Origin of the sequence: Pseudomonas sp. MF6396, assembly GCF_002018915.1 — a bacterium.
Taxonomy (GTDB): Bacteria; Pseudomonadota; Gammaproteobacteria; order Pseudomonadales; family Pseudomonadaceae; genus Aquipseudomonas; species Aquipseudomonas palmensis.
On record NZ_MVOK01000012.1, the window covers coordinates 113,112 to 169,274 of the forward strand.

A 56,163-nucleotide genomic window follows, 5' to 3' on the forward strand; every position below is an offset into this window, starting at 1 on the left:
GCTTGAGGGTGGTGGTGTAGCGGCCAAAGCGTTCCACGGTCCACTGGAAACCCTGCGGCACCACCTTGAACCCCATGAACACCAGCGCCAGGGCCAGGCCCACGAACAACAGCATTACCATTCCGATTTGCATGACGTTTCCTTGGTCAGCAGGACTGAAAGTGCGCAAGCTTGGCATGTGGTCAGCTGTGCAGGCCAGCGCCGGATCATTTCATTTCATGCAGTAACGCGAATCACTTCTGTCAGTGTAGTCAGCCCTGCGGCGACTTTTTGCGCGCCGCTCGTGCGCAGGCTGCCCAGCCCCTCGGCCCGGGCCTGGCGGCGCAGGTTTGCCAGGTCGACGTCGCCCGACAGCTGCTCGCGCAGGCGTGGGCTCACAGGCAGCAGCTCGAACAGGCCGGTGCGGCCCCGGTAGCCGGTGTACCGGCAATCGCGGCAGCCTTCAGCCTGGCAGGTAGCGGTGGGCAGCGGCGCCTGCGGGTCGAGTTCGCGCCAGTGCGCCATGTCGAGCGGCTGCGCCACCTTGCACGCCGGGCACAGCGTGCGCACCAGGCGCTGGGCCAGCACGCCGACCAGCGTGGCACGGATCAGGTACGGCGCGATGCCCAGTTCCAGCAGGCGCCCGACGGCGCCGCAGGCATCGTTGGTGTGCAGGGTCGAGAGCACCAGGTGGCCGGTGAGCGCGGCCTGGATCGCCACCTGCGCGGTGTCGGCATCGCGGATCTCGCCGATCATGATGATGTCCGGGTCCTGGCGCAGCAGCGCACGCACACCGTTGGCAAAGCCCAGGTCGATGCCGGGCTGCACCTGCATCTGGTTGAAGGCCGGCTCGAGCTGTTCGATCGGGTCTTCGAGGGTGCACAGGTTGACCTGTGGCGTGGCCAGTTGCTTGAGGGTGGCGTACAGGGTGCTGGTCTTGCCCGAGCCGGTCGGCCCGGTCACCAGGATGATGCCGTGGGGCTGGCGCAGCATCGCCTGCCAGTGCTGCAGCGCCTTGCCGTCCAGGCCCAGCTGGGTGAAGTCCTGGTGCAGCAGGTGCGGGTCGAAGATACGCAGTACCAGTTTCTCGCCGAACGCGGTGGGCAGGGTGGCCAGGCGCAGCTCGACCTCGGCGCCGGCGGCCGAGCGGGCCTTGATGCGGCCATCCTGCGGGCGGCGCTTTTCCGCGACGTTCATGCGCCCCAGGCTCTTGAGCCGGCTGACCACCGCCAGGGTCACTGCCGGCGGGAACTGGTAGGCCGGGTGCAGCAGGCCGTCGATGCGCAGGCGCAGGTGGCCCTGGTCGCGGCGCGGCTCGATGTGGATATCGCTGGCGCGCTGCTCGAAGGCGTACTGCAACAGCCAGTCGACGATGCCGACGATGTGCGTCTCGTTGGCATCGACGTCGCCTGCGCTGTTGCCCAGGTCAAGCAGTGCCTCGAGGCTGGCGCCTTCGGGCCCGGGCACGGCCTGCTGGCTGGCACCACTGACCGAGTGGGCCAGGCGAAACACCGCCTGGCTCAGCTCACGGATCTGCACCGGGCTGGCCAGCACCCGCTGCACCCTGCGTTGCAGCACCTGCCCAAGGTCGCGCTCCCAGCTGCGTACGTAGGGCTGGGCGCTGGCGACGGTCACCGTGTGGGCATCCACCGCGATGGCCAGAATCTGGTGACGCCGCGCGAATGCGGCCGACATCAGCCCGCCGAGGCTGGCTGCCTGCAGTGCCAGGGGGTCGATGCGCACATGGCGCTGGCCGGCCTGGCGGCCCAGCCATTCGCCCAGGGCATCGAGGTCCAGGGTATGGCCGGGGCGTTGCAGGTCGTTCAGGCCGCGTCGGGCGATGCGCTCCAGCGGATGTGTGGGTTCATTGGCAGCCTGCGGCCAGGGGTGGGCACAGGCGGGGCGGATGCGTTGCTGGGCGAGCAGTTCGGCGAGCAGGGTGTCGAGGTCGAGCCAGCGATCGGGCGGCGTGGCAGGCATGGGGCTTCCTTGCGAAGGTCGGGCGGCCAGCCAAGGCTAGCTGCCAGCGGCCCACAGGGCCTGTCGCAAGGGTTGCCGGATTTTTCTGTTCAGCGTACGTGCTGCAACGGCATGCGCGAGGCCGCCAGGGGTTCGACGCTGACCTGGGCGACACAGATCAGGTTGCGCATTTTCTGTGCAATCAGTTCGGCGCGGTGCCAGCTCAGCCCGGCTACGCCGATCTCCAGGTTCAACAGGTCGTCCTGCTGCTGCATCTGTACCTGGTGCGGGGTGAGGAACTGCAGGGCAAACAGGTTGAGCACGCGGCACAGGCTGTCCGGCTCGGCTTCCACCTGCAGGCTGTAGCGCACGCTGCTGTGCGCAGCATTGGCGGCCCAGACATCGCTGCGCAGCGGGGTGACGGGGCTGTCCAGCCGTTCGTGGGCGCTCATGGGAAATCTCCGGTTTCGATGGAGGAATTTTTACATCTTCAACCGGGTATTTTTTCTCTATGATCGAGCGATCTGCGTAATCTGCGCATTGTTCGATTCATTAATGGCGCCTTGAGGGGATAAAACATGCAAAGCCAACTGGACGCCTACGATCGACGTATCCTGGCTCTGCTGCAGGAGGATGCGTCGCTGTCCAGCGCACAGATTGCCGAACGGGTCGGCCTGTCGCAGTCGCCGTGCTGGCGGCGGATCCAGCGGCTCAAGGAGGAGGGGGTGATTCGCGGGCAGGTGACCCTGCTCGATCGCAAGAAGATCGGCCTGAACACGCAGATTTTCGCCGAGGTCAAACTCAACGCCCACGGGCGGACCAACTTCGCCGAATTCACCGAGGCGATCCGCGAGTTTCCCGAGGTGCTGGAATGCTATGTGCTGATGGGCGCAGTGGACTTCCTGCTGCGCATCGTCACCCCGGACATCGAAGCCTACGAACGATTCTTCTTCGAAAAGCTGTCGATGGTGCCGGGGATCCAGGAGGTCAACTCGATCGTGGCCTTGTCCGAAATCAAGTCCACGACCAGCTTGCCGGTGTAGCCGTCACTTGCGCAGCAGGTGCTTCCAGCCGCGGCTCTGGAACACCGCCATGGCCTGATGCACACGGGCTTCGAGCACGTCGTCGCTGATTGGCAGGTTGGCCAGTTCGTGCAGCTTGTTCAGCTCGCCGAACAGGCGGTCCAGGTCGGGGCTTTCCAGCACCTGGCGGGCATGGTGCAGCCAGGCCAGCAGGCGCTCGATGCGCGGCAGCTGTTCGGCCAGGTCTTCAGGCTGGCGGTGGTACAGCGGCAGTTGCAGCGCGTTGGCTTCGTCCGACAGCAGCACCTTGAGCCAGTTGCCCAGTTGCGCGGCGCCCTGGCGGTCGCCACGTTTGTTGCGCTCGACGGTCCAGCCACGGGCCAGCAGCCAGCGCGAGGTGTCCAGCGAGAACTGGCCCCAGCGGGTGTCGAGCAGTTCTTCGGCGAACTGCTCGGGCGCCGCGCGGCGCACGTCTTCGTCGTCGTTGCCGGCCAGCACCAGCGGGCGCCAGTCCTCGAGCAGGGCGTCGAGGCTGGCACGCAGGGCGCTGGTGGTCGGGCGCGGCGCGGCCTGGCCCAGGCTGCCGAGCAGGGCGCGCAGTTCGGCCAGGCTCTGGACCCAGTCCTGCAGCAGGCGCCAGTGTCCGTTGAACAGGTACTGCTCGGCCAGGCGCTGGCTGCTGCCCAGCAGGTGCCAGGCCAGTGCCGCGAAGGCATCGTCCAGCGGCATCTCGGCGTTCAGTTCAGCAGGCGGCAGGCTCACGGCGAAGCTCGAGGGGTCGAGCAGGCGGTAGCCGCGTTCGGCCTTGCTGATGTCGCACGGCATCAGCGGCAGGCTGGCGGCCAGCTCGGCGGCCAGTTCCAGCAGTGCGGCCGGCTCGCCTTCACGCAGTTCCAGCTCCAGCTCGCAGATGGCTTCCTTCTGCTTGCCGGCCACTACATGGCCCAGGTCCAGCGCAGCCTCGATGACCACCTTGGCCTTGCCGCGACCCCAGGCGATTTCGGCGTATTCGCGGGTGAAGTCGGTGCTGAACAGCGGCTTGATGGTTTTCTTGTCCAGGTCGGCCAGCTCGGCCGGCCATACCTGCTCGTCGAGCTTCTTGAGGTCGAGCTTGGCCTTGGGCAGTTGCCATTCGTGCTCGTTGCGTACCGACAGTCCGGCGGTGCTGTGGCCACGGGCCTTGAGGGTCTGGATCACCACGTCGCCGTCACGGCGCAGGCGCAGGGCCACCTTGGCCGCGGCCAGGTCGCGTTCTGGGGTATCGAAATATTGATTGAGCAGCTCGCGCTGCTGCCAGCCGGACTTGTTGCGCTTCTTCAGCAACGGGTGTTCGCGCAGGGCAGCGAGGGTCTCGCGGCTGACCCGCAGTTTGAGTTCGGTTTCTTTGTTCATTGCTGGCAGGCTCGATGACTGGGTGCGTCTTGGCCGTGCAGTGTACAGGAGTCGGCCGCTGACGGTTTATTCCAGGTGCCCGATAGCCCTATGATGGGCCTCGTACCGAGGAGAATGCGCATGCCTTTGCCGCCGCTCAAAGACCAGTTCGCCGCCCTGATCGCCACGCCGTCGGTCAGTTGCACCCAGCCGAGCCTGGACCAGTCCAACCGCGCGGTGATCGACCTGCTGGCCACCTGGCTGGGTGACCTGGGTTTTGCCTGCGAGCTGCAGGAGGTGACGCCGGGCAAGTTCAACCTGCTGGCCAGCTACGGCAGCGGCCCCGGTGGCCTGGTGCTGGCCGGGCACAGCGACACGGTGCCCTATGACCCGCAGCTGTGGCAGACCGATCCGCTCAAGCTGACCGAGGTTGACGGGCGCTGGGTGGGCCTTGGCAGTTGCGACATGAAGGGCTTCTTCGCCCTGGTGATCGAGGCGGTACGCCCGCTGCTCGAGCAGCCGTTCAGGCAGCCGCTGCTGATTCTGGCCACCTGCGACGAGGAAAGTTCGATGTCCGGCGCCCGCGCCCTGGCCGACGCCGGCCGCCCGCTGGGCCGTGCTGCGGTGATCGGCGAGCCGACCGGGCTGCGCCCGATCCGCCTGCACAAGGGGGTGATGATGGAGCGCATCGATATCCTCGGGCGCAGCGGTCATTCGTCCGACCCGAGCCTGGGCCACAGCGCCTCGGAGGCGATGCATGCGGTGATGGGCGAGCTGATGGGCCTGCGCCGGCAATGGCAGCAGCAGTACAGCAACGCCCAGTTCAGCGTGCCGCAGCCGACCATGAACTTCGGCTGCATCCACGGTGGCGACAACCCCAACCGTATCTGCGGGCAGTGCGCCCTGGAGTTCGACCTGCGTCCGCTGCCGGGCATGGACCCCGAAGTGCTGCGTGCTGCGATCCGCAGTAAGCTGGCGCCGCTGGCCGAACAGCACCAGGTGAAGATCGACTACGCGCCGCTGTTTCCCGAGGTGCCGCCGTTCGAGCAGGCCGCCGACGCCGAACTGGTGCGCGTGGCCGAGCGTCTTACCGGGCATACGGCCGAGGCGGTGGCCTTTGGTACCGAGGCGCCTTATCTTCAACGTCTGGGCTGTGAAACCCTGGTGCTGGGCCCCGGCGACATCAGCTGTGCCCACCAGCCGGGCGAGTACCTCGAAATGTCACGCCTGGAGCCTACCGTGCGTCTATTGCGTGAGTTGATCGGGCATTATTGCCTCAACCCGGTAATTGCCCGCTGATTTCAACCGTTTTTACCCAAGGAGAATGCGCGTGACGCCAGACCTGTTGCGACGATAACCCTTCGAGCGCTGTGTGCTTTTCCGTTCTTGTCCTTTTTCCACAGGTTTCTACAGGCTCTGGTTATGCCCGAATACGTCAATTGGCTGCGTCATGCTTCGCCTTACATCAATGCCCACCGCGACTGCACCTTCGTGGTCATGCTGCCCGGTGACGGGGTCGAGCACCCCAACTTCGGCAATATCGTCCACGACCTGGTGCTGCTGCACAGCCTGGGCGTGCGCCTGGTGCTGGTGCACGGTTCGCGCCCGCAGATCGAAAGCCGCCTGGCCGCCCGCGGCCTTAGCGCGCACTACCATCACGGCCTGCGCATCACCGATGCGGCCACCCTGGAATGCGTGATCGACGCGGTCGGCCACCTGCGCATCGCCATCGAGGCGCGCCTGTCGATGGACATGGCCGCGTCGCCGATGCAGGGTTCGCGCCTGCGCGTGGCCGCCGGCAACCTGGTCACGGCGCGCCCCATCGGCGTGCTCGAAGGCGTCGATTATCACCACACCGGCGAAGTGCGCCGGGTCGATCGCAAGGGCATCAATCGCCTGCTCGACGAGCGCTCCATCGTGCTGCTGTCGCCGCTGGGCTATTCGCCCACCGGCGAGATCTTCAACCTGGCCTGCGAAGACGTCGCCACCCGTGCGGCCATCGAGCTGGGGGCCGACAAGCTGCTGCTGTTCGGCGCCGAGCGCGGGCTGATGGATGAGAGCGGCAGGCTGGTGCGTGAGCTGCGCCCGCAGCAGGTGCCGGCGCATCTGCAGCGCCTGGGCTCGGACTATCAGGGCGAGTTGCTGGACGCGGCCGCCGAAGCCTGCCGTGGCGGTGTGGCGCGCAGCCACATCGTCAGCTATGCCGAGGACGGTGCGCTGCTCACCGAGCTGTTCACCCGTGACGGTGGCGGCACGTTGGTGGCTCAGGAACAGTTCGAGAAGGTGCGCGAGGCGGCCATCGAGGATGTCGGCGGCCTGCTGGACCTGATCAGCCCGCTGGAAGAGCAGGGCATCCTGGTGCGGCGTTCGCGCGAGGTGCTGGAGCGCGAGATCGAGCAGTTCAGTGTGGTGGAGCGCGAGGGGATGATCATTGCCTGCGCGGCGCTGTACCCGATCGCCGATTCGGAGGCGGGCGAGTTGGCGTGCCTGGCGGTGAACCCGGAATACCGGCATGGCGGGCGTGGCGACGAGTTGCTGGAGCGCATCGAGACACGGGCGCGGGAGATGGGCTTGAAGAACTTGTTCGTGCTGACGACGCGCACGGCGCACTGGTTCCGCGAACGCGGCTTCGTGCCCAGCGAGGTGGAGCGGCTGCCTGCGGCGCGGGCTTCGCTGTACAACTACCAGCGCAATTCGAAGATCTTCGAGAAGGCGCTTTAAGGGCTTCGCCGGCAAGGCCGGCTCCTACACGGTCACATCGACCCTGTAGGAGCCGGCCTTGCCGGCGAATGGACCTTACACGGTGTGCAGGTACCAGTTGTACTCAAGGTCGGAGATGGAGTGTTCGAACTCCTCCAGCTCGCTTTCCTTGCAGGCCACGAAGATATCGATGTACTTCGGATCGATGTACTTGGCCATGATCTCGCTGTCGTCCAGCTCGCGCAGTGCATCACGCAGGTTGTTCGGCAGGCTCTGCTCGTTCTGCTCGTAGGAGTTGCCCACCATCGCCGGGCCCGGTTCGACCTTGTTGGTCAGACCGTGGTGCACGCCCGCCAGTACGGCTGCCATCAGCAGGTACGGGTTGGCGTCGGCACCGGCCACACGGTGCTCCAGGCGCACGGCGTCCGGCGTGCCGGTCGGTACGCGCAAGGCCACGGTACGGTTGTCCAGGCCCCAGGTCGGGGAGTTGGGCACGTAGAACTGGGCACCAAAACGGCGGTACGAGTTGACGTTCGGGCACAGGAACGCCATCGACGCCGGCAGGGTCTCGAGCACACCGCCGATCGCGTGACGCAATGCGGCGTTCTGCTCGGGATCCTCGCTGGTAAAGATGTTCTTGCCATCCTTGTCCAGCACCGAGATATGCACGTGCAGACCATTGCCCGCCTGGCCAGGGTACGGCTTGGCCATGAAGGTGGTGTCCATCTCATGGTCGTAGGCGATGTTCTTGATCAGACGCTTGAGCAGTACGGCGTAGTCGCAGGCCTTGATCGGGTCGGCCACGTGGTGCAGGTTCACTTCGAACTGCGCCGGGGCACTTTCCTTGACGATGGCATCAGCCGGGATGCCTTGTTCCTTGGCACCTTCCAGAATGTCCTGCAGGCAGTCGACGTACTCGTCGAGGTCGTCGATCAGGTACACCTGGGTGGAGATCGGACGCTTGCCCGAGATCGGCGAGCGCGGCGGCTGTGGACGGCCGTTCACGTTCTCCTGGTCGATCAGGTAGAACTCCAGCTCGAACGCGGCGCAGATGGTCAGGCCCAGGTCGTCGAACTTGCTCACCACCTGGCGCAGCACTTCACGCGGGTCGGCGAAGAACGGCTCGCCCTCGAGCTCGTGCATGGTCATCAGCAGCTGCGCGGTAGGGCGCTTCTGCCAGGGCTCGTTGGAGAGGGTACCGGGGATGGGATAGCAGATACGGTCGGCATCGCCGATGTCCAGGCCCAGGCCGGTGCTTTCGACGGTGGAACCGTTGATGTCCAGGGCGAAGAGGGAGGCCGGCAGGTTGATGCCTTTCTCGTAAACCTTGTGCAGGCTCGTGCGTTCGATGCGCTTGCCACGCACCACACCATTCATATCTGCAATCAGAAGGTCAACGTAGAGAACCTCAGGATGTTCCTTAAGGAACGCGTTCGCTTCGTTAAGCTGAACGGCACGCGGGGGTACCGACATGATGCAACACCTTTGTTGTTAAAAATATCAATCAATGGGGGCTTGCAGGTTCAGTCAACGCGAAAGCCCTGCTGAAGTCAAGCCAGCCCCATCATGCCCTAAAACGGCGCTGAAGCGGCATTTTTGCTGCAAATGAGGGCGTCGACAAGGCCTGCTTTGGTAGCGAGACAGCGACTTTGAGCGGGCCGTATTCTATTTTTTACAGGGGTGTTGTGTAAAAAAATGAACAAGGCTAAGCTCGGTTGCAACCCATAACAGCAATAATACCGGGGGTTACATGTCTCGCCAGCCGACAATCGGCGTCACCGGCCGCACCGCGCGGATCGGTCTGCACGCCCGCCGCACCCACGGCAGATACCGCGTGGCCGTGCGCCGCCACCTGGCCGCAATAATTGACGGCCTGGGCTGCATGCCCGGTATCGCACCCTCTTCTGTAATCGACTGCCACCACTATAGCCGGCCAGGCGGCCCAGCGGGTATTGCCCTGCGCGTTCGCCCCGTGGCAGGTGCTTTGCTTTAGCGTCGTGCGGCATCCAGAATGAGCAGGACGGCCCAGCCTGGGCGTCCTGACGTCAGTCCAGACATTTACCTCCTGAGGTATTTATGAGTAACAACCTCGACCAGCTCACCGATTGGTTGAAAGAGCACAAGATCACCGAAGTCGAGTGTCTGATCAGCGACCTCACCGGTATCACGCGCGGCAAGATCTCCCCCACCAACAAGTTCATTGCCGAAAAGGGCATGCGCCTGCCCGAAAGTGTGCTGTTGCAGACGGTGACCGGCGACTACGTCGACGATGACATCTATTACGAGCTGCTCGATCCGGCCGACATCGACATGATCTGTCGCCCCGACGAGAACGCGGTATTCCTGGTGCCATGGGCCATCGAGCCCACCGCGCAGGTGATCCACGACACCTACGACAAGCAGGGCAACCCGGTCGAGCTGTCGCCGCGCAACGTGCTCAAGAAGGTCTTGAAGCTCTACGCCGACAAAGGCTGGCAGCCGATTGTGGCGCCGGAGATGGAGTTCTACCTGACCAAGCGCTGCGAGGACCCGGACTTCCCGCTGCAGCCGCCCATCGGCCGCTCCGGCCGCCCCGAGACCGGTCGCCAGTCGTTCTCCATCGAGGCCGCCAACGAATTCGACCCGCTGTTCGAGGACGTCTACGACTGGTGCGAACTGCAGCACCTGGACCTGGACACGCTGATCCACGAGGACGGCACCGCGCAGATGGAAATCAACTTCCGTCACGGCAACGCGCTGTCGCTGGCCGACCAGATCCTGGTGTTCAAGCGCACCATGCGTGAGGCCGCGCTCAAGCACAACGTCGCCGCCACCTTCATGGCCAAGCCCATGACCGGCGAGCCGGGCAGTGCGATGCACCTGCACCAGAGCATCATCGACGTGAACACCGGCAAGAACATCTTCTCCAACGAAGACGGCAGCATGAGCCAGCTGTTCCTGCACCACGTCGGTGGCCTGCAGAAGTTCATCCCGTCGGTGCTGCCGCTGTTTGCCCCCAACGTCAACTCGTTCCGCCGCTTCCTGCCCGACACCTCGGCGCCGGTCAACGTGGAGTGGGGCGAGGAGAACCGCACCGTGGGCCTGCGCGTGCCGGATGCCGGCCCGCAGAACCGGCGTGTGGAAAACCGCCTGCCCGGCGCCGACGCCAACCCTTACCTGGCGATTGCCGCCAGCCTGTTGTGCGGCTACATCGGCATGGTCGAAGGCATCAACCCCAGCGCGCCGGTCAAGGGCCGCGGTTACGAGCGGCGCAACCTGCGCCTGCCGCTGACCATCGAGGACGCCCTTGAACGCATGGAGAACTGCAGCGCGCTGGAGCCGTACCTGGGCAAGAAATTCATCGCAGGCTACGTCGCCACCAAACGCGCCGAGCATGAAAATTTCAAACGCGTGATCAGCTCCTGGGAACGCGAGTTCCTGCTGTTCGCGGTCTGATAAACCCCGGGGCCGCAGGAGCGCGGCCGTCAGTCATCGGAGAAGCACATGAGCGTCAAGAACCCGCAAACCCGCGAGTGGCAAGACCTGAGTCGTGATCATCACCTGGCGCCGTTCAGCGACTACAAGCAGCTGAAGGAAAAAGGCCCGCGGATCATCACCAAGGCCAAGGGCGTGCACCTGTGGGACAGCGAGGGCAACAAGATCCTCGACGGCATGGCCGGGCTGTGGTGCGTGGCCGTCGGCTACGGCCGTGAAGAACTGGCCGAGGCGGCAGCCAGCCAGATGCGCGAGCTGCCGTACTACAACCTGTTCTTCCAGACCGCCCACCCGCCGGCGCTGGAGCTGGCCCGGGCGATCACCGAGGTGGCCCCTGCGGGCATGAGCCATGTGTTCTTCACCGGCTCCGGCTCCGAAGGCAACGACACCAACCTGCGCATGGTCCGCCATTACTGGGCGCTCAAGGGCAAGCCGCAGAAGCAGGTGATCATCGGTCGGGTCAACGGCTATCACGGCTCCACCGTGGCCGGCGCTGCCCTGGGCGGCATGAGCGGCATGCACGAGCAGGGCGGTACGCTGCCGGGCATCGTGCATATTGCGCAGCCGTACTGGTTCGGCGAAGGCGGCGACATGACCCCGGACGCGTTCGGCGTATGGGCCGCCGAGCAACTGGAGAAGAAGATCCTCGAGGTCGGCGAAGACAACGTGGCCGCCTTTATCGCCGAGCCGATCCAGGGTGCTGGCGGGGTGATCATCCCACCAGAAACCTACTGGCCGAAGATCAAGGAAATCCTCGCCAAGTACGAAATCCTGTTCATTGCCGATGAGGTGATCTGCGGTTTCGGTCGTACCGGCCAGTGGTTCGGTACCGACTACTACGGCCTCAAGCCCGACCTGATGACCATCGCTAAGGGCCTGACTTCGGGCTACATCCCCATGGGCGGCGTGATCGTGCGTGACGAAGTGGCGGCCGTGCTCAGCGAGGGCGGCGACTTCAACCACGGCTTCACCTACAGCGGCCACCCGGTGGCGGCAGCGGTGGCCCTGGAAAACCTGCGGATCCTGCGCGACGAGAAAATCATCGAGCGCGTTCAGGCAGAAACGGCACCGTATTTGCAGAAACGTCTGCGTGAGCTGAACGATCATCCGCTGGTGGGCGAGGTCCGTGGCCTGGGCATGCTCGGCGCGATCGAGCTGGTCAAGGACAAGGCGACCCGCACCCGTTACGAGGGCAAGGGCGTGGGCATGATCTGCCGCCAGTTCTGCTTCGACAACGGGCTGATCATGCGCGCCGTGGGCGACACCATGATCATCGCGCCGCCGCTGGTCATCACCTGCGAGGAGATCGACGAGCTGGTGGAAAAGGCACGCAAATGCCTGGACCTGACGCTCGAAGCGTTGAAGTGAGCAGGTGCTAGGCTCAGCCTTGGGTTGAATGGCGATCTGCGGCGCACTCTGGTTGAAACCGCGCCGTGGATCTTGCCAGACTAGCGACTGTTTCAGTCGCCCAGCGCTTGCGCCGAACGAGTCGGTCGCTGAACAGATGGTTTCTATAAAAAATTCTGGAGCATTACGCATGAAGAAAATGGGCAAGACGCTGTTGGCCGCTACCCTCGCGGGGTTGATGGCCGGTGCTGTTCAGGCGGACGACAAGGTGCTGCACGTCTACAACTGGTCCGACTACATTGCGCCGGACACCATCGCCAAGTTCGAGAAGCAGTCGGGCATCAAGGTGGTCTACGACGTGTTCGACAGCAACGAAACCCTGGAAGCCAAGCTGCTGGCCGGCAAGTCGGGCTACGACGTGGTGGTACCGTCCAACAACTTCCTGGCCAAGCAGATCAAGGCCGGTGTGTACCAGGAGCTGGACAAGTCCAAGCTGCCGAACTGGAAGAACCTCGACGAAGACCTGCTCAAGGCCGTGGGCGATGCCAGTGACCAGGGCAACAAGCATGCCTTCCCGTACATGTGGGGCAGCATCGGCATCGGCTACAACCCCGAGAAGGTCAAGGCCGCGCTGGGCGTCGACAAGATCGACTCGTGGGACGTGGTGTTCAAGCCGGAAAACATCGCCAAGCTCAAGAGCTGCGGCGTGAGTTTCCTCGACGCACCGACCGAAATGATCCCGGCGGCCCTGCATTACCTGGGCAAGCCGACCAACAGCAAGGACAAGGCAGACCTGAAGGCCGCCGAAGACCTGTTCCTGAGCATTCGCCCATCGGTGGCGTACTTCCATTCCTCCAAGTACATCTCGGACCTGGCCAACGGCAACATCTGCGTGGCCGTGGGTTACTCGGGTGACCTGGAGCAGTCCAAGGCCCGTGCCCACGAAGCGGGCGACAAGGTCAAGCTGGCCTACAGCATTCCGAAAGAAGGCGCCGGCACCTTCTATGACATGGTCGCGATTCCCAAGGACGCCACCAATGTCGAAGCAGCCTACAAGTTCATGGACTTCCTGATGCAGCCGGAAGTCATGGCCGAGATCACCAACGCCGTGCGCTTCCCGAACGGCAACAAGGCAGCCACCGCTCTGGTGGACAAGGACATCTCCGGCGACCCGAGCATCTACCCGTCGGATGAAGTGAAGAAGCACCTGTACGCGATCAGCGACCTGGATGCAGGCACCCTGCGCCTGATCACCCGCAGCTGGACCAAGATCAAATCGGGCAAATAAATCCGGTTTTTCCCGTCAGGCACTGAAAAACAGTGCCTGAACGGGGCTCGAGGGCAAATTCTTTTTGCTCGATGGGTGTATCGAAGGTAAGTTGCGCGCCGGTTTGCCGGTACCGCAGGCGTATCTGCCAAACGACTCGGGCACTTTTGTAGAGGACCTCCCACTTGTCTACTTCACATTTTCGCAAGGCCGTCCTGGCCACAGCGAGCCTGACGCTGGCGATCAGTGTCCAGGCGGCGCCCACGGTGCATATCTACAACTGGTCGGACTACATCGGCCAGACCACCCTTGCGGACTTCGAAAAGGAGACCGGCATCAAGCCGGTGCAGGACGTCTTCGATTCCAACGAAACCCTGGAAGGCAAGCTGCTGGCCGGTCGCACCGGCTATGACGTGGTGGTGCCGTCCAACCATTTCCTCGGCAAGCAGATCAAGGCGGGCGCGTTCCAGAAGCTCGACAAGACGCTGCTGCCCAACTATTCCAATCTCGACCCGGCCCTGATGAAGCGCCTGGAGAAGAACGACCCGGGCAACCAGTACGCGGTCCCCTACCTGTGGGGCACCAATGGCATCGGCTACAACGTCGAGAAGGTCAAGGCCGCGCTGGGAACCGACACCATCGATTCATGGGCCGTGCTGTTCGAGCCGGAAAACATCAAGAAACTCTCCAAGTGCGGCGTGGCGTTCCTCGACTCGGCCGACGAGATGCTGCCGGCGGTGCTCAACTACATGGGCCGCGACCCCAACAGCACCAACCCCAAGGACTACGCCGACGCCGAGAAGAAGCTGCTGGCCATACGTCCCTACGTGACCTACTTCCACTCGTCCAAGTACATCTCGGACCTGGCCAACGGCGACATCTGCGTGGCCGCCGGCTTCTCCGGCGACGTGTTCCAGGCCAAGTCCCGCGCCGAAGAGGCGGGCAAGGGCGTGGAAATCGCCTACGCGATCCCCAAGGAAGGCGGCAACCTCTGGTTCGACATGCTGGCGATTCCCAAGGACGCCAAGAACGTCAAAGAGGCCCACGCCTTCATCAACTATCTGCTCAAGCCTGAGGTCATCGCCCAGGTCAGCGATTACGTCGGTTACGCCAACCCGAACCCCAAGGCTGGCGAACTCATGGACCAGAGCGTGCGAACCGACGCAGCGGTTTACCCACCGCAAGAGGTGCTGGACAAGCTGTACGTCAACTCAGAGTTACCCCCCAAAGTGCAACGTTTGATGACCCGAAGCTGGACCAAGATCAAGTCGGGCAAGTAACTATCCAGGGCCCGTCACGGCAGGGGCGGGCACCAAAATCTTGTTGGGAGTTTCACACATGGCAGTTGCCTCCGGTGCCTATAAGAAAGCCCTAGAAGGCGATCAGCAACCTAAACAGGTGCTGGTCAAGATCGACCGGGTTACAAAGAAGTTCGACGAAACCGTAGCGGTGGACGATGTGTCCCTGGAGATCAAGAAGGGCGAGATCTTCGCGCTGCTCGGTGGCTCCGGTTCGGGCAAGTCCACCTTGCTGCGCATGCTGGCAGGGTTCGAGCGCCCGACCGAAGGGCGGATCTTCCTCGATGGCGTGGACATCACCGATATGCCGCCCTACGAGCGGCCGATCAACATGATGTTCCAGTCCTACGCGCTGTTCCCGCACATGAGCGTGGCCGGCAACATCGCCTTCGGCCTCAAGCAGGACCGCATGAGCAAGGACGAGATCGAGGCGCGGGTGGCCGAGATGCTCAAGCTGGTGCACATGACCCAGTACGCCAAGCGCAAGCCGCACCAGCTCTCCGGTGGCCAGCGCCAGCGTGTGGCCCTGGCCCGTTCGCTGGCCAAGCGGCCCAAGCTGCTGCTGCTCGATGAGCCGATGGGCGCGCTGGACAAGAAACTGCGTTCGCAGATGCAGCTGGAACTGGTGGAGATCATCGAGCGCGTGGGCGTGACCTGCGTGATGGTGACCCACGACCAGGAAGAGGCCATGACCATGGCCCAGCGCATCGCGATCATGCACCTGGGCTGGATTGCCCAGATCGGCAGCCCCATCGATATCTACGAAACCCCCACCAGCCGCCTGGTGTGCGAGTTCATCGGCAACGTCAACCTGTTCGAAGGCGAAGTGGTCGAGGACGCCGAGGGCCACGCGCTGATCGCCAGCCCCGAGCTCGAGCGCAAGATCTACGTGGGCCACGGTGTGACCACCTCGGTCGAAGACAAGCGCATCACCTATGCGCTGCGTCCGGAAAAACTGCTGGTGACCACCGAGCAGCCGAGCTTCGAGTTCAACTGGTCCCACGGCAAGGTGCACGACATCGCCTACCTGGGTGGCCATTCGGTGTTCTACGTGGAGCTGCCAGGCGGCAAGATCGTGCAGTCGTTCGTCGCCAACGCCGAGCGCCAGGGCACCCGGCCGACCTGGGATGACCAGGTCTACGTGTGGTGGGAAGACGACAGCGGCGTGGTCCTGCGGTCATGACAGCGCGCAAGCTCAAGCGAGCGTTTCAGCGATTGATACCCGAAGGGCGTCACCTGGTGATCGGGGTGCCGTTCCTGTGGCTGTTCCTGTTCTTCATGCTGCCGTTCTTCATCGTGCTGAAGATCAGCTTTGCCGAAGCCGACGTGGCGATCCCGCCGTACACCGAGATCTTCACCTACCTCGAAGACAAGGTTCAGCTGGTACTCAACCTGGCCAACTATGGCCTGTTGACCGAGGACGAGCTGTACATCGCGGCCTACCTGGGCTCGTTGAAGATGGCCCTGATCAGCACGATCCTGTGCCTGGCGATCGGCTACCCGATGGCCTACGCCATCGCCAACGCGCGCAAGGAAATGCAGACCGTGTTGCTGCTGCTGATCATGATGCCGACCTGGACGGCGATCCTGATCCGCGTGTATGCGTGGATGGGCATCCTCAGCAACAACGGGCTGCTCAATGCCTTCCTGATGTGGCTGGGGCTGATCGATCAGCCGCTGCAGATCCTCAACACCAACCTGGCGGTGTATATCGGCGTGGTCTATTCGTACCTGCCGTTCATGATCCTGCCGCTCTACGCCAACCTGGTCAAACACGACCAGAGCCTGCTGGAAGCGGCGTCCGACCTGGGTTCGAGCACCTTCAACAGCTTCTGGAAAATCACCGTGCCGCTGTCCAAGAACGGCATCGTGGCCGGCTGCATGCTGGTGTTCATCCCGGTGGTGGGCGAGTTCGTGATCCCCGAGCTGCTGGGCGGCCCGGAAACCCTGATGATCGGCAAGGTGCTGTGGCAGGAATTCTTCAACAACCGTGACTGGCCGGTGGCATCCGCCCTGGCGGTGGTGATGCTGGCAATCCTGATCGTGCCCATCCTGCTGTTCAACCGCAGCCAGGCCAAAGAGATGGAGGGCAGGGCATGAAGCGTTTCAGTTTCTCCAAACTGATGTTGGTGGTAGGCCTGCTGTTCATCTACCTGCCCATGCTGATCCTGGTGATCTACTCGTTCAACGCCTCCAAGCTGGTGACGGTGTGGGGGGGCTGGTCGGTGAAGTGGTACGTGGGCCTGCTCGACAACACCCAGCTGATGGGCTCGGTGATGCGCTCGCTGGAGATCGCCTGCTACACCGCGGTGGCCGCGGTGGCGCTGGGTACCCTGGCGGCGTTCGTACTGACCCGTGTGACCCGCTTCAAGGGGCGCACGCTGTTCGGAGGCCTGGTCACCGCACCGCTGGTAATGCCTGAGGTGATCACCGGTCTGTCGCTGTTGCTGCTGTTCGTGGCCATGGCGCAGATGATCGGCTGGCCGCAGGAGCGCGGCATCGTCACCATCTGGATCGCTCACACCACGTTCTGCGCCGCCTATGTGGCGGTGGTGGTGTCGGCCCGCCTGCGCGAGCTGGACCTGTCCATCGAAGAGGCGGCCATGGACCTGGGCGCGCGGCCGTGGAAGGTGTTCTTCCTGATCACCATCCCGATGATCGCGCCGTCGCTGGCGGCGGGCGGCATGATGTCGTTCGCACTGTCGCTGGACGACCTGGTGCTGGCCAGCTTCGTGTCCGGGCCGGGTTCGACCACCTTGCCGATGGAAGTGTTCTCGGCGGTGCGCCTTGGCGTGAAGCCTGAGATCAACGCGGTGGCCAGCCTGATCCTGCTCAGCGTGTCGCTGGTGACCTTCATGGTCTGGTACTTCAGCCGCCGTGCCGAAGAGCGCCGCAAGCGCGCGATCCAGCAAGCCATCGAAGAAAGCGCCGCGGACTCGTGGAAGCAGCCGGACGTGCGCCGCGCCACTGCGGCGCAGGTCTCGGCCTGATCTGAAAAAGCCATCACGGGTCACGCCCGCCCCCACAGGTTTTGCGAACACCGCAGACCCCTGTGGGAGCGGGCGTGACCCGCGATGGGCTGCACAGCAGCCCTAGGGCACCAGCCGCAACGTCCCCTCGGTCTCCCCCGCCAACCCCATCAGCGCCCGCTGATACCTGCCGTCGATATAGTCCTGCGCCTGATCGGCATAGTGCCTGTCGAACACCACGCCGCTCTGCCCGAGCGGGTTGATGCTCAGCGCCGTCCCCGCATCGGCGAAATCGATCACGCGCCGCGTCGATGGCCCGTAGGTCACCGGCCACGGTGTCGGGCCGATTCTGGATGACAGGTTGTTCGGTACCTCATGCGCGCCCGGCGCCGCGAATGGCCCCACGTTGAACAGCAGGTTCAGCGGCTTCTGCGCACCCAGCGGGTGCCCGTGGGTCAAGGTGTGCGCCTTGCCCCACTGCCAGTTCGCCGGGTCCTTGCCCAGGGTGGTGCGCAGGTGCGCCAGGGTGTTGTCCCAGGCCAGCTTGACCACCGTTTCGCGGTCACTGTGCGCGTTGCTGCCCTTGCGCGCCCACCACTGCGAATCCACGTCTGCGGCCAGGCGCGGCAGCAAGGTATCCACCATGCGCGTCGACAGCAGCGTCTCGAACCATTCGTCACCGAGCTCGTCATGGGTGGCGGCGCGGGCGAATTCGTACAGCAGCTGGTTGAACAGCGTGGCGCTGGTCGATTCCACCGGGTAGTCGCCGCGCCACGCGGCCAGTTGCTCGACCAGCTCGCGCTCGTGTACGTCGGTGACCACCTGGCGCAGTACCGACAGCAGCGGTGTGAGCATGTGCGGGCCATAGGCGGTGGCCGTGTCCAGCTGCAATGCCTGGCTGTTGTGCAGGTCCCACTTCACGCCGGGCGAGGCCAGGTTGTTGTTGAGCTGGCGGCCGCGGTCCGGCGGGTTGTAGTAGCCGGGGATGACCATGCCGGTGGGCGACACCGGCTGGAAGTTGGCCGAGACGATGTAGCCCGCGGCGGGGTTCTCCTGCTGCGGGTTGGCGCTGAACGGGTAGAAGCCGAGCTTGTCGGCCTGGGCCGTGCTGCCGTCGAGAATGAACGCCGGGTTCACCCCGGCCGGGCGGATCGGCAACTGCGCTGCCGCCCACCAGCCGATGTCGCCCTGTGCGTTGGCCCATACCAGGTTGAGGCCGGGGGCGTGTATCTTGGCGGCGGCCGCACGCATCCTGTCCAGGGTGTTGGCGCGGTTGATGTCGTAGAAGGCCTCCAGGATCGGGTTCTCGGTTTCCAGGAATGCCCACCACATCGCGATCGGCGTGCCGTTTTCATGCCCACTGACGGCGGGGTTGATGATCGGCCCGTGCTGCGAGCGGCGCAGGGTGAGGGTGAGCGGGTCTTCCCCCTTGATCCGGACCTGCTGCTGGGTGGAGGTGAGGTCGTGCCACTGGCCGTGGATCTTCACCTGTTCGGGATTGTCCGGGTTGACCTGCTCGGCGATCAGGTCGAGGTCGTCGTTCTGGAACATGGTCAGGCTCCAGCCGAACTCGCGGTTGTGTCCCAGCGAGGCGAACGGATTCAGCGCCTGGTGGTAGCCGTACAGGTGAAAGCCCGGCGCCGACAGTTCGGCCTCGTACCACACCGACGGCACCGAGAAGCGAATATGCGGGTCGCCCGCCAGCAGCGGCTTGCCACTGGCGGTGAGCCTGCCGCTGACGGCCCAGGCGTTGCTGCCCTCGAATTGCGGCAGGCCCGCATCGCCCAGCGCCTGGTGGCTGACCTGGGCGATGCGGCCCAGCCTGCGCCAGTCGGCGGCAGCCAGGTGTGGCGGGGTCTGCACCGCGCCTTCGGGGTCCCAACCCAGGTCGAAGTCGCTGAGGTAGTACTTGCCCAGGTGATCGCGCACGTAGGTCAGCAGCGGCTCGGTACGAAACGCGGCGGCGAAGCTGTAGGCCATGAACCCTGCGATGCTCAGGGTGTCCTCGGCGGTGAACGGGCGCGGTGTGATGCCCAGCACATCGAACTCCACGGGCCTGGGGTGCGAGTCCTGCCAGGCGTTCACGCCCTCCAGGTAGGCTTGCAGGGCCAGCCAGGCCGGGGATTGCCTGTCCTGGCGGGCGACCATGCTGCGCGCCTGCTCGGCAATGCGCAGGCTGCGGAACAGGGTGTCGGTCTCCACCAGCTTGGGGCCCAGTACCTCGGCCAGTTCGCCATTGGCCAGGCGCCGGGTGATTTCCATCTGGAACAGGCGGTCCTGGGCGTGCACGTAGCCCAGTGCGCGGTACAGGTCGGTTTCGTTCTGCGCCTGGATGTGCGGTACGCCGCGCTGGTCGTAGCGCACGCTTACCGGCGCCTGCAGGCCGGCCACGGTGACTTCGCCGGTGCGTTGCGGCAACTTGCTGTGGGCATACCAGTAGCCACCGCCGGCGACGGCGGCGATGAGCACCGCAAGAAGGGTAAGGCTGCGTTTCATCGGGGCTCCTTGTGCGAGGATCGTTCCTTGCCCTGGCCGGTCAGATGTTCGGCACAGGATAGACCCTGCAACTTAACCCATCCCAGGAAGCCACGGTCCGATGAACCCCAGTGAAAAGCAGAAAATGCTCGCCGGCCAGCTCTATCATGCCGGCTGTCCCGAGCTGCAGGCCGAGCAGATCGCCAACAAGCACTGGATGTACCGCTACAACCATTCCCCCGAACTGCTCAACGAGCAGCGTCATGCCCTGCTGGTCGAGCACTTCGCCAGGGTGGGGGCAGGCGCGGTGATCCGGCCGCCGTTTCATTGCGACTACGGCTACAACATCACGCTGGGCGCCAACGTGTTCGTCAACTTCAACTGCGTGATCCTCGACGTGGTGCAGGTGCACATCGGCGATGACTGCCAGATCGGCCCCGGTGTGCAGATCCTCACCGCCGACCATCCGCGCGATCCGGCCATCCGCCGTTCGGGGCTGGAGAGCGGGCGCCCGGTGAACATCGGCAGCAACGTGTGGATCGGTGCCGGTGCGCTGATTCTGCCAGGGGTGAGCATTGGTGATGATGCGATCATCGGCGCGGGCGCAGTGGTGACCCGCGATTTGCCGGCGGGGGCGACAGCGATGGGCAACCCGGCACGGGTACGCTAGCCGGCCCAGGGGCAATAGCAGCCCACCGCCAGGGTGTGGGTGGCGTTCACGCTGCGGCCCTGGGTGAGGGCCAGCAGAATGGGCTCGATGAAGCTGTTGCTCGAATTGCACGTGGCACCCTCGCTGTAGGGGCCGAAGTAGGCGAGCTGGCCGTTGCGGTCCCAGATCGCAACCGCAGGGCTTGCCGGCAGGTGCTCGGCGCCGGGCAGATCGGCCAGTGGCTTGAGCGCGCCGAGGGTGGCGGGCAGTTGGCCGTGGGTGCCGGGCTTTTGCACCACGTAGAACTCCACGCCCTGGGCGGCGAAGTGCTCGGTCAGCTCGGCCAGGTGCTGCTGGTTGCCGACGTTGCAGGGGCAGGCCGGGTCCCAGAAGTGCACCAGGCGGACGGGGCCGGGGCCGGCGATGTCTTCCGGCAGGCGCAGAGTGTCGCCGGCGAACAGTGCGGTGTGGTTGTCGAAGGGGCGCAGGTAGCGGCCCTGGAAGCTGTCGTAGGCCCACCACAGGCCGGCGGCGCAGAGGAGCAGGGTGAGGCCGGTGAGCAGGTGGCGGGGCATCGGGGGTACCAATTCTGGAAAGGGGTGTATCTTTTCGCCGGCAAGGCCGGCGCCTACGGGCGAGGGGGCGGCACAGGCAACAAAAAAGTCCCCCAGCTTGCCACGCCGTTCGCAACAGATGAATATCACAGGTCAATCCTTTGCCCCGTTGTTGGTAACTTCCATGCCCGCGTCATTCCAGCCCGACTCCCTGCGTGCCAGCCTGCAACCGCTGGCCGCGCGTCAGCCGTTGTCGACCCAGGCGCAGGCGTACCGGCATTTCTACAGCCTGGACATTCCCGGCGTCGACAGCTGGCTGGGGCGCTTCGACACCGCAGGCTTCGAGCTGGTCGCCCAGGTCTGGCTGCCCGCCGCGCCTGTGGCGACGCTGGTATTGCTGCACGGTTTCTACGACCACATGGGCCTCTACCGCCACGCCATCGAATGGGCCCTGGCCCGGCAGTTCGCGGTCATCGCCTGCGACCTGCCGGGTCATGGGCTGTCCAGCGGCGAGCGCGCCAGCATCGATGACTTTGCGGTGTATCAGGACGTGCTGCAGGCGCTGTTCGAGCAGGGCCAGGCGCTGAACCTGCCGCAACCCTGGCACCTGTGCGGGCAGAGCACCGGCGGCGCCATCCTGGTCGACCACCTGCTGCACCACGGCGCGCACAGCCCGGCCCAGGGCCAGGTGATCCTGCTGGCGCCGCTGGTACGCCCGCGTGCGTGGCGCTGGTCGAAATTCAGCTATCAGGTGCTGCGCCACTTCGTCACCGGCATCGAGCGACGCTTCAGCGAGAACAGCAACGACCCGACCTTTTTGCCGTTCCTGCAGGCCGACCCGCTGCAGCCGCGGCGCCTGCCCACCGCCTGGGTCGGGGCGCTGATGGCGTGGGTCAAACGTATCGAGGTGGCGCCATGCAGCCCGCGCCAGCCGCTGATCGTGCAGGGGCAGGCCGACATGACTGTGGACTGGCCGTACAACCTTGAGGTGCTCAAGGCCAAGTTCGCCGAACCGCAGATTCTGCTGATGCCCGAAGCCCGCCACCACCTGGTCAACGAACTGCCGGCAATACGCCGAGACTACTTTGCCTTCATCGGCCAGCGCCTGGGCTGATCACTGCAGGTCCGAGGTGCTCTGACCGACCGCCAGGCCAGCCCGGATTGCGGCCAGGGCGGCGGCATAGTACGCCTTGCCTTCGGGCGATTCGGCAAAGCTTGCAAAGGCATCGAGTTCGGCATCCGACAGCCCGCGATACACATACAGCAGGGTGTTGTTCAGGTCGGCCTCGATCTGCTGCATCAGGCGCTGGCGCTGCCCGTCGAGCAGGCCCTGGGCCTGGCTGCCACCGAGCAGGCCGGGGATCATCTGGCTCAGGCTGTCGGCCGCCACCCCGGCAATCGCCAGGCTGACCTCGGCACCGGCCTCGCGGGCCGGCAGGGCCTGGGCCAGGTGGCCGATGATCAGCAGGCGGCTGTCGCTGGCCTCGATCTTGGGCAGGCCCTTGGCATTCTTGGCCAACTGGTCACGGCGGGTGGCCAGCAGCTCGGCCGCCACGATCTTGCGCCCCAGGGGGGATTGAAAAAACGCCAGCGCAGGCTTGGGGTCGCTGAGGTTGGCGCGCAACTGGGCTTCGGCGCGGCGGTCGACGGCGGTGGGTTCGAAACGCTGGTTGCTGTTGTTCACCAGGGCCTGGAAGACTGCAGGCGGCAGGCTGCTGCGATAGCGCTGCTGGGCGGCATCGAGGGCATCGGTGAAGTGGGCGCGCTGCTCCGGCCACCCGGCAACCTTGTACAGTTGGTCGTGGGTATCTGCCAGGACAGGCGTGGTGCAGATCATCAACAGCAGAAAAAACAAACGGCGCATTCAGGACTCCTGTCGGCAGGCCGCTATTGTCCGTGGCCCGGCGGGGCTTTGTCGAGACGCCAATGCACACTCTCGGCCAAGTGGCGCTGTCGGTTTTGCTGGCGGCTCGATACTATGCGCGGCATGCAGATATCCCTTGATCACCCCTTGCTGTCGCGCATCGTCGACGACCTGGCCACCCGTGGCTGGTCGCAGCACGACCTGTTCCTGCCGGCCCCGCTGACGCGGGCACTGGCGGCCGAGTGCCGCCGCCGCGCCGCCGAGGGCGAACTGGCCCCTGCGGGGGTCGGGCGAGGGCCCGCGCAGGAAGTGCGCGAAGGTATTCGCAACGACCATATCCAGTGGCTCGAACCCGGTGACTCGGACGCCTGCGACCAGTACCTGGGGTTGATGGACGGCCTGCGCGAAGCGATGAACCGCGGCCTGTTCCTGGGCCTGGAAGACTTCGAGTGCCACTTCGCCCTGTACCCGCCCGGCGGCTTCTACCGCAAGCACCTGGACCGCTTTCGCGACGACGACCGGCGCATGGTCTCGGCGGTGATCTACCTCAACGAAGACTGGCTGCCCGAACATGGCGGGCAGTTGCGCATGACCCTCAAGGACAATGTGGAACACGATGTGCAGCCGACCGGCGGTTGCCTGGTGGTGTTCCTCTCCGGCGAGATCCCCCACGAAGTGCTGCCGGCCAACCGCGAGCGGTTGTCGCTCACCGGCTGGTTCCGTCGGCGCGGCAACGAGCCCTTCTAGCATGCATAAGGTTCTGGTCAGCGCCTGCCTGCTGGGGCAGCCGGTGCGCTATGACGGTCGCGCCAGCGGGCATCCGGATGTGCTCCAGGGCTGGCAGCGGGAGGGTCGCGTGGTGCCGTTGTGCCCCGAGGTCGCCGGCGGTCTGCCGACCCCGCGGCCACCTGCGGAAATTCCCGGTGGGCAGGGCAGTGCGGTGCTGGAAGGCCAGGCCCGGGTGGTGACGGTAGCCGGCGAGGACGTGACCGCGCCGTTCGTGCAGGGCGCGCACCTGGCGCTGGCACTGGTGCGGCGCCACGCCATAAGGGTGGCCGTGCTCAAGTCGGGCAGCCCGTCCTGTGGCAACCGGCTGACCTATGACGGTACGTTCAGCGGCACCAGGGTGGAAGGTGAGGGCGTGACCACGGCGCTGTTGCGCCGGGCCGGGGTGCAGGTGTTCAGCGAACTGGAGCTGGACGCGGCCGTGCAGGCCCTGGATGCCCTCGACGCCTAAGGTGCGTCGGTGTCCACGGCAGCATCCGCCGCCTCGGTGTGGGTCTGGGCCTGGGGCTCGACAGCGGGCCGCGCCGCCTGCTGCGCCAGCTCGGTCATGCGCCCGTTGTCCTTGATGCGCTGCAGGGCGGCGTTCAAGGCTTTCTCGAAGGCTGGGTTGTCCTTCTGGAAGGGCATCACATAGCGTTTGTCGTCGTCGCCGTCGGTATAGGGTTCGCTGAGACCCAGGCGCTGCTTGAGCTCGGGGCTGGCGGTGATCTGGTCCAGGGCGATGTCGTAACGGCCGCTTTCCACACCGTCCAGCAACTCGTCATGGTCGACGGGCACGAACTCCACCCCTACATCCAGCTCCTTGGCCAGCGCCTGGCCCAGCCCGATCTCGAAGCCGGTCCACTGGCCTTGCTTGCGGATATTGGTCGAGGAATCGGCGCTGATCGCGATACGCAGTTCATTTCGATCGTTGACCTCGTCGATCAGCTCGGCATGGGCCAACGGGGTCAGCAGGGCCGTGAGCAGTACCCCAATAGTCAAACGCATCTAAGCCCCTTTCCTGGTCTTTGGCAGTGAGTCCGGTCGCCGCGACTTTTTGTGTGTGTCGCGGTCGAACAGTGTCTAGGACCGCACTTGGCCGAGGATGTTAGATGCCAGGGAAGATTTTTCCGTGGCGTTTTTTAAAGCTTGCCTTGGCGCAATTGATCTATCGTAATGAACCGTTGCCCTGGTATTCAGGGGTAAGGGTTACCGAAGTAAATCACAGGAGAAGTGAATGAAAAGCCTATTTTCGCGTGCTGCCGTCGCTGGTTTGTTGATGGGCGTGTCCGCGCTGGCCGCCGCCGAAGGCCTGGTGAGCCAGGCACCACCCAAGGATGCCAAGGTATTCATCGTTTCCCCGGCCGATGGCGCCACCGTCGACAAGACCTTCACCGTCAAGTTTGGCATCGAAGGCATGGAACTCAAGCCGGCCGGCGACGCCACCCCGCATAGCGGCCATCATCACCTGCTGGTGGACGTCGACAAGGCGCCGGCTGCCGACCAGGTGCTGCCCACCAGCCTGATGCCGGAAAACGGCCAGCCGCTGCCCGCCGGCCCGCAGGTACTGCACTTTGGCAAGGCGCAGACCGAAACCCAGCTGACCCTGACCCCTGGCAAGCACACCCTGCAACTGGTGCTGGGCGACAAGTTCCACGTGCCGTTCAAGCCAAGCGTGGAATCGAAGAAGATCACCGTGACCGTGAAGTAAAACGCGGGCATGAAAAAAGGCGACCCGAGGGTCGCCTTTTTCATTTGTATCGGTGTTGCCGGCGAAGCGTTTAGAACAGCACGCGCGAACGGATGGTGCCGTTGATGTGCTGCAGCTTCTCTTGCGCCAGGTCCGAGTACTCGGCATCGACGTCGATCACCACGTAGCCGACCTTCTCGTTGGTCTGCAGGAACTGACCGGAGATGTTGATCGAGTTTTCCGCGAACACCTTGTTGATCTCGCTGAGCACGCCCGGAATGTTCTGGTGGATGTGCAGCAGGCGGTGCTTGCCCGGGTGCGCCGGCAGGGCCACTTCAGGGAAGTTGACCGACGACACGGAGGTACCGTTGTCGCTGTACTTGACCAGCTTCTCGGCCACTTCCAGGCCGATGTTGGCCTGGGCCTCGGCGGTGGAACCACCGATGTGCGGGGTCAGGATCACGTTGTCCAGGCCACGCAGCGGGCTTTCGAACTGCTCGTCGTTGGAGCGCGGCTCTACCGGGAACACGTCGATGGCGGCGCCGATCAGGTGCTTGTCCTTGATCGCGGCGGCCAGGTGGTCCAGTTCGACCACGGTGCCACGGGCGGCGTTGATCAGGATCGCGCCCTTTTTCATCGCGCGGATTTCCTTCTCGCCGATCATCCACTGGGTGGATGGCAGCTCAGGAACGTGCAGCGAGACGATGTCGGCCAGGCCCAGCAGCTCGTGCAGGCTGGCGACCTGGGTCGCGTTGCCCAGCGGCAGCTTGGTCAGCGGGTCGAAGAAGAACACCTGCATGCCCAGGCTTTCGGCCAGTACCGACAGTTGGGTGCCGATCGAGCCGTAGCCGACGATGCCCAGCTTCTTGCCACGGATCTCGAAGGAGTTGGCCGCGCTCTTGATCCAGCCGCCACGGTGGCAGGAAGCGTTCTTCTCGGGGATGCCGCGCAGCAGCAGGATCGCTTCGGCCAGTACCAGCTCGGCAACCGAACGGGTGTTGGAGTAAGGCGCGTTGAACACGGCGATGCCGCGCTCGCGAGCGGCGTCCAGGTCGACCTGGTTGGTGCCGATGCAGAAACAGCCGACAGCGACCAGTTTCTTGGCGCAGTCGAAGACCTCTTCGGTCAGCTGGGTGCGAGAGCGAATGCCGATGAAGTGGGCATCGGCGATCTTTTCCTTCAGTTGCGCATCCGGCAGGGAGCCGGTGAGGTATTCGATGTTGCTGTACCCGGCGGCCTTGAGGACGTCCACGGCGGATTGGTGGACGCCTTCGAGGAGAAGGAACTTGATCTTGCTCTTATCGAGAGAAGTCTTGCTCATCTGCGTAAACCTGTGTCCCGGAGAAAAATGGCAGGGAAAGAAGCGCTCGCAGCATCGGCTTTCGGCACGATCTGCGGGGGTGCGTATGCTAGCATAGGCACCCCTGTTTACGCCCATCCCTGGCACGTGAAACGTGCTCAGGGTGACCATGAATTGTTCGAGAGTTCTGTAGATGACCGATCGTGCGCTGTTGGATGAGCTGATGACCCTGGTTGAGCCTGGAAAGGTCCTGACCGACGCTGCTTCACTTGATGCGTACGGCAAGGACTGGACCAAGCATTTTGCTCCAGCCCCTCTGGCCATCGTGTTCCCCAAGAGCACCGAACAGGTTCAGGCCATCGTGCGCTGGGCCAACCAGCGCCAGGTCGCCCTGGTGCCGTCGGGCGGGCGCACCGGCCTGTCGGCTGCCGCAGTAGCCGCCAATGGCGAAGTGGTGGTGGCGTTCGACTACATGAACCAGATTCTCGACTTCAACGAATTCGACCGCAGCGTGGTGTGCCAGCCTGGCGTGATCACCGAGCAGCTGCAGAATTTTGCCGAGGACAAGGGCCTGTACTACCCGGTCGACTTCGCGTCGGCAGGTTCCAGCCAGATTGGCGGCAATATCGGCACCAATGCCGGCGGTATCAAGGTGATTCGCTACGGCATGACCCGCAACTGGGTAGCTGGCCTCAAGGTCGTGACCGGCAAGGGCGACCTGCTCGAGCTGAACAAGGATCTGATCAAGAACGCCACCGGCTACGACCTGCGCCAGCTGTTCATCGGCGCCGAAGGTACCCTGGGCTTCGTGGTCGAGGCCACCATGCGCCTGGACCGGGCACCCAACAACCTCACCGCGATGGTGCTGGGCACGCCTGATTTCGACTCCATCATGCCGGTGCTGCACGCCTTCCGTGGCAAGCTCGACCTGACCGCCTTCGAATTTCTTTCCGACAAGGCCCTGGCCAAGGTCCTGGGCCGCGGTGACGTGCCTGCGCCGTTCGAGACCGATTGCCCGTTCTACGCGCTGCTGGAATTCGAAGCCAGCACCGAGGAAGTGGCCAACGAAGCCCTGGCCACCTTCGAGCACTGCGTCGAGCAGGGCTGGGTACTGGACGGCGTGATGAGCCAGAGCCAGCAGCAACTGCAGAACCTGTGGAAGCTGCGCGAGTACATCTCCGAGACCATCTCGCACTGGACCCCGTACAAGAACGACATTTCGGTAACCGTGTCGAAGGTGCCGGCGTTCCTCAAGGATATCGACGCGATCGTCGCCGAACGCTACCCCGACTTCGAGGTGGTGTGGTACGGCCACATCGGCGACGGCAACCTGCACCTGAACATCCTCAAGCCCGACGACATGAGCAAGGACGAGTTCTTCTCCCGTTGCGCGGTGGTCAACAAGCAGGTGTTCGAGACGGTAGAGAAGTACAACGGCTCGATTTCGGCCGAACACGGCGTGGGCATGACCAAGCGTGACTACCTGACCTACAGCCGTTCGCCGGTCGAGATCGAGTACATGAAGGCAGTGAAGGCGGTGTTCGACCCCAACGGGATCATGAACCCGGGCAAGATCTTCGCCGTCGAGTGAACCCAGCAGCGCCAATAACATCGTTCCAGGAGTCGGCAATGAACTATCAGCACCAGTATGTAGACGGCACGCGTACTCATCTGCCGGTGGGCAAGGTGGTGTGCATCGGTCGCAACTACGCCGAGCACGCCAAAGAGCTCGACAACCCGATTCCGACCGAGCCGCTGCTGTTCATCAAGCCGGGCAGTTGCGTGGTATCGCTGGAAGGCGGGTTCAAGATCCCGGCCGAGCGTGGTTCGGTGCACTACGAGGCGGAAATCGCGGTGCTGCTGGGCAAGTCGCTGTCGCCGGCGCCTACCGAAGAAGAAGTGCTCGACGCCATCTCCGGCTTCGCCCCGGCACTGGACCTGACCCTGCGTGACCTGCAGGCGCAGCTCAAGGAAAAGGGCCTGCCCTGGGAGCGCGCCAAGTGCTTCGACGGCGCCTGCGTGCTGACGCCCTTCGTGGTTGGCAGCACATTCGAGGACCTGGCCGATATCGGCATTCGCCTGAGCATCAACGGCGAGGTGCGCCAGGACGGCAACAGCGCGCTGATGCTCAACCCGATCGTGCCGATGATCCAGCACATGGCCTCGCAGTTCGCGCTGCAGGCGGGTGACGTGATCCTCACCGGTACGCCGGCCGGCGTCGGGCCGCTGAGCGCTGGCGATGAGCTGGTGCTGGAACTGCCCGGTGTGAGCCGTTTCGAGGGCAGCGTTCGCTGACCTGCCCCGGGTGGCAGTCGATAGCCGACTGCCACCTTTTCCCCGGCCTTTGATCGGGCGTTGCCGTTTTTTTCACAAATGATCCGGATAATCCCCGCGAATCAACCTTGTGAACGTGCCTGCGTGTTGCGTGCCAGGCTAAAAAAACAACGGGAATACCTGATGGCCACACCTTATCCTTCCAGCGGTTCGCTCCCTCCTGTGCGCAAGCGTCGTCTCCTGTTGCGCTGGTCTACCTGGCTGGTGACGGCTGCGGTGATCGGCTATGGCGTGGCCATCGCCATGCACTGGGACGACCGTGGCCTGCTGTGGCTGCAGGAGCGTTTCGAGTCGGTGAGCGAACAGCAGGCCAGTATCTGGCTGCCGGGCTATACGGTCGATATCGACGCCAAGGTGCTGCCGGGCATGGAGGACGACGAGGCCTCCGACCTGGCCTACAACCCCCAGCGCAAGACCCTGTTCGCCGTCATGGGCAAGAACCCGTTCCTGGTCGAGCTGACCCTGGACGGCGATGTGTTGCGCAAGCTGCCACTTCACGGCTGGAGCAACCCCGAGGGGGTTGCGGTGCTGGCGGACGGGCGGTTGGCCATTGTCGACGAGCGTGATCACACCATGACCATCGTCAGCCTGGACGACAGCACCCAGGCACTGAACATCAAGGATTTCACGCAATACGACCTGGGCCCTTCGGCCAATCAGAACAAGGCCTTCGAGGCGATTGCCTGGGACCCGCGCAACCAGCGCCTCGTGCTGGGCGAGGAGCGTCCGCCGCGGCTGTTCACCTGGCGCACCGACGGCCGTTCGCCGCTGACCGGCGACAAGCAGCCGCTGCCCAGTGACGAGCTGGACCTGCGCAACCTCTCGGCGCTGGGGGTCGACCCGCGTACCGGGCACATGCTGGTGCTGTCGGCCGACTCGAACATGCTGCTGGAGCTGGACGAGCGGGGCGAGCAGGTCAGCTTCATGACCCTGCTCGGCGGTTTCAACGGCCTGAAAAAGCGCATCCCTCGCGCCGAGGGCGTGGCCATGGACGACCAGGGCACCCTGTACATCGTCAGTGAGCCGAACCTGTTCTACCGCTTTCGCAAGCAGTGACTCCCGCATAGTGGCATTAAGCTTCGATTCAGTTGGCTATGGTTAGATGACGCCCGAACCCTGCCGAGTCTTCCCGAATGCGTCGTTACCTGCCCCTGGTCTTTCTTGTTTTCAGTCTGCTGGCCCTTGCCGCCCTGGGCGTGGCGGGGCAGCAGCACCGCGTGTTCGAGCGTGCCTGGTTCGACCTCAAGGCCTGGTGGCAGCCGGCCGAGCAGGGCATGGGGCTGAGCCGCTACCAGGTGGTGGTCGAGGCACGCCCGGTCGAGGGGCTGCAGGCGGATATTTCGGCGCTGACCTTCGACCCGGACCGCAACAGCCTGTACACGGTCACCAACAAGAACCCCGAACTGATCGAGCTGTCGCTGGAGGGGCGCATCGTGCGGCGCATCCCCCTGACCGGTTTCGGCGACCCCGAGGCGGTGGAGTATGTGGGGCCGGGCAGTTTCGTGATCACCGACGAGCGCGAGCAGCGCCTGATCCGGGTGCATGTGGCGCCCGATACCGCGTTCCTGGATGCCAAGGATGCCGAGCAGCTTACCCTGGGCATCGGCCTGAACGGCAACAAGGGTTTCGAGGGGCTGGCCTACGACTCGGGCGGCAAGCGCCTGTTCGTGGCCAAGGAGCGCGACCCGATGCTGATCTACGAGGTGCACGGGTTTCCCCATGACAATCCGGAGCAGCCCTTTGCGGTGCACGTGGTGCAGGACCGCAAGCGTGATTCGCGGTTGTTCGTGAGAGACCTGTCGAGCTTGCAGTTCGACGAGCGCAGCGGGCATCTGCTGGCCCTGTCGGACGAATCGCAACTGGTGCTGGAGCTGGACGTGAAGGGCAAGCCGATCAGCAGCCTGTCGCTGCGCAAGGGGTCTGCCGGGTTGAAGGCGAGCGTGCCGCAGGCCGAGGGGATTGCGCTGGACGATGCCGGGACGCTGTATGTGGTGAGCGAGCCGAACCTGTTCTACGTATTCAAGAAGACCGAGTAGGCTGTATCGCGGGTCAAGCCCGCTCCCACAAGATCACACCGAACCTGTGGGAGCGGGCTTGGCCCGCGATGAGGCCGCCCCGCAAGCTTACTTGGTCAGGGTCTTCACGCCGTCCGCGGTCCCCAGCAGCAGCAGGTCCGCCGGGCGCGCCGCGAACAGGCCGTTGGTCACCACGCCCACGATCGCGTTGATCTGGGTTTCCAGCTCCACCGGGTTGGTGATCTGCAGGTTGAACACGTCCAGGATGATGTTGCCGTTGTCGGTCACCACGCCTTCGCGGTACACCGGGTCGCCGCCCAGTTTCACCAGCTGACGTGCCACATGGCTGCGCGCCATCGGGATCACCTCGACCGGCAGCGGGAAGGCGCCCAGTACCGGCACCAGCTTGCTCGCGTCGGCAATGCAGATGAAGGTCTTGGCCACGGCCGCGACGATCTTCTCGCGGGTCAGGGCTGCGCCACCGCCCTTGATCAGGTTCAGGCGCTCGTCGCTCTCGTCGGCACCGTCCACATAGAACTCCAGGTCGCTGACCGTGTTCAGCTCGTACACCGGAATGCCGTGGCCCTTCAGGCGTGCAGCCGTGGCCTCGGAGCTGGCGACCGCACCATCGAACGCACCCTTGTGCAGCGCCAGGGCGTCGATGAAGCAGTTGGCGGTCGAACCGGTGCCGACGCCGACGATGCTCTTGTCATCGAGCTTGGGCAGAATGAAATCGACAGCGGCCTGGGCGACAGCCTGTTTGAGTTGGTCCTGGGTCATGCGGGCTCCGGAGCGGGCAGGGGTATCGTGAGGGCGCGTAGTATAGCGGCTAAAACCACAGACTGGCTGTGGTCGCCCGACCGGGCGCTGCGGTAGACTCCGAGGCCCCGCCCAGCTGCCCAGTGATGCGTTCCCGATGCTCGAACAGTACGTCAAGAAGATCCTCACCTCGCGCGTCTATGACGTCGCCGTCGAAACCCCGCTGCAACCGGCCGGCCAGCTCAGCAAGCGCCTGGGCAACCACGTGCTGCTCAAGCGCGAAGACCTGCAGCCGGTGTTCTCGTTCAAGATCCGCGGCGCCTACAACAAGCTGGCGCAGTTGAGCGCCGAGGAACTGGCGCGGGGCGTGGTCACCGCCTCGGCCGGCAACCATGCCCAGGGCCTGGCGCTGGCCGCCCGTGAACTGGGGATCAAGGCCACCATCGTGATGCCCAAGACCACCCCCGAGATCAAGGTCGAAGGCGTGCGCTCGCGGGGCGCCAAGGTGGTGCTGCATGGCGATTCGTTCCCCGAGGCGCTGGCCTACTCGCTCAAGCTGGTGGACGAAAAGGGCTTCGTCTATATCCACCCCTATGACGACCCGCACACCATCGCCGGGCAGGGCACCGTGGCCATGGAGATCCTGCGCCAGCACCCCGGGCCGCTGGGCGCGATCTTCGTGCCGGTGGGCGGCGGCGGCCTGATCGCCGGCATTGCCGCCTACGTCAAATACCTGCGCCCCGAGATCAAGGTGATCGGTGTCGAGCCGGACGACTCCAACTGCCTGCAGGCCGCCATGGCCGCCGGCGAGCGCGTGGTGCTTCCGCAGGTGGGCCTGTTCGCCGATGGCGTGGCGGTGGCGCAGATCGGCCAGCACACCTTCGACATCTGCAAGGATCATGTGGACGAGGTGATCACCGTCAGCACCGACGAGATCTGCGCGGCCATCAAGGACATCTACGACGATACCCGCTCGATCACCGAACCTGCCGGCGCGCTGGGCGTTGCCGGCATCAAGAAGTACGTTGAGCTGCGAGGTGTGACCGGGCAGACCCTGGTGGCCATCGACTCCGGTGCCAACGTGAACTTCGACCGCCTGCGCCATGTGGCCGAGCGCGCCGAACTGGGCGAGGGCCGCGAGGCGATCATCGCAGTGACCATCCCCGAACAGCCGGGCAGCTTCAAGGCGTTCTGCGAGGCCATCGGCAAGCGCCAGATCACCGAATTCAACTACCGCTACCACGCCGACGGCGAGGCGCACATCTTTGTCGGGGTGCAGACCCACCCCGACACCGACCCGCGCAGTGCCCTGCTGCACAGCCTGACCGCGCAGGGTTTTCCGGTGCTGGACCTGACCGACAACGAGCTGGCCAAGCTGCACATCCGCCACATGGTGGGCGGGCACGCGGCGCGGGTCAGCGACGAGCTGGTGCTGCGCTTCGAGTTCCCTGAGCGGCCGGGGGCGCTGTTCAACTTCCTCAACAAGCTGGGTGGGCGCTGGAACATCTCGATGTTCCACTACCGCAACCATGGCGCGGCCGATGGTCGCGTGGTGGCCGGGCTGCAGGTGCCGGATGATGAGCGCCACCTGGTGCCGGCGGCACTGGCCAAGATCGGCTACCCGTACTGGGATGAAACCGACAACCCGGCGTACCGGCTGTTTCTGGGCTGAACGGCTACGCTGTTGGGCAACGCCTGAGGAATAAGAAGACATGGAATTGCTGACAAGCCTGAAAATCGCCCACGTACTGGCCACGGTCGTGCTGCTGGGCAGTGCCCTGGGCCTGGCGCTGTGGGTCTGGCTGGCACGACGCAAGGGTGACGTGACTGCGCACACGCGCCTGTTGCAGCGGCCTTTGCTGTTCGTATGGTTGCTGATGGGCGTATGCCTGGTGAGCATGCCGTTCAGTGGCTGGTGGCTGGTGCACCTGATCGGCTGGCCATTGGGGCAGACCTGGGTGCTGGGCTCCAGCCTGATCTATACGGTGGGGGCGTTCAGCTGGTTCTGGCTGAGTGTGCGCCTTAACCGGCTGCGCACGGCGCCGGGCGCAGGCAACCCGAAGGTGACGCTGGGCCTGGCGGTGTTCTGCGCCGTGTGCTTCATCGCGATTGCCGGGCTGATGGGTGCAAAACCCGTCTGATGCCTTCGCCGGCCAGGCCGGCTCCTACACCCGTTGCGCTGTAGGAGCCGGCCTTGCCGGCGAATGGTCACACCTCAATCGCGCAGGCTGATCACCGGCCAGCCGCGTTTCTCGGCTTCGGCACGCAGGGTAGGGTCCGGGTTCACCGCCACCGGGTTGGCCACCTGCTCCAGCAGCGGCAGGTCGTTGATCGAGTCGCTATAGAAGTAGCTGTCGTCCAGGTTCAAGCCATTCTCTTCGAGCCAGCGGTTCAGGCGCGTCACCTTGCCTTCACGGAAGCACGGCACGTCGATGCTGCGCCCGCTGTAGCGACCATCGACCATCTCGCACTCGGTGGCCAGCAAGGTCTCAACGCCCAGGCGCTGGGCAATCGGGCCGGTGATGAAGCGGTTGGTGGCGGTGATGATCACCAGCTTGTCGCCCGCGTCACGGTGCTTTTGCAGCAGCGCCAGGGCCTGGGGCAGGATGATCGGCTCGACGCAGTCGCGCATGAAGTCGCGGTGCCATTCGTCGAGTTGCGCCATTTCGGTCCTGGCCAGGATCTCCAGGGTGAATTCAAGGTAGGCGCCCTGGTCCAGCTTGCCGGCCAGGTAGTCCTGGTAGAACGCATCGTTGCGGTTCTTGTAGGCGATGGGGTCGAGAATCCCGCGTTCGCACAGGTAATCGCCCCAGGCGTGGTCGCTGTCGCCACCCAGAAGCGTGTTGTCCAGATCGAATAAAGCCAGGCGCATCGAAGTCACTCGCATAACATCTGAAAAGGCCCACAGAATACGGACTTTTATCTGCTATGCACATAAGGTGGAGCGGCGCGTTGCTGGCGTTGCAAGCTTTGTGGAACAATGCGGCGACATGCGTTTGCGAGGTTGCTGCCGTGATCGACCCCGATGGTTTTCGCCCCAATGTCGGGATCATTCTGACCAATGATCTCGGGCAGGTGCTATGGGCTCGACGGATCAACCAGGATGCCTGGCAGTTTCCACAAGGCGGGATCAACCCCGAGGAAACGCCGGAAGACGCCCTGTACCGCGAGCTGAATGAAGAAGTGGGCCTGGAGCGGCAGGATGTTGAAATTCTTGCCTGCACCCGTGGCTGGTTGCGTTATCGTTTACCCCAACGCCTGGTGCGTACCCACAGCCAACCGCTGTGCATCGGCCAGAAACAGAAATGGTTCCTCCTGCGCCTGGTGTCCAACGAGCAGCGGGTGCGGATGGATTTGACCGGTAAACCGGAATTCGATGGGTGGCGCTGGGTCAGCTATTGGTATCCGTTGGGCCAGGTGGTGACATTCAAGCGCGAGGTTTACCGCCGCGCTCTCAAAGAGCTTGCCCCGCGCCTGCTGGCGCGCGACTGACGACGGAGTTCGACCCCGAGCCATGCTCAATACGCTGCGCAAGATCGTCCAGGAAGTTAACTCCGCCAAGGATCTCAAGACGGCGTTGGGGATCATTGTGTTACGCGTCAAAGAAGCCATGGGCAGCCAGGTGTGTTCCGTCTACCTGCTCGACCCGGAGAGCAACCGCTTCGTGCTGATGGCCACCGAGGGCCTGAACAAGCGCTCCATCGGCAAGGTCAGCATGGCCCCCAACGAAGGCCTGGTGGGCCTGGTGGGTACCCGCGAAGAACCGCTGAACCTGGAAAACGCCGCCGATCACCCGCGTTATCGCTACTTTGCCGAAACCGGCGAAGAGCGCTTTGCCTCCTTCCTCGGTGCACCCATCATCCACCACCGACGCGTGGTGGGCGTGCTGGTCATCCAGCAGAAGGAACGTCGCCAGTTCGACGAGGGCGAAGAAGCTTTCCTGGTCACCATGAGTGCGCAGCTGGCCGGGGTTATCGCCCATGCCGAGGCCACCGGCTCGATTCGCGGCCTGGGGCGCCAGGGCAAGGGTATCCAGGAAGCCAAGTTCGTCGGCGTGCCGGGCTCGCCGGGGGCGGCGGTGGGTACGGCGGTGGTGATGCTGCCGCCGGCCGACCTGGACGTGGTGCCGGACAAGACCGTCACCGACATCGACGCCGAACTCAAACTATTCAACAACGCCCTCGAAGGCGTGCGCAGCGACATGCGCAACCTCTCGGCCAAGCTCGCCACCCAGCTGCGCCCCGAAGAGCGTGCGCTGTTCGACGTGTACCTGATGATGCTCGAAGACGTCGCCCTGGGCGGCGAGGTGGTGGAGGTCATCAAGACCGGCCAGTGGGCCCAGGGCGCCTTGCGCCAGGTGGTGGGCGAGCACGTCAACCGCTTCGAGCTGATGGACGACGCCTACCTGCGCGAGCGCGCCTCCGATGTCAAAGACCTGGGCCGGCGCCTGCTGGCCTACCTGCAGGAAGCCCGCCAGCTGACCCTGGTGTACCCCGACAACACCATCCTGATCAGCGAAGAACTGACCCCGGCCATGCTCGGTGAAGTACCCGAAGGCAAGCTGGTGGGGCTGGTGTCGGTTCTCGGCTCGGGCAACTCCCACGTCGCGATCCTGGCGCGTGCCATGGGCATCCCCACGGTGATGGGCCTGGTCGATCTGCCGTATTCGAAGGTCGACGGCATCCAGATGATCGTCGACGGCTACAAGGGCGACGTCTACACCAACCCCAGCGAAGTGCTGCGCAAGCACTACACCGAAGTGGTCGAGGAGGAGCGCCAGCTGGCCCAGGGCCTGGACGCCCTGCGCGAACTGCCGTGCGAGACGCTCGATGGCTACCGCATGCCGCTGTGGGTCAACACCGGGCTGCTGGCCGACGTGGCGCGGGCGCAGCAGCGCGGCGCCGAAGGGGTGGGGCTGTACCGTACCGAAGTGCCGTTCATGATCAACCAGCGCTTCCCCAGCGAAAAGGAGCAGCTGGCGATCTATCGCGAGCAACTGGCGGCCTTCCACCCGTTGCCGGTGACCATGCGCAGCCTGGACATCGGGGGTGACAAGGCGCTGTCGTACTTCCCGATCAAGGAGGACAACCCGTTCCTGGGTTGGCGCGGTATCCGCGTGACGCTGGACCACCCGGAGATCTTCCTGGTGCAGACCCGCGCCATGCTCAAGGCCAGCGAAGGCCTGAACAACCTGCGCATTCTGCTGCCGATGATCTCCGGGATACACGAACTGGAAGAGGCATTGCACCTGATCCACCGCGCCTGGGGCGAGGTGCGCGACGAAGGCACCGACGTGCCGATGCCGCCTGTGGGGGTCATGATCGAGATTCCGGCGGCGGTCTACCAGACCCGCGAGCTGGCGCGCATGGTCGACTTCCTGTCGGTGGGGTCCAACGACCTGACCCAGTACCTGCTGGCGGTCGACCGCAACAACCCGCGGGTGGCCGACCTCTATGACTACCTGCACCCTGCGGTGCTGCAGGCCTTGCAGCACGTGGTGACCGCGGCGCATGCCGAGGGCAAGCCGGTGAGCATCTGTGGCGAGATGGCTGGCGACCCGGCAGCGGCGGTGCTGCTGATGGCCATGGGCTTCGACAGCCTGTCGATGAACGCCACCAACCTGCCGAAAGTGAAATGGATGCTGCGTCAGATCAGCATGAGCAAATCCAGGGAATTGCTGGAGCAGGCGATGGGTATCGATAACCCGCAGGTTATCCACAGCTCGCTGCAACTGGCGCTGAAGAACCTGGGGCTGTCGCGGATGATCAATCCTGGGGCTTCCAAGACCCTGTGAAGCCAGGGCCGCTTCGCGGCCCTTCGCCGGCAAGGCCGGCTCCTACAGGAGGTCGATGTAGGAGCCGGCCTTGCCGGCGAAAGCGTCAAACCTGCAGGGTGACCTCGCCCAACTGCCCCCCAAACGGCCCGAAGCTGCGCTCCACCATCAACCTGCTGCCATCCGCCTCGACAATCAACACCGTACTCGCCCGCGTCCCGTAGTTCTGGCTGGCAATGAACACGCTCGACAGTAACCGCTCGGTCGCCAGCCCCACACCGGTCTGCGGCAGCTCGGCCTCTTCGGCCTGCTGCTCATCCCCCAGCAACGCCAGCAGCCGCTGTGGTCGCGGGTCCTGCAGCTGGTCTTCGAGCGCAGCCCGCATCTTCAGCAGTTTCGGCCACGGCGTATCCAGCCCGGCATTCGACAAGCCGTACACCCCCTCGCCCAGCAGCACCGGCGCCGCCTCCTGCGCATTCAGGTACCCCAGCTGCCCGGCGTCCCCTACCAGCAGGTTGAATCCCGAATACTGGCTGCTGCGGCTGGCCACATGGTCCAGGTAAGCCTCCACCCCCAGCTCGCCGCGCAGAAACCCCGCCACCAGCTCGCCGCGCGAGCGCGCACCCTGCGCCTGCTGCGGGTCCCGAATATTGGTCAGCGCCGCAAAGCGCCCGCCCGGTCCGACCCCCAGCCAGCTGCCGCCAGCCTCGAGGTCACGTCCGGCATACACCCCCGGCGCATCCTCCCACGCCCCCAGCGCCTGGCTGGGGCGGGCATAGAACTCGTCACGGTTGGCCGCGACGATCAGCGGCCGGGCATGCCCCGGGCGCCATGCAAAAGCAATCAGACACATAGGTTCGCTCCCAGTGTTTTCAGCCACTCTACCCACACTGGCGTTCGCTATCCATCGACTAAACGTGTCTTCACTAGAGCCACAGGCCCACCTTCCGTTACCATGCCGAACTGATTTTGGGGGTCGACAATGGAATTTGTGATCTATCTGGTGCTGGGCGCCTGTGCAGGTGGACTGGCCGGGCTGTTCGGCGTGGGCGGCGGCATCATCATCGTGCCGGTGCTGGTGCTGAGCTTCACCCTGCAGGGCTTCGACGCCTCGGTGCTGACCCACCTGGCAGTCGGCACGTCGCTGGCGACCATTGTCTTCACCTCGGTCAACGCCATCCTCGAGCACCACCGCCGTGGTGCGGTGCAGTGGCCGATCTTCGTGTGGATGACCGTGGGCATCCTGCTCGGCGCCGGGGTAGGGGCCAAGACCGCCTCGCTGATCCAGGGCCCGCACCTGCAGAAGATCATCGGCGTGTTCGCCCTGCTGGTGGCCGTGCAGATGGCCCTGGACCTCAAGCCCAAGGCCAGCCGCGGCGTACCCGGCAAGCTTGGCCTGACCGCCGCCGGCGGCGTGGTGGGCTGGGCCTCGGCGATCTTCGGCATCGGCGGCGGCTCGCTCACCGTGCCCTTCCTGACCTGGCGCAGCCTGCCCATGCAGCAGGCGGTGGCCACGTCCTCGGCCTGTGGTTTTCCGATTGCGGTGGCCAGTGCCCTGAGTTTCATCGTGCTGGGCTGGGACGAGGCGCACCTGCCGCCCAACAGCCTGGGCTTCGTGTATTTGCCGGCGCTGCTCGGGATTGCCCTGACCAGCATGTTCTTTGCCCGTTTCGGTGCGCGCCTGGCGCATAAACTGTCGCCACGCCTGCTCAAGCGGCTGTTCGCCGCACTGCTGTTCTGTGTAGGCCTGAGCTTTTTGCTTTAACGAGAGGAGTCACCATGCTGCCTTACCCGCAGATCGATCCCGTGGCACTGGCCATCGGGCCGCTGAAAATCCACTGGTACGGCCTGATGTACCTGATCGGCATCGGCGGCGCGTGGCTGCTGGCGTCGCGCCGGCTGCACCGCTTCGACCCCACCTGGAGCCGCGAGAAACTCTCCGACCTGGTGTTCTGGCTGTCCATGGGCGTGATCGTCGGCGGGCGCCTGGGCTACGTGCTGTTCTATGACCTGAGCGCGTACCTGGCCAACCCGACGCTGATCTTCGAGGTGTGGAAGGGCGGCATGTCGTTCCATGGCGGCTTCATCGGCGTGATGCTGGCGGCGCTGTGGTTCGGCAAGCGCAACAACAAGTCGTTCTTCGAGCTGATGGACTTCGTTGCGCCGCTGGTGCCGATCGGCCTGGGTGCCGGGCGCATTGGCAACTTCATCAACGCCGAGCTGTGGGGCAAGGCCACCGACGTGCCGTGGGCCATGGTGTTCCCGCCGTTCAGCGACCCGGCGCAATTGCCGCGTCACCCGTCGCAGCTGTACCAGTTCGCCCTGGAAGGTGTGGCACTATTCCTGATTCTGTGGCTGTACTCGCGTAAACCGCGCCCGACCATGGCGGTTTCCGGGATGTTCGCGCTGTTCTACGGCATCTTCCGCTTCATCGTCGAGTTCGTGCGGGTGCCGGATGCGCAGCTGGGTTACCTGGCCTTCGGCTGGCTGACCATGGGTCAGGTGCTGTGCGTGCCGATGATCTTCGCCGGTATCGCGCTGATCTGGCTGGCCTACCGCCGCGCGCCGAGTGCCAAGGGCGCCGCGCTTTAATTTTCCCGGCAGGGGCCTGGCCCCTTCCGGTATCGAGACAGGTAAGACATGAAGCAATATCTAGAGCTGGTGCGTGATGTGATCGAGAACGGCACCCTGCAGGGCAACCGTACCGGCGTGCGCACCATCAGCCTGCCGGGCGCCATGCTGCGTTTCGACCTGCAGAAGGGTTTCCCGGCCATCACCACCCGCCGTCTGGCGTTCAAGTCGGCGATCGGCGAAATGGTGGGCTTTCTGCGTGGCGTGAAGAACGCCGGCGAATTCCGTGAACTGGGCTGCAAGGTCTGGGACCAGAACGCCAACGAGAACGCCCAGTGGCTGGCCAACCCGTTCCGCCAGGGGCATGACGACCTGGGCGAGATCTACGGCGTGCAATGGCGTCAGTGGCCGGCCTACAAGCGCATCCCGCTGAGCAACCCCGCGGCCATCGAGCTGGCGCAGAGCAATGGCTTCGTGAAGATTGCCGAGGCAGAAGAAGAGGGCGAGGCGTTCGTGGTGCTGTACAAGGCCATCGACCAGATTCGCCAGTGCATCGACACCATCCACAACGACCCGGGCAGCCGCCGCATCCTGTTCCATGGCTGGAACTGTGCGCAGCTGGACGAGATGGCGTTGCCGCCGTGCCACCTGCTTTATCAGTTTCACCCGAACGTGGAGACCAAGGAGATTTCCCTGACCCTCTACATCCGCTCCAACGACCTGGGCCTGGGCACACCGTTCAACCTCACCGAAGGCGCCGCGCTGCTGTCGCTGGTGGGCCGCCTGACCGGCTACACGCCGCGCTGGTTCACCTACTTCATCGGTGATGCGCACGTGTACGAGAACCACCTGGACATGCTCACCGAACAGCTCAAGCGCGAGCCGCTGGCGGCGCCGAAGCTGGTGATCTCCGACCGCGTGCCGGAGTATGCCAAGACGGGTGTGTACGAGCCGGAGTGGCTGGAGAAGATCGAGCCGAGCGACTTCAGCCTGGAAGGCTACGAGCACCATGCGCCGATGACGGCGCCGATGGCGGTCTAAGCGCGCCAAACCGCTTCGCCAGCAAGGCTGGCTCCTACAAGGATCACCGCGATCCCCTGTAGGGGCCAGCCTTGCTGGCGAAAGGGCCCTCAGTCAGTGTCCATGGCTGCGCCCCACATGCGAATGCTCCGCCTCCGGGGCTGTCACCGCACCGTTCACCTCCAGATGCTGCAGGATCGAGCACTGCGTTTCCTGCGCCCGGCAATGCTGGCGCAACTCCAGCAACTGCCCCTGCAATGCCACCAACCCGTCGATGCGCGCCTTCACGTGCTGGATATGCTCGTCGATCAGCGCATTCACGCTTTCGCACTGGTCCTCCGGGCTGTCGCGCAGGCGCAGCAGGCTGCGGATCTCTTCCAGGGTCATGTCCAACGTGCGGCAGTTGCGGATGAAGGTCAGCCGCTCCACGTGCGCCTGGGTATACAGCCGGTAGTTGCCCTCGCTGCGCGCAGGCTCTGGCAAGAGGCTTTCACGCTCGTAGTAGCGAATGGTTTCCACCGGGCAGTCGGTGGCCCTGGCCAGCTCTCCGATCTTCATCTGCAAAATACCTCGGTTGGTTGCTTGACCCTATAGTGGCTACAGGGTGTTCACTTGGCAACAGGACCTTTAGGGATGAACCACATGAACCAGCCTGTCAGCCCCGACCACGTCGGCCACGCGCATGATCACAAGCATGAACATAGCCACGATCATGCCCACGACCACGCGGACCACGACCACGCCAGCCCCGCGCCTGCCCACGGCAGCTGCTGCTCCGGCGCCGCCGCACCGGCCCTGGTGCAGCTGCGTGAAACCACCAGCAGCGATGCGCGGCTGAGCCGCTTCCGGATCGAGGCCATGGACTGCCCGACCGAGCAGACCCTGATCCAGAACAAGCTGGGCAAGCTCGACGGCGTCGAGCAGCTGGAATTCAACCTGATCAACCGTATCCTCGGCGTCACGCATACCCACCCCGACACCCGCGGCATCGAGCAGGCGATCACCTCGCTGGGCATGCACGCCGAACCGCTCGACGATGCGGGCGAGGCCGGCAGCGGTGCAGGGGCTGCGCCGAAGAAAGCCTGGTGGCCGCTGGCGCTGTCCGGTGTCGCCGCACTCGCCGCCGAGATCGTCCACTTCACCAATGCCGCCCCGGAATGGGCCGTGGCCCTGCTGGCGCTGGCGGCCATTCTCGGCTGCGGCCTGGGCACCTACAAGAAGGGCTGGATTGCCCTGAAGAACCGCAACCTGAACATCAACGCACTGATGAGCATCGCCGTGACCGGCGCCGTGCTGATCGGCCAGTGGCCGGAAGCGGCCATGGTGATGGTGCTGTTCACCCTGGCCGAACTGATCGAGGCGCGCTCGCTGGACCGTGCACGCAACGCCATCGGCGGCCTGATGCAACTGGCCCCGGACCTGGCCACCGTGCGCCAGGCCGACGGCCAATGGCAGGAGGTCGACGTGCGCCAGGTGGCCCTTGGCGCCACCGTGCGCGTGCGCCCAGGCGAACGTATCGGCCTGGACGGCGAAGTGCTGCAAGGCCAGTCCAGCATCGACCAGGCGCCGATCACCGGCGAAAGCCTGCCGGTGGAGAAGGGCCCCGGCAACAAGGTGTTCGCCGGCACCATCAACCAGTCCGGTGCGCTGGAGTACCGCGTGACCGCCGCCGCCGGCCAGTCGACCCTGGCCCGCATCATCAAGGCCGTGGAGCAAGCCCAGGGCGCCCGCGCCCCGACCCAGCGCTTCGTCGACCAGTTCTCGCGCATCTACACCCCGGTGGTGTTCGTGCTGGCACTGGCGGTGGCCGTGGTGGCACCGCTGTTCTTCGGCGGCCTGTGGTTCGACTGGATCTACCGTGCGCTGGTGCTGCTGGTGGTGGCGTGCCCGTGCGCGCTGGTGATCTCGACCCCGGTGACCATCGTCAGCGGCCTGGCCGCCGCAGCGCGCAAGGGCATCCTGATCAAGGGCGGCGTGTACCTGGAGGGCGGGCGCAAGCTCAGCTTCCTGGCGCTGGACAAGACCGGCACCATCACCCACGGCAAACCGGTGCAAACCGACTACCGCGTGCTCGATGCGCGCTTCGAAGACCGCGCCCAGCACATCGCCGCGAGCCTGGGCGCTCGTTCCGATCACCCGGTGTCGATGGCCATCGCACAGCAGTACGCCGATCAGCCGCTGGCCGAGGTCAGCGAGTTTCAGGCCCTGATGGGCCGTGGCGTGGGCGGCAGGATCGACGGCGTGCTGTACCACCTGGGCAACCATCGCCTGGTCGAGGAACTGGGCCTGTGCTCGCCCGAACTGGAAGCCCAGCTCGATGAGCTGGAGCGCCAGGGCAAGACCGTGGTGCTGCTGCTCGACGCCTCCGGCCCGCTGGCGCTGTTCGCCGTGGCCGATACGGTCAAGGAAAGCAGCCGCGAGGCGATTGCGCAGTTGCATGCACTGGGTATCAAGACCGTCATGCTCACCGGCGACAATCCGCACACCGCCGAGGCCATCGCCGCGCAGGTGGGCATCGATGAGGCTCGCGGCAACCTGCTGCCGGCCGACAAGCTCAAGGCCATCGAAGACCTGTACGCCCAGGGCCATCGGGTCGGCATGGTCGGCGACGGCATCAACGATGCCCCGGCGCTGGCGCGGGCCGAGATCGGGTTTGCCATGGCGGCGGCCGGTACCGACACCGCCATCGAAACCGCAGACGTGGCACTGATGGATGACGACTTGCGCAAAATCCCGGCGTTCGTCAGGCTCTCGCGGCAAAGCGCGGCGATCCTGGTGCAGAACATCGTTCTGGCCCTGGGCATCAAGGCGATCTTCCTGGCGATCACCTTCACCGGCATGGCGACCTTGTGGATGGCGGTGTTCGCCGACATGGGCGTGAGCTTGCTGGTGGTATTCAACGGCTTGCGCCTGCTCAGAAAGTAAGAGGCGGTATGTTGAGTTCCGAGTTGAAGGCGTTCTACATGGTGGCCCGCCTGGGCAGCATTACCCTGGCGGCGAAGAAACTCGGGCTCAGCCAGCCGACGGTGACCACGCAGATCCGCAACCTGGAGGCCCAGTACGGGGTCGAGCTGTTCTTTCGCGGCGGTCGCCGCCTGACCCTGAGCGACGACGGCACGCGGCTGATGCCGATGGTCAAGGCGCTGATGCAGCAGGAGTCGGATATCGAGTTCTTCCTGCGCAACAGCGGCCAGGGGCAGGGCGGCCTGCGCATTGCGGCCACCGCGCCGTACTACATTCTCGACTTGGTGAAGATCTTCCGCGAGCGCCTGCCGCAGGTGGAGCTGTCGGTGGAGATCGGCAACTCGCAGCAGGTGCTGGAGTGGCTGGAGGATTACCGCGTGGACATGGCCGCCTCGTCACAGCTGGTGGAGGATGCGCGGCTGGTGCGGCGGGTACTGGGCGTCGACCCGCTGGTGGTGGCAGTGCACCGCAACCATCCCTTGGCCTCGCGTGAGGCGGTGCCGCTGAGTGCGCTGGGCGGGCATTGCCTGCTGATGCGCGAACAGGGCTCGACCACGCGCCGGCTCACCGAGCAGATGCTCGACGAGGCGGGGGTGAAGGTGGGCTCGCTGCTGGAGATCGGTAGCCGCGAATCGATCCGCGAGGCAGTGCTGCGCAACATCGGCATCAGCATCATCGCCCGCCACGAGGTGCCGCATAACCCGGAGCTTAAGGTGCTGGCGCTGGAGGGTGCGCCGGTGATGCATGAGTACCTGTACTGCCTCAAGGAACGGCGCCAGGCGCGGTTGCCTGCTGCCTTTCTCGGCCTGGCCCAGGAAGTCTCGGCGCTGACCCTGTAGGAGCCAGCCTTGCTGGCGAATGTCGCGCTGCGGCCTGTGGGATTGCGCAGTGCCCCCTTCGCCGGCAAGGCCGGCTCCTACAAAAATCTGCCTATACCACTATCACCCGCTTTTGCCCCACCGCCACAGAACCTTCGCATTGCCCGCCTAGCATGGCCCTCACTCGTTCAGTGAGGTCCCGGCATGAACAACGCACTCGCAACCCCCGGCGCACAGATGAAAGTGCGCGGCATCCACAAACGCTTCGGCGCCTTCACCGCGCTGCACGACGTGTCCCTGGACATCGTCGCCGGCGAACTGGTGTGCCTGCTCGGCCCCTCCGGCTGCGGCAAGACCACCCTGCTGCGCTGCATCGCCGGGCTCGAACGCCAGGACCGCGGCACCCTCTACATCGGTGACCGCGACATTTCCGAGCTGCCGCCCCAGGCCCGCGACTACGGCATTCTGTTCCAGTCCTACGCGCTGTTCCCCAACCTCACCGTCGAAGCCAACATCGCCTACGGCCTGACCGCCAGCAGCCGCGACGAATCTCGTCAGCGCGTGGCCGACATGCTCGACCTGGTCGGCCTGCGCGGCAGCGAGAAGAAGTACCCCGGCCAGCTCTCCGGCGGCCAGCAACAACGTGTGGCCCTGGCCCGCGCACTCGCCCCGGCACCCTCCTTGCTGCTGCTCGACGAACCCATGTCGGCCCTCGATGCCCGCGTGCGCGACCACCTGTGCAGCGAGCTGCGTCAGTTGCAACGCCAACTTGGCATCACCACCCTGATGGTCACCCACAACCAGGACGAGGCCATGCTCATGGCCGACCGCATCGCGGTGATGAACAACGGCCAGGTCGAGCAGTACGACACCCCGCAGGCCATCTACGACAAGCCGGCCACGCCGTTCGTGGCCGAGTTCGTCGGCCAGGGCAACTGGCTGCCATTCCAGCAGCGTAGCGACAGCCATGCCCAGGTAGGTGACATGAACCTGCGCCTGGCCCCCGGTGCGGGCGCGGCCAACAGTGGCCGGTTGTTCTGCCGCCCCGAGGCGATCAGCGTCAACCCGCCGGTGCATGAAGAAAACCTGTTCCCGGCCCGAGTGCGTGAAATCACCTTTCTCGGCAATCGCTGCCGCATGAGTTTCGAGTTCAACCAACTGCCCGGCCACGCACTCACCGCCGAGGTGGCGCCCGAGTCGATGCCGCGCCTGGGCTCGCAGGATATCTGGGTGGCCTTGCCGCCGCGCAGCCTGCAGGTGTTTGCCTGACATGGGCGCGCCGATGAGCCTGCCGATCGCACCTGCGAAGGCCAAGACCACCGGCGGCGTCGCGCTGGGTGATCGCCTGTTCGTGACCTGCGGCAAATGGCTGTTGCTGGTGCTGCTGACCGTCGCGGTGCTGCTGCCGTTGCTGGCGATCTTCTGGCGCGGCTTCAGCAGCGATGCCGGGCAGGGCGGCGGGCTGGTCGCGGCCCGCGAACTGTTCGCCAGCGCCAACTTCCACTGGCTGCTGGGCAACAGCCTCACCGTCGCGCTGAGCGTGGCGGCCATCGTGGTGCCCACCGCCTACCTGTTCGCCTATGCGCTGCAACGCACGCTGATTCCGGGCAAGCGCATATGGCGCGGGATCTCGCTGCTGCCGCTGCTGGCGCCTTCGATGCTGCCGGCCATCGCGCTGGTGTACCTGTTCGGTAACCAGGGCCTGCTGCGCGGGCTGCTCAGCGACAATATCTATGGCTTCTGGGGCATCGTGCTGGGCGAGGCCATCTACACCTTCCCGCATGCGCTGATGATCCTGCTCTCGGCACTGTCGCTGGCCGACGCACGGTTGTTCGATGCGGCCTCCAGCATGGGCGCCGGGCCACGCCGCGCGTTCACCAGCATCACCTGGCCGGCCACGCGCCAGGCCGTGTTCGCCGCGTTCTGCCTGGTGTTCACCCTCACCATCACCGACTTCGGCGTGCCGGTGGTGGTGGGTGGCGACTACCAGGTGCTGGCGCTGGAAGCCTACAAGGCGGTGGTGGGCCAGCAGCAGTTCGGCCGTGGTGCACTGATCGGCATGGTGCTGCTGGTGCCGGCGCTGCTCAGCTTTGCGGTGGATGCCTGGCTGCGCCGGCGCCAGGGCGATGCCATGAGCGGTCGCGCCCAGGTGTTTGAGCCGGCCCCCAGCCGCCGGCGTGATGCGTGCTTCCTGGCCATCGTGCTGCTGGTGTGCGCCATTCTGCTGCTGGTGGTGGGCATGGCGGTGTACTCCTCGCTGGTCAAGTTCTGGCCCTACAACCTGTCGCTGTCGCTCAAGCACTACCAGTTCGACGACACCGCCGGCGGCGGCTGGCTGGCCTACCGCAACAGCATCACCATGGCGCTGGGCACCGCCCTGATCGGCAGCGCGGTGATCTTCAGCGGCGCCTACCTGATGGAGAAGACCAGAGGCCGTCTCAACCTGCTGCTGCGCCTGCTCAGCTTCGTGCCGATGGCCGTGCCGGGGTTGGTGCTGGGGCTGGGCTACGTGTTCTTCTTCAACCTGCCGGGCAACCCGCTGCATGTGTTCTACGGCAGCATGACGCTGCTGGTGGTGTGCACCATCGCGCACTACCTGACCACCGCGCAGATGACCGCCACCACTGCACTGCGCCAGCTCGACAGCGAGTTCGAGGCCGCCGCGCTGTCGCTCAAGGCCCCGCTGTACCGCCACTTTGCGCGGGTCACCGTGCCGATCTGCCTGCCAGCGCTGCTGGACATCATCCGCTACCTGTTCGTCTCGGCGATGACCACCGTGTCGGCAGCCATCTTCCTCTACAGCCCCGACACCATCCTGGCCGCGGTAGCGGTACTGAACATGGACGATGCCGGCAACGTCGGCGGCGCCGCCGCCATGTCCACCCTGATCCTGTTGACCAGCGCCGGCGTGTCACTGCTGCTGGCGTGGGCCTCGCGTGGCCTGCTCAAACGCTCCCAGGCCTGGCGCCAGCGCGCGCCGGGCCACTGATTGCTCTTCCAACCCTGTACTGCTCAAAGGAACCGCACCATGTTCAAGCCACTTGCTCTTGCCGCTGCCGTGCTCGCTGCCGTGACCGTGCAGGCCCAGGCCGCCGACACCCAGCTCACCGTGTACACCGCGCTGGAGGCCGAACAGCTCAAGACCTACAAGCAGGCCTTCGAGAAGGCCAACCCGGATATCGAGATCAAGTGGGTGCGTGACTCCACCGGCATCATCACCGCCAAGCTGCTGGCCGAGAAGGATCGCCCGCAGGCCGACGCGGTGTGGGGCCTGGCGGCGTCGAGCCTGGCGATCCTCGACCAGCAGGGCATGCTGCAGACCTATGCCCCCAAGGACCTGGACAAGATCGGCGCCAACTACCGCGATGCGGCCAACCCGCCGGCGTGGGTGGGCATGGACGTGTGGGCGGCGACCATCTGCTTCAACACCATCGAGGCCGAGAAGCAGGGGCTGAGCAAGCCGGTGAGCTGGCAGGACCTGACCAAGCCCGAGTACAAGGGCAAGATCGTGATGCCCAACCCGGCCTCGTCCGGCACCGGTTTTCTGGATGTGAGCGCATGGCTGCAGACCTTCGGCGAGAAGCAGGGCTGGCAGTACATGGACGAGCTGCACCAGAACATCGGCCAGTACGTTCACTCCGGTTCCAAGCCGTGCAAGCTCGCGGCGGCGGGAGAGTTCCCGATCGGCATCTCGTTCGAGTACCCGGCGGTGCAGCTCAAGCGCCAGGGCGCGCCGCTGGATATCGTGCTGCCCAAGGAAGGCCTGGGCTGGGAGATCGAGGCCACTGCGCTGATCAAGGGCAGTCAGCATGAAGCCGCGGCCAAGCGCCTGGCCGACTTCTCGGCGAGCCCGGCGGCGATGGAGCTGTACAAGGAGAACTTCGCGGTGCTGGCGCAGCCGGGCATTGCCAAGCCGCAGACCGAGTTGCCGGCCGATTACGAGCAGCGTCTGATCAAGAACGACTTCGGCTGGGCATCGAAGAACCGCGACAGCATTCTGGCCGAGTGGCGCAAGCGCTATGACGGCAAGTCGGAGAAGGTGGCGCAGCAGTAAATCCGCTTCGCATTCATCGCGGGTCAAGCCCGCTCCCACAGGGATCATCGCCGTCCTTGTGGGAGCGGGCTTGACCCGCGATGGCCGCACCACAATCCTGAAGGGAACCCCATGTCAGATTTTCTCATCGTCGGCGCCGGCATCCTCGGTCTGTCCCACGCCTACGCCGCAGCCCGGCGCGGCCTGCGGGTCAAGGTGTTCGAACGCAGCGCCACCCCGCTGGGCGCCTCCATTCGCAACTTCGGCCAGGCCCTGGTCAGCGGCCAGCCGCCCGGCCAGATGCTCGAACTGGCCAAGGCCAGCCGCGGCATCTGGGCCCACTGGGCCGAGCACGCCGGCTTTGCGCTCAAGCGCAACGGCTCGCTGCTGCTGGCCCGCACCGCGCTGGAGCAAGACCTGCTCGAAGCCTTCTGCAACGGGCGTGCACTCGAGCACGGCTACCCGGTCGAACTGCTGCAGGGCGCCGCGCTCGATGCGCTGTATGACGGCCAGTTCCGCCATCATCGCGCCGCCCTGCGTGGGCTGGACGATCAGCAGGTGTACTCGCGCGAGGCCATACCTGCGCTGGTCAACTACCTGCGCGAGCAACTGGGCGTCGAGTTCCACTTTTCCACGCTGGTGCGCGAGGTGGAGCCGGGGTTTCTGACCACCACCGCCGGTCGCTTCAGCGGCGAGCACATCGTGGTGTGCAGCGGGCACGACTACCAGACGCTGCTCGCCGAGCCGATGGCGCAGTTGCAGCCGCAGGTATGTCGCCTGCAGATGCTGCGCGCCCGGCCATGCTTCGGCCTGGACCTGCAGCATTCGCTGCTGACCGGGTTGAGCTGCCTGCATTACGGGGCGTATGCCGACCTGCCGCAGGCGCAGGCCCTGCGCGCCGAGGTGCAGGCCGGCAGCCCGCACCTGCTGGAAAACGGCATTCACCTGTTGATCAGCCCGACGCCCCATGGCGAGCTGATCATCGGCGATTCGCATGCCTATGGCAGCGATGCATCGCCGTTCAATGCCGAGCAGGTGGACAACTGGATGATCGAGCTGGCCGAGCAGACGCTGGGTGGGCGCATCGAGGTGCTGGAGCGCTGGCAGGGGGTGTACGGCTCGGGTGGGCCGGGGCCGTTTTCGCTGCTGGCGGTAGCGCCGGGGGTGAGTGCGGCGCTGATGCACAGCGGGGTGGGGATGAGCGTGGGGCCGGCGTTGGCGGAGGGGCATATTGCACGTCTGATCTAAGACCGCCATCGCGGGTCAAGCCCGCTCCCACAGGGATCGCACACTCTCTGTGGGAGCGGGCTTGACCCGCGATTGGCCTTAAAGCTCCTGCACAAGACTGTCGATCTGCTCCTGCCGCTCCGCCTGCCCGAGTTTGGCCCCTGGGTTCATCGACGACCACTGCGGGTGCGCCCGCGCCTTGCTCAGCGCCTCCGGCAACTTGCCCTCGCGCCAGCCCTTGTCGCTGGGCAACGTCAGCTTGATGCGAGCTGTCGCCGCATGCCCGCGCCCCTCCAGCGCTGCCAGCAACTGACGCTGACGCAACGCCAGCAAGCGCAGCACCCCGTCGTCCACCGTCAGTTCATGCTGGCCCTTCAGCTTGCCCATCAGCCGCGAACCGTAACTGCGTGCCGTCTGCAGCGCACCCCCGGCAATCGCCCCGGCCAGTGCGGCCGCCCCCAGGGTAATGCCGCCGACCAGCAGGTCGACCCCGGCACCGGCCGCGGCGCCCGCGGCAACCCCGCTGCCCAGGCGCACGCCCAGCAATTTCAGGGTCTCGGGGTTGAACAGGTCATCGCCCCAGCGCCCGTCCAGCAGCGGTAGCTCGCCGGTGTGGGCGTCGTCCTTGCGAAACGCATACAGCTTGAGCAGCGCCTCGACGCAGCGTTGTTCACGCTGGCGAATCACCTGATGCAGCTCGCTGATCGCCGCTGCCTCGGCCTCCGGCCTGGCGATCACGCTACGCCGGCACGCCGCGCAATCGAGCAGCAGTTCGGCAATCAGGCGCTTGGCGCTGTGCTGGCGTGCCACACGCTGGGCCTGCTGGTCATCGATAAGGCGCTGCAAGGCCGGGCGCGCATTCTCCAGCAGCAAGGCCAGGCTTTCGTACAGGCGCTGCTCGCCATCCTGCGGCGGGGCCACGCTGTCGAAGCGCACCAGTGCGTGCAGCCCCAGGCGTGCCAGGGCCTCGCGCCAGTCCGGCTCGCGATGCTCGTTGCTGGCCACGAAGTTGAGCACCGGCAGCAGCGGTTTGCCGCAACCGGCCAGCACTTCCAGTTCATCGCGGTACTTGGCCAGCACCGGCTCGCGGGCGTCGATCACGTACAGCCCGGCATCACTGGCCAGCAACTGGCGCAGCACCTTGGCCTCCTGCTCGAAGCGCTGGCGCGCCTCGTTGCCTTGCAGAAAACGCTCGACCCGCGCCGGGCCGTCCAGCCGCTCACCAGGCCGATCGAGACGCTCCAGGTAATCGAGCAGCGCGATGGCATCCTCCAGGCCCGGGGTGTCGTACAGCTCCAGCAGCGGCTCGCCCTCCACCGACAGCCGTGCGCCTTCCACATGCCGGGTGGTGCTGGGGCGGTGCGAGACTTCGCCGAAACCCACGTCGCGGGTGAGCGTGCGCAGCAGCGAGGTCTTGCCGACGTTGGTGTGGCCGACCACGGCCAGTTTCAACGGCTTAGTCATGGCCATGCTCCAGCCAGTTGAGGGGGGCACTGTCGGCGTACGCCAGGCCCAGTTGCTCCAGCGCCTGGTGCCAGTCGCCCAGGCGGTCGGCGTCCAGTGCCTGGCCGGGTGGTGCCTGCAACAGCCAGATGCGCGTGGCCCCGGCGCTGCGCGCAAGCTCGGCCAGCAGCGCCAGGCTGCCCCGGTCGGGCGAGCGGCGCGGGTCGCAGGCGATGGCCAGGCGCGCGGGCGGGAAGCGGCTCAGCTGTTCGAGCAGCCTGTTGCGTGATTCGCGGCTGTCGAGGATACCGGCGTTGGTCACCGAGGCTGGCAGAGCGGGCGGCCAGGGGTGCTGGTCGTCGAGCTCCAGGCCCACCAGCAAGGCGCCCTCGGCCGGTGCGTCGCCTTCGCTGCGGGTGATTTCGGGCAAGGCCTGCGGGGCAGGGTCGTTGGCCCCCAGGCGTTCGCTGCTGGGCATCAGCACGTCGCGCAGGGCGCTGTAGCCGGGCAGGTTGAGGTCCAGGCCCAGGCGCCGGCGCCCGCTGTGCCAGCGCCACAGGCACAGGGCCGCGAGCACCAGCCGCGGCAGCAGGCCGTACACCACCAGCACGCCGAGCATCCAGCCGGCCCACGACTGGCGTGCCAGCTCCAGCGCCGGTTGGCTGGCGCCGCTGGCGCGGATCATGGCCGCGTCCGGCACGCTGAAGCCCAGCAGCGCGGGCAGGGTGCCGAGGGCCTGGGTCAGGCCGACAAAGGTGTCGGGGTCGAGGATGGTGGTTTCCCACACAAAGCCATAACGCCGGGTGGCCAGCAGCATCAGCATCACCACCAGGGCGCTGGCCAGCGCCAGCAGCCACAGGCCGTGCACCAGCAGGCCGAGCAGCCAGCGGTTGAGGCGCTGGCGTTGCAGCAGTACCAGCAGGGCTGGGGCCAGATGCGCGGCCTTGGCATCGCGGGCGAACTTTTCGCTCAGCCATAGCCACAGCCGCCCCAGGCTGGCGCCATGGTCGCCGGCCAGGGCAAAGCCCAGAGCCCAGCTCAGCAGCATCAGCAGGTTAAGCCCCAGCAGGCTGCCCAGCGCCCAGAACACGTTGACCGGGCGCTGGCCGTCGCCCAGCCCGGCGAAGGCCAGGCCGGCGCCGCTGAGCACGGCGAGCAGCAGCAGGGCCAGCAGCGCCAGGCGCGCCCCGGCTTTCCAGCGCCCCAGCGCGGCGCGCAGGCCGTCGCGTTCGGCCAGCCACAGGGCGCGGTGTTCGATGCGTGCAGCCAGGTCGCCGCCTTGCTGGCGCGCACGGCGGTTGGCTTCCTGGTCTTCCAGCGCGCCGGCATGTTCTTCACGCAGGCGCACGGCTTCGGTGAGCCAGCGTTTGTCCAGGTCAGTCAGTCCAGTCACACCCAGCTTCCATTGATCAAAACTGCCCAAAGCATAACCCACGCATCGGCCAGCGGGCTTTGCTATCCTCGCGGGCATGAAAACATCACTGCCTCTCAGCCTGATCGCGGCCCTCGCCGAGAACCGCGTCATCGGCATCGACAACAGCATGCCCTGGCATTTGCCGGGGGATTTCAAGTATTTCAAGGCCACCACGTTGGGCAAGCCGATCATCATGGGTCGCAAGACCTGGGATTCGCTGGGGCGCCCCTTGCCGGGGCGTCTGAACCTGGTGGTCAGCCGTCAGCCGGGCCTGGTGCTGGAGGGCGCCGAGGTGTTCGGTTCGCTGGATGAGGCCATCGTGCGGGCCGAGCAGTGGGCGCTGGAGCACGGTGTGAGCGAGCTGATGCTGATCGGCGGTGCGCAGCTGTACGGGCAGGCGCTGGAACGCGGGCTGGCGGATCGGCTGTACCTGACGCGGGTCGAGCTCAGCCCGGTGGGGGATGCGTGGTTCCCCGAGGTGGATGCGCAGCAGTGGGCGATGAAATCGACCCAGGCCAATGCGGCTGAAGGGGACAAGCCGGCTTATCACTTCGAGGTGTGGGAGCGGCGTTGATGCATTCGCCGGCAAGGCCGGCTCCTACACGATTGCTGTAGGAGCCGGCCTTGCTGGCGAAGGGGTCTTCAGCTATGCGTCAACTGCGCATGCTCATCGGCCTCCAGCAGCACCTTGTCGGTCTGCCCCATGGCCTGGCTGGTCAGGGTACCGGCCACCATCGCACCACTCACGTTCAGTGCCGTGCGGCCCATGTCGATCAGCGGCTCGACCGAGATCAGCAGCGCCACCAGCTCCACCGGCAGGCCCATCGCCGGCAGCACGATCAGCGCGGCGAAGGTCGCACCGCCGCCCACCCCGGCCACCCCGGCCGAACTCAGGGTCACGATGGCCACCAGCGTGGCGATCCACAGCGGGTCGAGCGGGTCGATGCCCACCGCCGGGGCCACCATCACCGCCAGCATCGCCGGGTACAGGCCTGCGCAACCGTTCTGGCCGATGGTCGCGCCGAACGAGGCGGCAAAGCTGGCAATCGCCTGAGGGATGCCCAGGCGACGGGTCTGCGCCTCGATGCTCAGCGGAATGCTCGCCGCACTGGAGCGGCTGGTGAAGGCAAAGGTCAGCACCGGCCATACCTTGCGGAAAAACCGCAGCGGGTTGACCCCGCCCAGGCCCAGCAGCACACCGTGCACCACGAACATCAGGCCCAGGCCGATGTACGACACCACCACGAAACTGCCCAGCTTGAGAATGTCGTCCAGGTTGGAGCTGGCCACCACCTTGGTCATCAGCGCCAGCACGCCATACGGGGTGAGCTTCATCACCAGGCGTACCAGGCGCATCACCCAGGCCTGCAGGGTGTCGATGGCCACCAGCGCACGGTTGCCCTTGTCGGCGTCGTCCTTGAGCAGTTGCAAGGCGGCCACACCGAGGAACGCGGCGAAGATCACCACGCTGATGATCGAGGTCGGCTTGGCCCGGGCCAGGTCGCCCACCGGGTTGGTGGGGATGAACGACAGCAGCAGTTGCGGGATGTTGAGGTCGGCGACCTTGCCCGCGTAGTCACTCTGGATGGTCTGCATGCGCGCGGTTTCCTGCACGCCGGCCACCAGGCCTTCGGCGCTGAGGCCGAACAGGTTGGTCAGGCCGATGCCGATCAACGCGGCGATGGCCGTGGTGAACAGCAGGGTGCCGATGGTCAGGAAACTGATCTTGCCCAGCGACGAGGCGTTGTGCAGGCGTGCCACGGCGCTGAGGATCGAGACGAAGATCAACGGCATGACGATCATCTGCAGCAGGCCCACATAGCCGTTGCCGACCAGGTCGAGCCAACTGATGGTGCTTTTCAGGACCGGGCTGCCGGCACCGTAGATGGCATGCAGGGCACTGCCGAACAGCACGCCGACGATCAGGCCGACCAGCACTTTCTTGGCCAGGCTCCAGGAGGTCTTGCTGGTTTGCGCCAGGCCCAGCAGCAAGGCTGCGAACACCAGCAGGTTGAGAAACAGCGGCAGGTTCATTGAAGCTCCAGACAAAGGGCGGGGCGTCGCGTCTGTGCGCGATTGCGAACAGAAATGCTAACAGCCTGAAAAACAACGAAATTAGATCTAAATGGAATTTAGATAGATGGTTTTGGAATAACCATATTCCTCGGCAAGCAAAGACGGACGAAAACAGATGCGGGGCTGGGGTGTAAGGGGCAGATGTTGCCGCCCTCTGTACCGGCCTCTTCGCCGGCAACGCCGGCTCCTACGGGGCCACGGCGTCTGTAGGAGCCGGCGTTGCCGGCGAACACCGCACCGCAGGCAAAAAAAACCGGCGCCTGGGCGCCGGTTCTTTATTGTCGCCAGACCTTACAGCCCGTCCAGCATGGCCTTGTTGCGCACCGCGCCTTTGTCGGCACTGGTGGCGAGCAGGGCGTAGGCCTTGAGCGCGGTGGTCACCTTGCGTGGACGCTGCTCGACCGGCTTCCAGCCCTTCTTGTCCTGCTCGACACGCCGCGCCGCCAGCTCTTCATCGCTGACCAGCAGGTTGATCGAACGGTTGGGAATGTCGATCAGCACCTTGTCGCCGTCGCGCACCAGGCCAATCGCGCCGCCTGCTGCCGCTTCCGGCGAAGCATGGCCGATGGACAGGCCCGAGGTGCCGCCCGAGAAGCGCCCATCGGTCAGCAGCGCACAGGCTTTGCCCAGGCCCTTGGACTTCAGGTAAGAGGTCGGGTACAGCATCTCCTGCATGCCCGGGCCGCCTTTTGGCCCCTCGTAGCGGATGATCACGATGTCGCCGGCCTGCACTTCGTCGGCCAGAATGCCGCGTACCGCGCTGTCCTGGCTTTCGAAGATCTTGGCGTTGCCTTCGAACACGTGGATCGACTCGTCGACGCCTGCGGTCTTCACCACGCAGCCATCCAGCGCGATGTTGCCGTACAGCACGGCCAGGCCGCCTTCCTTGGAGTAGGCGTGCTCGAAGCTGCGGATGCAGCCGTTCTCGCGGTCGTCATCCAGGGTTTCCCAACGGGTCGACTGGCTGAACGCGGTCTGGGTCGGGATGCCGGCCGGGCCGGCCTTGAAGAAGTGGTGCACCGCTTCGTCGTCG

51 protein-coding genes (2 of these 51 running past the window's edge) are annotated in these 56,163 nt (G+C 65.1%); 33 read left to right on the forward strand and 18 right to left on the reverse strand.

Features of this window, described 5'->3' with window-relative positions; all coding sequences use genetic code 11:
• The 3 genes from MF6396_RS14390 to MF6396_RS14400 form a co-directional block, all read right to left on the reverse strand.
• On the reverse strand, positions 1-133 hold the beginning of the coding sequence (locus tag MF6396_RS14390) for an SPFH domain-containing protein (RefSeq protein WP_043863416.1). Its footprint begins 788 nt before the window's first position; only the first 133 of its 921 coding nucleotides appear in the window; the start codon lies at positions 131-133; the stop codon falls past the left edge of the window.
• Positions 134-216: 83 nt separating this feature from the next.
• On the reverse strand, positions 217-1,959 hold the full coding sequence (locus MF6396_RS14395; RefSeq protein WP_078480693.1) for a GspE/PulE family protein: 1,743 nt from the start codon (positions 1,957-1,959) through the stop codon (positions 217-219).
• An 89-nt stretch (positions 1,960-2,048) separates the two neighbouring features.
• Positions 2,049-2,390 carry a hypothetical protein gene (locus MF6396_RS14400; protein ID WP_078480694.1) on the reverse strand — a complete coding sequence of 114 codons (342 nt, stop codon included), beginning with the start codon at positions 2,388-2,390 and terminating at the stop codon, positions 2,049-2,051.
• Between the two features lie 126 nt (positions 2,391-2,516).
• Here MF6396_RS14400 and MF6396_RS14405 point away from each other — a divergent pair, with 126 nt between their 5' ends.
• Positions 2,517-2,981 (forward strand): Lrp/AsnC family transcriptional regulator, encoded by a 465-nt coding sequence (locus MF6396_RS14405; RefSeq protein WP_043863419.1) that lies wholly within the window; start codon positions 2,517-2,519, stop codon positions 2,979-2,981.
• Between the two features lie 3 nt (positions 2,982-2,984).
• On the opposite strand, the gene MF6396_RS14410 is transcribed toward MF6396_RS14405, so the two are convergent.
• Positions 2,985-4,352 carry a CYTH domain-containing protein gene (locus tag MF6396_RS14410; RefSeq protein ID WP_078480696.1) on the reverse strand — a complete coding sequence of 456 codons (1,368 nt, stop codon included), beginning with the start codon at positions 4,350-4,352 and terminating at the stop codon, positions 2,985-2,987.
• Positions 4,353-4,472: 120 nt separating this feature from the next.
• On the opposite strand from MF6396_RS14410, the gene argE reads away from it, so the two are divergent.
• Together argE and argA are read left to right on the forward strand one after the other, a co-directional pair.
• Complete coding sequence (gene argE, locus MF6396_RS14415; protein WP_043863421.1) at positions 4,473-5,630, forward strand: acetylornithine deacetylase; 1,158 nt, start codon at positions 4,473-4,475, stop codon at positions 5,628-5,630.
• A gap of 123 nt (positions 5,631-5,753) precedes the next feature.
• Positions 5,754-7,052, forward strand: coding sequence for an amino-acid N-acetyltransferase (argA, locus tag MF6396_RS14420; RefSeq protein WP_058541759.1), 1,299 nt, complete (start codon positions 5,754-5,756; stop codon positions 7,050-7,052).
• Positions 7,053-7,127: 75 nt separating this feature from the next.
• Here the strand turns inward: argA and MF6396_RS14425 are convergent, their stop codons facing one another.
• On the reverse strand, positions 7,128-8,504 hold the full coding sequence (locus tag MF6396_RS14425; RefSeq protein WP_043863423.1) for a glutamine synthetase family protein: 1,377 nt from the start codon (positions 8,502-8,504) through the stop codon (positions 7,128-7,130).
• 603 nt (positions 8,505-9,107) lie between these two features.
• Here MF6396_RS14425 and MF6396_RS14430 point away from each other — a divergent pair.
• From MF6396_RS14430 to MF6396_RS14460, 7 genes are all read left to right on the forward strand, one after another.
• A complete protein-coding gene (locus MF6396_RS14430) occupies positions 9,108-10,466 on the forward strand; it encodes a glutamine synthetase family protein (protein ID WP_043863424.1) in 1,359 nt (452 codons plus the stop codon).
• Between the two features lie 48 nt (positions 10,467-10,514).
• On the forward strand, positions 10,515-11,873 hold the full coding sequence (locus MF6396_RS14435; RefSeq protein ID WP_043863425.1) for an aspartate aminotransferase family protein: 1,359 nt from the start codon (positions 10,515-10,517) through the stop codon (positions 11,871-11,873).
• A gap of 169 nt (positions 11,874-12,042) precedes the next feature.
• Positions 12,043-13,140 carry a polyamine ABC transporter substrate-binding protein gene (locus MF6396_RS14440; protein ID WP_043863426.1) on the forward strand — a complete coding sequence of 366 codons (1,098 nt, stop codon included), beginning with the start codon at positions 12,043-12,045 and terminating at the stop codon, positions 13,138-13,140.
• 164 nt (positions 13,141-13,304) lie between these two features.
• Entirely contained in the window at positions 13,305-14,399 is a 1,095-nt protein-coding gene (locus tag MF6396_RS14445; protein WP_043863427.1) for a polyamine ABC transporter substrate-binding protein, read from the forward strand.
• 58 nt (positions 14,400-14,457) lie between these two features.
• A complete protein-coding gene (potA, locus tag MF6396_RS14450) occupies positions 14,458-15,600 on the forward strand; it encodes a polyamine ABC transporter ATP-binding protein (protein WP_078480697.1) in 1,143 nt (380 codons plus the stop codon).
• A 35-nt stretch (positions 15,601-15,635) separates the two neighbouring features.
• On the forward strand, positions 15,636-16,517 hold the full coding sequence (locus tag MF6396_RS14455; RefSeq protein ID WP_173925095.1) for an ABC transporter permease subunit: 882 nt from the start codon (positions 15,636-15,638) through the stop codon (positions 16,515-16,517).
• Entirely contained in the window at positions 16,514-17,407 is an 894-nt protein-coding gene (locus MF6396_RS14460; protein WP_043863430.1) for an ABC transporter permease subunit, read from the forward strand. Before MF6396_RS14455 ends, MF6396_RS14460 begins: the two co-directional genes overlap by 4 nt.
• A gap of 102 nt (positions 17,408-17,509) precedes the next feature.
• On the opposite strand, the gene MF6396_RS14465 is transcribed toward MF6396_RS14460, so the two are convergent.
• On the reverse strand, positions 17,510-19,882 hold the full coding sequence (locus MF6396_RS14465; protein ID WP_078480699.1) for a penicillin acylase family protein: 2,373 nt from the start codon (positions 19,880-19,882) through the stop codon (positions 17,510-17,512).
• A gap of 100 nt (positions 19,883-19,982) precedes the next feature.
• Here MF6396_RS14465 and MF6396_RS14470 point away from each other — a divergent pair, with 100 nt between their 5' ends.
• On the forward strand, positions 19,983-20,531 hold the full coding sequence (locus MF6396_RS14470) for a sugar O-acetyltransferase (protein WP_078480700.1): 549 nt from the start codon (positions 19,983-19,985) through the stop codon (positions 20,529-20,531).
• On the opposite strand, the gene MF6396_RS14475 is transcribed toward MF6396_RS14470, so the two are convergent.
• The gene (locus MF6396_RS14475) at positions 20,528-21,085 is read right to left on the reverse strand and encodes a DUF6436 domain-containing protein (RefSeq protein WP_043863433.1); all 558 of its coding nucleotides are present in this window, start codon (positions 21,083-21,085) and stop codon (positions 20,528-20,530) included. The genes MF6396_RS14470 and MF6396_RS14475 overlap by 4 nt on opposite strands.
• Before the next feature lie 163 nt (positions 21,086-21,248).
• On the opposite strand from MF6396_RS14475, the gene MF6396_RS14480 reads away from it, so the two are divergent.
• Positions 21,249-22,178: an alpha/beta hydrolase gene (locus MF6396_RS14480; RefSeq protein ID WP_058541761.1), complete on the forward strand. Its 930-nt coding sequence runs from the start codon at positions 21,249-21,251 to the stop codon at positions 22,176-22,178.
• Here the strand turns inward: MF6396_RS14480 and MF6396_RS14485 are convergent, their stop codons facing one another.
• The gene (locus MF6396_RS14485; RefSeq protein ID WP_043863435.1) at positions 22,179-22,928 is read right to left on the reverse strand and encodes a DUF2059 domain-containing protein; all 750 of its coding nucleotides are present in this window, start codon (positions 22,926-22,928) and stop codon (positions 22,179-22,181) included.
• A gap of 114 nt (positions 22,929-23,042) precedes the next feature.
• Here MF6396_RS14485 and MF6396_RS14490 point away from each other — a divergent pair, with 114 nt between their 5' ends.
• Together MF6396_RS14490 and MF6396_RS14495 are read left to right on the forward strand one after the other, a co-directional pair.
• Positions 23,043-23,675: a 2OG-Fe(II) oxygenase gene (locus tag MF6396_RS14490; RefSeq protein ID WP_043863436.1), complete on the forward strand. Its 633-nt coding sequence runs from the start codon at positions 23,043-23,045 to the stop codon at positions 23,673-23,675.
• A 1-nt stretch (position 23,676) separates the two neighbouring features.
• Positions 23,677-24,165 carry a DUF523 domain-containing protein gene (locus MF6396_RS14495; protein ID WP_058541762.1) on the forward strand — a complete coding sequence of 163 codons (489 nt, stop codon included), beginning with the start codon at positions 23,677-23,679 and terminating at the stop codon, positions 24,163-24,165.
• Here the strand turns inward: MF6396_RS14495 and MF6396_RS14500 are convergent.
• Complete coding sequence (locus tag MF6396_RS14500; protein ID WP_063612028.1) at positions 24,162-24,701, reverse strand: transporter substrate-binding domain-containing protein; 540 nt, start codon at positions 24,699-24,701, stop codon at positions 24,162-24,164. The genes MF6396_RS14495 and MF6396_RS14500 overlap by 4 nt on opposite strands.
• Before the next feature lie 229 nt (positions 24,702-24,930).
• Between MF6396_RS14500 and MF6396_RS14505 the strand changes: the two genes are divergently transcribed.
• Positions 24,931-25,404 (forward strand): DUF4399 domain-containing protein, encoded by a 474-nt coding sequence (locus MF6396_RS14505; protein WP_058541763.1) that lies wholly within the window; start codon positions 24,931-24,933, stop codon positions 25,402-25,404.
• 70 nt (positions 25,405-25,474) lie between these two features.
• On the opposite strand, the gene serA is transcribed toward MF6396_RS14505, so the two are convergent.
• Positions 25,475-26,704: a phosphoglycerate dehydrogenase gene (gene serA, locus MF6396_RS14510; protein ID WP_043863440.1), complete on the reverse strand. Its 1,230-nt coding sequence runs from the start codon at positions 26,702-26,704 to the stop codon at positions 25,475-25,477.
• Between the two features lie 172 nt (positions 26,705-26,876).
• On the opposite strand from serA, the gene MF6396_RS14515 reads away from it, so the two are divergent.
• The 4 genes from MF6396_RS14515 (at position 26,877) to MF6396_RS14530 (ending at position 31,053) form a co-directional block, all read left to right on the forward strand.
• Positions 26,877-28,274: an FAD-binding oxidoreductase gene (locus MF6396_RS14515; RefSeq protein WP_043863441.1), complete on the forward strand. Its 1,398-nt coding sequence runs from the start codon at positions 26,877-26,879 to the stop codon at positions 28,272-28,274.
• A 38-nt stretch (positions 28,275-28,312) separates the two neighbouring features.
• On the forward strand, positions 28,313-28,978 hold the full coding sequence (locus MF6396_RS14520; protein ID WP_043863442.1) for a fumarylacetoacetate hydrolase family protein: 666 nt from the start codon (positions 28,313-28,315) through the stop codon (positions 28,976-28,978).
• A 162-nt stretch (positions 28,979-29,140) separates the two neighbouring features.
• The gene (locus MF6396_RS14525; RefSeq protein WP_078480701.1) at positions 29,141-30,073 is read left to right on the forward strand and encodes an SdiA-regulated domain-containing protein; all 933 of its coding nucleotides are present in this window, start codon (positions 29,141-29,143) and stop codon (positions 30,071-30,073) included.
• A 77-nt stretch (positions 30,074-30,150) separates the two neighbouring features.
• Complete coding sequence (locus MF6396_RS14530) at positions 30,151-31,053, forward strand: SdiA-regulated domain-containing protein (protein ID WP_058541764.1); 903 nt, start codon at positions 30,151-30,153, stop codon at positions 31,051-31,053.
• A gap of 87 nt (positions 31,054-31,140) precedes the next feature.
• Here MF6396_RS14530 and rpiA read toward each other — a convergent pair whose 3' ends face one another.
• A complete protein-coding gene (gene rpiA, locus MF6396_RS14535; RefSeq protein WP_058541765.1) occupies positions 31,141-31,812 on the reverse strand; it encodes a ribose-5-phosphate isomerase RpiA in 672 nt (223 codons plus the stop codon).
• Between the two features lie 136 nt (positions 31,813-31,948).
• Here rpiA and ilvA point away from each other — a divergent pair, with 136 nt between their 5' ends.
• Entirely contained in the window at positions 31,949-33,463 is a 1,515-nt protein-coding gene (gene ilvA, locus MF6396_RS14540; RefSeq protein ID WP_078480703.1) for a threonine ammonia-lyase, biosynthetic, read from the forward strand.
• Positions 33,464-33,503: 40 nt separating this feature from the next.
• Positions 33,504-33,932: a DUF2269 family protein gene (locus MF6396_RS14545; protein WP_058541766.1), complete on the forward strand. Its 429-nt coding sequence runs from the start codon at positions 33,504-33,506 to the stop codon at positions 33,930-33,932.
• 74 nt (positions 33,933-34,006) lie between these two features.
• Here the strand turns inward: MF6396_RS14545 and MF6396_RS14550 are convergent, their stop codons facing one another.
• Positions 34,007-34,663, reverse strand: coding sequence for an HAD family hydrolase (locus tag MF6396_RS14550; RefSeq protein ID WP_043863448.1), 657 nt, complete (start codon positions 34,661-34,663; stop codon positions 34,007-34,009).
• Positions 34,664-34,803: 140 nt separating this feature from the next.
• On the opposite strand from MF6396_RS14550, the gene MF6396_RS14555 reads away from it, so the two are divergent.
• Positions 34,804-35,283 (forward strand): RNA pyrophosphohydrolase, encoded by a 480-nt coding sequence (locus tag MF6396_RS14555; RefSeq protein ID WP_043863449.1) that lies wholly within the window; start codon positions 34,804-34,806, stop codon positions 35,281-35,283.
• 22 nt (positions 35,284-35,305) lie between these two features.
• Positions 35,306-37,585, forward strand: coding sequence for a phosphoenolpyruvate--protein phosphotransferase (gene ptsP, locus MF6396_RS14560; RefSeq protein WP_043863450.1), 2,280 nt, complete (start codon positions 35,306-35,308; stop codon positions 37,583-37,585).
• Between the two features lie 85 nt (positions 37,586-37,670).
• Here ptsP and MF6396_RS14565 read toward each other — a convergent pair whose 3' ends face one another.
• Positions 37,671-38,417, reverse strand: a complete 747-nt coding sequence (locus tag MF6396_RS14565; RefSeq protein WP_054915521.1) for an NRDE family protein — start codon at positions 38,415-38,417, stop codon at positions 37,671-37,673.
• A 129-nt stretch (positions 38,418-38,546) separates the two neighbouring features.
• Here MF6396_RS14565 and MF6396_RS14570 point away from each other — a divergent pair, with 129 nt between their 5' ends.
• Genes MF6396_RS14570 through MF6396_RS14580 form a run of 3 tightly spaced genes read left to right on the forward strand, consistent with a single transcriptional unit; the run spans position 38,547 to position 41,176 of the window.
• Positions 38,547-39,329 carry a sulfite exporter TauE/SafE family protein gene (locus MF6396_RS14570; protein WP_078480704.1) on the forward strand — a complete coding sequence of 261 codons (783 nt, stop codon included), beginning with the start codon at positions 38,547-38,549 and terminating at the stop codon, positions 39,327-39,329.
• A gap of 14 nt (positions 39,330-39,343) precedes the next feature.
• Entirely contained in the window at positions 39,344-40,156 is an 813-nt protein-coding gene (gene lgt / locus MF6396_RS14575) for a prolipoprotein diacylglyceryl transferase (RefSeq protein ID WP_054915522.1), read from the forward strand.
• Positions 40,157-40,204: 48 nt separating this feature from the next.
• Entirely contained in the window at positions 40,205-41,176 is a 972-nt protein-coding gene (locus tag MF6396_RS14580) for a thymidylate synthase (protein ID WP_043863454.1), read from the forward strand.
• Between the two features lie 93 nt (positions 41,177-41,269).
• On the opposite strand, the gene cadR is transcribed toward MF6396_RS14580, so the two are convergent.
• Entirely contained in the window at positions 41,270-41,713 is a 444-nt protein-coding gene (gene cadR / locus MF6396_RS14585; protein WP_043863455.1) for a Cd(II)/Pb(II)-responsive transcriptional regulator, read from the reverse strand.
• 84 nt (positions 41,714-41,797) lie between these two features.
• Between cadR and MF6396_RS14590 the strand changes: the two genes are divergently transcribed.
• From MF6396_RS14590 to MF6396_RS14615, 6 genes are all read left to right on the forward strand, one after another.
• Entirely contained in the window at positions 41,798-44,080 is a 2,283-nt protein-coding gene (locus MF6396_RS14590) for a heavy metal translocating P-type ATPase (protein WP_078480729.1), read from the forward strand.
• A gap of 8 nt (positions 44,081-44,088) precedes the next feature.
• Positions 44,089-44,958 (forward strand): LysR family transcriptional regulator, encoded by an 870-nt coding sequence (locus tag MF6396_RS14595; protein ID WP_058541769.1) that lies wholly within the window; start codon positions 44,089-44,091, stop codon positions 44,956-44,958.
• Between the two features lie 183 nt (positions 44,959-45,141).
• On the forward strand, positions 45,142-46,206 hold the full coding sequence (locus tag MF6396_RS14600) for a putative 2-aminoethylphosphonate ABC transporter ATP-binding protein (protein ID WP_054915524.1): 1,065 nt from the start codon (positions 45,142-45,144) through the stop codon (positions 46,204-46,206).
• 1 nt (position 46,207) lies between these two features.
• Positions 46,208-47,926, forward strand: a complete 1,719-nt coding sequence (locus MF6396_RS14605) for a putative 2-aminoethylphosphonate ABC transporter permease subunit (protein ID WP_078480705.1) — start codon at positions 46,208-46,210, stop codon at positions 47,924-47,926.
• Positions 47,927-47,965: 39 nt separating this feature from the next.
• Positions 47,966-48,991, forward strand: coding sequence for a putative 2-aminoethylphosphonate ABC transporter substrate-binding protein (locus MF6396_RS14610; RefSeq protein ID WP_054915526.1), 1,026 nt, complete (start codon positions 47,966-47,968; stop codon positions 48,989-48,991).
• Positions 48,992-49,102: 111 nt separating this feature from the next.
• Positions 49,103-50,218 (forward strand): TIGR03364 family FAD-dependent oxidoreductase, encoded by a 1,116-nt coding sequence (locus MF6396_RS14615; RefSeq protein WP_054915527.1) that lies wholly within the window; start codon positions 49,103-49,105, stop codon positions 50,216-50,218.
• A gap of 78 nt (positions 50,219-50,296) precedes the next feature.
• Here MF6396_RS14615 and MF6396_RS14620 read toward each other — a convergent pair whose 3' ends face one another.
• Entirely contained in the window at positions 50,297-51,661 is a 1,365-nt protein-coding gene (locus MF6396_RS14620) for a DUF3482 domain-containing protein (protein WP_078480707.1), read from the reverse strand.
• Positions 51,654-53,033 carry a DUF2868 domain-containing protein gene (locus MF6396_RS14625; RefSeq protein ID WP_078480708.1) on the reverse strand — a complete coding sequence of 460 codons (1,380 nt, stop codon included), beginning with the start codon at positions 53,031-53,033 and terminating at the stop codon, positions 51,654-51,656. The genes MF6396_RS14620 and MF6396_RS14625 overlap by 8 nt, the downstream gene beginning before the upstream one ends.
• 76 nt (positions 53,034-53,109) lie before the next feature.
• Between MF6396_RS14625 and MF6396_RS14630 the strand changes: the two genes are divergently transcribed.
• Complete coding sequence (locus MF6396_RS14630; protein WP_078480709.1) at positions 53,110-53,628, forward strand: dihydrofolate reductase; 519 nt, start codon at positions 53,110-53,112, stop codon at positions 53,626-53,628.
• Positions 53,629-53,696: 68 nt separating this feature from the next.
• Here the strand turns inward: MF6396_RS14630 and MF6396_RS14635 are convergent, their stop codons facing one another.
• Together MF6396_RS14635 and ilvD are read right to left on the reverse strand one after the other, a co-directional pair.
• Positions 53,697-55,088, reverse strand: coding sequence for an L-cystine transporter (locus tag MF6396_RS14635; protein ID WP_058541775.1), 1,392 nt, complete (start codon positions 55,086-55,088; stop codon positions 53,697-53,699).
• Between the two features lie 333 nt (positions 55,089-55,421).
• A protein-coding gene (gene ilvD, locus MF6396_RS14640) for a dihydroxy-acid dehydratase (protein WP_058541776.1) crosses the window boundary here: on the reverse strand, positions 55,422-56,163 show its 3' portion. Its footprint extends 1,100 nt past the window's final position; the window shows 742 of its 1,842 coding nt (coding positions 1,101-1,842); the start codon falls outside the window, past its right edge — the gene reads right to left on this strand; its stop codon occupies positions 55,422-55,424.

Bases quoted from the DNA above. Each gene is read 5' to 3' on its own strand.
- MF6396_RS14545 (WP_058541766.1), top strand. From the start codon at position 33,504: ATGGAATTGCTGACAAGCCTGAAAATCGCCCACGTACTGGCCACGGTC.
- MF6396_RS14630 (WP_078480709.1), top strand. From the start codon at position 53,110: ATGAAAACATCACTGCCTCTCAGCCTGATCGCGGCCCTCGCCGAGAAC.
- MF6396_RS14400 (WP_078480694.1), bottom strand. From the start codon at position 2,390: ATGAGCGCCCACGAACGGCTGGACAGCCCCGTCACCCCGCTGCGCAGC.
- MF6396_RS14620 (WP_078480707.1), bottom strand. From the start codon at position 51,661: ATGACTAAGCCGTTGAAACTGGCCGTGGTCGGCCACACCAACGTCGGC.
- serA (WP_043863440.1), bottom strand. From the start codon at position 26,704: ATGAGCAAGACTTCTCTCGATAAGAGCAAGATCAAGTTCCTTCTCCTC.
- cadR (WP_043863455.1), bottom strand. From the start codon at position 41,713: ATGAAGATCGGAGAGCTGGCCAGGGCCACCGACTGCCCGGTGGAAACC.
- argE (WP_043863421.1), top strand. From the start codon at position 4,473: ATGCCTTTGCCGCCGCTCAAAGACCAGTTCGCCGCCCTGATCGCCACG.
- MF6396_RS14570 (WP_078480704.1), top strand. From the start codon at position 38,547: ATGGAATTTGTGATCTATCTGGTGCTGGGCGCCTGTGCAGGTGGACTG.
- MF6396_RS14485 (WP_043863435.1), bottom strand. From the start codon at position 22,928: ATGCGCCGTTTGTTTTTTCTGCTGTTGATGATCTGCACCACGCCTGTC.
- MF6396_RS14520 (WP_043863442.1), top strand. From the start codon at position 28,313: ATGAACTATCAGCACCAGTATGTAGACGGCACGCGTACTCATCTGCCG.
- ptsP (WP_043863450.1), top strand. From the start codon at position 35,306: ATGCTCAATACGCTGCGCAAGATCGTCCAGGAAGTTAACTCCGCCAAG.
- MF6396_RS14505 (WP_058541763.1), top strand. From the start codon at position 24,931: ATGAAAAGCCTATTTTCGCGTGCTGCCGTCGCTGGTTTGTTGATGGGC.
- MF6396_RS14600 (WP_054915524.1), top strand. From the start codon at position 45,142: ATGAACAACGCACTCGCAACCCCCGGCGCACAGATGAAAGTGCGCGGC.
- MF6396_RS14635 (WP_058541775.1), bottom strand. From the start codon at position 55,088: ATGAACCTGCCGCTGTTTCTCAACCTGCTGGTGTTCGCAGCCTTGCTG.
- MF6396_RS14515 (WP_043863441.1), top strand. From the start codon at position 26,877: ATGACCGATCGTGCGCTGTTGGATGAGCTGATGACCCTGGTTGAGCCT.
- MF6396_RS14615 (WP_054915527.1), top strand. From the start codon at position 49,103: ATGTCAGATTTTCTCATCGTCGGCGCCGGCATCCTCGGTCTGTCCCAC.
- MF6396_RS14405 (WP_043863419.1), top strand. From the start codon at position 2,517: ATGCAAAGCCAACTGGACGCCTACGATCGACGTATCCTGGCTCTGCTG.
- MF6396_RS14500 (WP_063612028.1), bottom strand. From the start codon at position 24,701: ATGCGTTTGACTATTGGGGTACTGCTCACGGCCCTGCTGACCCCGTTG.
- MF6396_RS14610 (WP_054915526.1), top strand. From the start codon at position 47,966: ATGTTCAAGCCACTTGCTCTTGCCGCTGCCGTGCTCGCTGCCGTGACC.
- MF6396_RS14605 (WP_078480705.1), top strand. From the start codon at position 46,208: ATGGGCGCGCCGATGAGCCTGCCGATCGCACCTGCGAAGGCCAAGACC.
- rpiA (WP_058541765.1), bottom strand. From the start codon at position 31,812: ATGACCCAGGACCAACTCAAACAGGCTGTCGCCCAGGCCGCTGTCGAT.
- MF6396_RS14490 (WP_043863436.1), top strand. From the start codon at position 23,043: ATGCGCGGCATGCAGATATCCCTTGATCACCCCTTGCTGTCGCGCATC.
- MF6396_RS14590 (WP_078480729.1), top strand. From the start codon at position 41,798: ATGAACCAGCCTGTCAGCCCCGACCACGTCGGCCACGCGCATGATCAC.
- argA (WP_058541759.1), top strand. From the start codon at position 5,754: ATGCCCGAATACGTCAATTGGCTGCGTCATGCTTCGCCTTACATCAAT.
- MF6396_RS14475 (WP_043863433.1), bottom strand. From the start codon at position 21,085: ATGCCCCGCCACCTGCTCACCGGCCTCACCCTGCTCCTCTGCGCCGCC.
- MF6396_RS14550 (WP_043863448.1), bottom strand. From the start codon at position 34,663: ATGCGCCTGGCTTTATTCGATCTGGACAACACGCTTCTGGGTGGCGAC.
- MF6396_RS14470 (WP_078480700.1), top strand. From the start codon at position 19,983: ATGAACCCCAGTGAAAAGCAGAAAATGCTCGCCGGCCAGCTCTATCAT.
- ilvA (WP_078480703.1), top strand. From the start codon at position 31,949: ATGCTCGAACAGTACGTCAAGAAGATCCTCACCTCGCGCGTCTATGAC.
- potA (WP_078480697.1), top strand. From the start codon at position 14,458: ATGGCAGTTGCCTCCGGTGCCTATAAGAAAGCCCTAGAAGGCGATCAG.
- MF6396_RS14465 (WP_078480699.1), bottom strand. From the start codon at position 19,882: ATGAAACGCAGCCTTACCCTTCTTGCGGTGCTCATCGCCGCCGTCGCC.
- MF6396_RS14395 (WP_078480693.1), bottom strand. From the start codon at position 1,959: ATGCCTGCCACGCCGCCCGATCGCTGGCTCGACCTCGACACCCTGCTC.
- MF6396_RS14595 (WP_058541769.1), top strand. From the start codon at position 44,089: ATGTTGAGTTCCGAGTTGAAGGCGTTCTACATGGTGGCCCGCCTGGGC.
- MF6396_RS14525 (WP_078480701.1), top strand. From the start codon at position 29,141: ATGGCCACACCTTATCCTTCCAGCGGTTCGCTCCCTCCTGTGCGCAAG.
- MF6396_RS14480 (WP_058541761.1), top strand. From the start codon at position 21,249: ATGCCCGCGTCATTCCAGCCCGACTCCCTGCGTGCCAGCCTGCAACCG.
- MF6396_RS14530 (WP_058541764.1), top strand. From the start codon at position 30,151: ATGCGTCGTTACCTGCCCCTGGTCTTTCTTGTTTTCAGTCTGCTGGCC.
- MF6396_RS14565 (WP_054915521.1), bottom strand. From the start codon at position 38,417: ATGTGTCTGATTGCTTTTGCATGGCGCCCGGGGCATGCCCGGCCGCTG.
- MF6396_RS14580 (WP_043863454.1), top strand. From the start codon at position 40,205: ATGAAGCAATATCTAGAGCTGGTGCGTGATGTGATCGAGAACGGCACC.
- MF6396_RS14410 (WP_078480696.1), bottom strand. From the start codon at position 4,352: ATGAACAAAGAAACCGAACTCAAACTGCGGGTCAGCCGCGAGACCCTC.
- MF6396_RS14440 (WP_043863426.1), top strand. From the start codon at position 12,043: ATGAAGAAAATGGGCAAGACGCTGTTGGCCGCTACCCTCGCGGGGTTG.
- MF6396_RS14435 (WP_043863425.1), top strand. From the start codon at position 10,515: ATGAGCGTCAAGAACCCGCAAACCCGCGAGTGGCAAGACCTGAGTCGT.
- lgt (WP_054915522.1), top strand. From the start codon at position 39,344: ATGCTGCCTTACCCGCAGATCGATCCCGTGGCACTGGCCATCGGGCCG.
- MF6396_RS14460 (WP_043863430.1), top strand. From the start codon at position 16,514: ATGAAGCGTTTCAGTTTCTCCAAACTGATGTTGGTGGTAGGCCTGCTG.
- MF6396_RS14425 (WP_043863423.1), bottom strand. From the start codon at position 8,504: ATGTCGGTACCCCCGCGTGCCGTTCAGCTTAACGAAGCGAACGCGTTC.
- MF6396_RS14495 (WP_058541762.1), top strand. From the start codon at position 23,677: ATGCATAAGGTTCTGGTCAGCGCCTGCCTGCTGGGGCAGCCGGTGCGC.
- MF6396_RS14430 (WP_043863424.1), top strand. From the start codon at position 9,108: ATGAGTAACAACCTCGACCAGCTCACCGATTGGTTGAAAGAGCACAAG.